This window comes from Magnetococcales bacterium (assembly GCA_015231925.1).
In the GTDB taxonomy this organism is placed as follows: Bacteria; Pseudomonadota; Magnetococcia; order Magnetococcales; family JADGAQ01; genus JADGAQ01.
The window spans coordinates 1-55,100 of the sequence record JADGAQ010000006.1; the positions used below are offsets into that span (position 1 = coordinate 1).

Below are 55,100 nucleotides of genomic sequence, written 5' to 3' on the forward strand. Positions count from 1 at the left end.
ATTATCCCCCCCGACGGGTCCAGGGCAGCGCCCTGGGACTCTTCCTTTCGCCGTTTTGACGGGGTGGTTCCCTGGCGCAGTCGCTTGGGCAATCGCTTGACGCGATGGATCATGGGGCGGTTCGGGGGGTTGACGTTGGGGGATACGCAGACGGGTTTGCGGGGCATACCGATGGCGTGGATTCCCTGGATGGTGGGGTTGTCGGGGGAGCGTTACGAGTTTGAATTGCAGATGTTGCTGGCGTGTCGGCAACGGGGGTTGGTGATCCGGGAGGTTGGGATTGCCACGATTTACCATCCGGTGAATGCGGTTTCGCGTTTTCGTCCCTTGCGGGATTCGGCACGTATTTATCGGATTCTGCTGAAGCACCTGCTGTTTACTGTTTTGCCTTTAAAGTGAGGGAATTGCAAAACGCCCGCTGCCAGTCGGGAATATATTTTAAATTTTTTGACTTTTAATATTTTATCTTTTAAGTATCAAAAAAAGGAAATGTTCTATCCTTTGACGTTGATTTTATCTTTTCAATTAAGATAATCGGTCAGAGCGAGCGGAACGAATGGTCAATGAAAAAGTCAACGGACAGAACACGTTCTTTTTTTACTTTTTTAAAAGATTGTAACTATTCAGCCCCCTGACCAGCGCAGCGTGACCGAATCAAAAGAGAAAGGAAAAGTCCCAGGGGTGCCCCCTGGACCCCATGGGGTTGGAGGTCAACGGCGAAAGGAAGAGTCCCAGGGCGCTGCCCTGGACCCGTCGGGGGGGATAATCCCCCCCGAACCCCCGTATACCTGAATAGATACAAAAGCAAAAGGGGGGGTAATCCCCCCCTGAATCCCCGATCAGAAGGTGGTGGTCAGCCCGATATTGAAGGACCGCCCCTGTCCGGGAAGAGCCCAAACCGGAACGGTGGTGTTGTTGAGGGCCTTCCAATCCCCGTAATCCACCCCACCCAGAGGGTCGGCGTAGTACTTGTCCAACAGATTGGTGATGCCGAGATCCAGCCTCCAGCCGTTATCCCATTTGTAGGAGCTGCGCAGATCCACCAATGCGTAAGCGGGGGTGGTCGGCTCCTGGCGCAGGGCATCGACATTGGACTTTTTGTCCACCAGTTGCACGGCCATGGCGTTATCCCAGGCGTTGAGCCGCTGTTCCAGGGTGACGGTGCCGTTGAGAGGCATCATGTGATAGAGATTGTCTCCGCTATCCAGCGTTTTGCCACGCACCCAGCCCACAACCCCCTTGATCTGCCCCTCGCCGAAACGATCATTGCTCCACAGATGGGTATGGCCGCTCAGGTCGAAACCATACATCTCGGCATCGTGGTTGGCGAACATCAACTGCACCGAATTGACGGGAGTGCGGGCGGAGGTGTTGGGGCCCCGGTCCACATTGATGTAGTCGTGGACGTAGGTGTAATAGGGGGTGATTTCAACCCCCCAGCTCTTTTTGGCACCCTCCTGCCAACGGGCGGTGGCGCTGAGGGTATGAGCCACTTCCGGTTCGAGATCGGGATTGCCCACATAGCCGTTGACATCCCCCAGCCAGTTGACCATGTTGCTGGCCATGGTGCCCGCCGACCAGGCGTAGCGTTCGTAAAGATTGGGAGAACGGGTCTTGCGGGCGTAGCCGCCTTCATAGGTGGCGTTGGGGCTGGGCTCATAACGCACGGTGGCGGTGAGGTCGACATTGGTGTCGGTGCGACTGCGGTCCCGGGCATTGAAGGCGTCGGCATCGGTGGCGTAACGCACCGCCGCCGTGTTCAGCCGGGAGTAGCCCTGAACCGGATCGGTATCCATGCGCACCCTATCCCCGCGAAGGCCCAGAAGGGTGGTCCATTCCGGCTGCCATTGGGCCTGCCATTCGCCGAACAGACCGAAACGGTCCCGCTGCCCGTTGTTGATGTTCCAGAAGGTATCCGGACTCATGCCCCCGTTGGGAGTGGCCGAAATGGGAGGCCACCAGTCGTCCAGGGTGAAGCGGTGGAAATCGTGACCCACCTTGAGGGCATGGTTCGCGGAAAGCTGGATTTCACCTTTCACATCGTATCCCAGATCGACCCCGTGGGTCTTCATCGGCATATTGCCGCTTTTTTCGGAAGAGATGAAATTCATCTCATGGCGGGTGTCCTGCCAGTAGATTTTGCTATCGAGTTCACCCCAGCCGAAGGAGCCTTTGTAACCGGTATTGAGGAAGAGGCCCTGATTTTCGGTCATGTCCATGCGCTGATTGGGGAACCCCTGATAGGGGATGAACTGCATGCCGATTTTGACCGTGGCCTCCTGCTTGTCCCCCCGGCCTGCCAGGGTGATGCTGTGGTTCTGGGTTTCATAAAGGGAGGCCCGGACACGGTCTCCGTGGCCGTCCGTGTAATCCTGGGCGTGATCGGCGGCGCCGCTGTAGGCAAAGCTTGTGTTCCGCCCGGCCAGGGTGGTGTCGAAGGAGCCGCCCAGGCTGTTGTTGTTGCTGCGGTAGTGGGTGGCGATGCGGCCACTGGCCCGGCTCTCCGAGCCGGCGGGGGCGAAAACCGGGGCCGGAGAGGTGATGGCGATGGCCCCGCCGATGTTGTCCCCGCCGGCACTGACCGGGGCGATGCCCGCCATGACGTTGATGCCTCCCACTTGCGCCGGATCGACGTAGGAGAGGGGGGGATTCATGTGATTGGCGCAGGCGGAGGTGATGGGCATGCCGTCGAGGGTGACGGCAAGGCGGTCATCCCCGAGACCGTGGATGATCGGCAGGCTGGAAACCCCGCCTCCCGTGGCCAGATTGACTCCGGGATGCGTTTTGAGCAGTTGCGCGGTGTCGTTGGTTTCGGTGCGTTTGGCCACGAGGGGTTCTTCCTCGCGGACAGCGGATTCACGCGGGGCGGAGACGGTGACTTCCGGCAGACGGGTGGTTCCCGCCTCTCCGGCGTCCGCCGGACCGGCAGGGAATACCGTTCCGGCCTGCAGGGGCAGGAGGAGAAGACCCAGGAGGCGGTGAGGTTTGAATCCGGACATAGGGCACCTTATGCGGGTTGAGGGGGAGGATGCCGATCCACGCGGGATTGCGGGATGGACTGGATGGGCTGTCATCGCAAACGAGGGGCCATATACAACTAATTAAATAAAACAGGTAGATGTATTATCAATTCACCACAAACAATTGGTAGTATTGTGTCATTTGACCTGTTTGTTGTGGCATATGACACATTGTGGGGGAGGAGAGGAAAACCGAGAGGTCGGAGAGGTGAAGTCGAGGGATTCCACCCGGCATGCATCAAAAGGCTTGCCGAGCAAAGGGGAACCCGCTACCGTCTCCCGCCAGGAGCCTTGGTTTGCCGATTCGAGTCGTCACCCTTTTGTCCCGGAGGATTGATTGCTGCCATGCCCAGCATTCGCATCAGCGAGATGGTGCCGTTTTCGCCGCAGCAGATGTTCGATCTGGTGGTTGATGTGGAGCGATACCCGGAATTCCTGGTCTGGTGTTCCAAGGGACGCAAGACCGAGGTTGAAACGAGCCAGTTCGTGGCGGAGATGTCGGTAAACTTCAAAGGGGTGCGGGAGAAGTTTCGTACCCTGGACCGCCTGATTCCGGGGGAGAAGGTGACGATTACCCTGGTTTCGGGACCGTTCGAGCATCTGGAGAGCGCCTGGCATTTCACCGCCAAGCCCAATGGCACCCAGATCGACTTTTACATCGACTTCAAATTTCGCAGTCGCCTGATGGAGATGACGCTGGGGCCGTTTTTCAACCAGGCGGCCAAGCAGATGGTGTCGGCTTTTCGCACCAGGGCCATGGCGCTGTACGGTTGAATTTGGAATCAGGGAGGCGTTTGGGAGGAGAGGATGCCGAGAAGAGAAGCCAGTGAAACCGTGCCGTTCACCCCGGAACAGATGTATGATCTGGTGGTCGACATGGCGAGTTACTCCCAGTTTTTGCCCTGGTGCGTCAAGGCGCGCAAGTTTGACGAGACACCGCAGCAGTTCATCGCGGAGATGACCATCGCTTTCAAGGGGCTGCGGGAGACCTTTCAAACGGTGGATACGGTGATTCCGGGTCGGGAGGTGACCATCCGGCTGAAATCGGGGCCGTTTCGCGCTCTGGAGAGCCAATGGCGCTTCACGCCGCTGGATGAAGGCACGCGCATCGATTTTTACATCGACTTTCAGTTTCGCAACCCCATTCTGGAAATGACCCTCGGGCCTGTATTCTCGGCGGCTTCCAAGCAGATGGTGGAGGCCTTTCGGCAAAGGGCGCACGCCCTTTACAACCGGTCGTAAGGGATCGGTTCACCCCTGGAGAAGAGGATTATCCTGATGGAATTCAATGTGCGCCGACTCCTTCTGGGGTTGACGGTAACGGCGGGGATCGTGGCGGGCCCTTCGGCCTGGGCGGCGGAAACGGCGGTCAAGGTGGGTTCCTGGTCCCTGACGGTGGAGAGTCTGGACAAGGAGCTTGTCGGGAAATATTACGATCTGGATCGCAAGCGTTACATGTTGCGCATGCGTCTGCTGCAGCAGAAGCTGGCCGATCACCTGCTGGACCTGGAAGCCAAGGCCAAAGGGATGACATCGGATCAGTTCCTGAAAAGCGAGATGGAGAAACGCATCCGCAAGATCACCGATGAAGAGGTGGAAACCTTCCTGAAGGCCAATCGCGGAGAGGCGCCTCCTTCCGGCGATCCGGCCCAGGAGAAGAGCTACGTGCGTCAGCAAATGGAGGAGGAGGCTCAGGACGAGGCCTTCACCCAGTTCATGGGTGAGTTGGTCAAGAAGCACAAGGTGGAAGTGTTGTTGCAGGCTCCGACGCCACCCCGGGTGGCGGTGAACGGTCCCATGGAGCCTTCCCGTGGCAACGTCAAGGCCCCGGTGACCATCGTGGAGTTTTCCGATTTCCAGTGTCCCTACTGCAAGAAGGGGCAACAACTGTTGCAGGATCTGGCCAAGAAGTATTCGCCCGATCAGGTGCGGGTGGTGTTCCGCCACTATCCGGTGCCTGGGCACGACCAGGCCGCAGAGGCGGCAGAGGCCTCCATGTGCGCCCACGAACAGGGTCGCTTCTGGGAGTATCACGATGCCTTGTTCGCGCAGCAGGAGGCTTTGGGCGCCAAGCTCTACGGGGAGATCGCCGGCAAGCTCAAGCTGGATGCGGACAAGTTCAACGCCTGCATGGCCGGCAACAAACAGGTGCCGCGGATTTCCGGGGATTTTGAGGAGGGCAGCCGCCTGGGCGTGACGGGAACCCCGACCTTTTTCATCAATGGTCTCATGGTGATGGGAGCCAAGCCGTTGGCGGAGTTTCAGGCACTGATCGACCAGGAGTTGAAAAAGTAGTTCAGACCGATAAACCGGGTTCCGGGGTGGATATCCCTCCCGGAACCCCTTTACCTGAACAGGCGGGAACTTTCCGATTCTTTCTGAGCGCCGGCCCTGTATGTGGCGCTCTTCCGCCTGACCGGCTCACGGCATCACCGAATTGTCTGTCGGGGAGAGGCCGGGGTAGTCCAACTGACGCAAGGCTTCATAGAGGACGATGGCCACGCTGTTGGCCAGGTTGAGGCTGCGGGCCCGCGGGGTCATGGGAATGCGCACCACCCGGGGGAGGAGTTGGGTCAGGAGTTCTTCCGGCAAGCCCCGGCTTTCGGCGCCGAAAAGCAGGCGGTCTCCCGCCGCGAACCGACATGCCGAGGGGGGCAGGGCGCCACGGGTGGAGAGGGCATAGGTGTTTTCGGGAAAGGGATTTCCCTGGAGGTAGTGATCCCAGTCCCGATAGCGGCGCACCTCGCTCCAGTCCCGGTAGTCCATTCCGGCTCGTTTCACCCCGGCGTGGTCCAGTCTAAAGCCCAGCGGCCCCACCAGATGCAGCACCGAAGCGGTGGCGGCGCACAGTCGTTGAATGTTTCCGGTATTGGCGGGTATTTCCGGGGCGAGGAGAATCACATGCATTCCGGTTCCCGAAGGGGCTTCCAGGCTGATCAAGGCAAGATCTCCATATGTGCATTCAGCATTTTTTCTGATCCGGATCAATGTACATCCAAAAAAGAGGCTTTAACATCCTCCTGATGCAATTGTAGGTTGACGAGGCCATCACACTCTGGAATATTTGCCGACGCACATTTCCGGTTTTTCCGTTTCCGTCACTCAGAAGGTTGCCACCATTTCCTTACTCCCGGGGAGGTCGAAAGAGCTCATGGTCATCGAGCAGGAAGAGAACCGTCGCGATTTCCTTATTCTGGCCACCGGTGCCGTTGGTGCTGCTGGCGTGGTCGGGGCGGCCTGGCCTTTCATCCGCTCCTGGAGCCCTTCCGCCGACGTTTTGGCCCAGGCCACGACCGAAGTCAATCTGGGATCCATCGAGAAAGGCCAGATGATCACCGTGCCCTGGCAAGGCAAACCCGTCTTCATTCTGCACCGCACCGAGGCTCAGATTGCCGCCGCCCGCAAGGATGACAGCGACACCTCCATGCGGCAACCCGAAAAGGACGACGAGCGCGCCAAGAATCCGGAGTGGCTGGTGGTTCTGGCCATCTGCACCCATCTGGGCTGTGTGCCCCAACCGATCGGTACCGGCGATTTCGGTGGATTCCTGTGCCCTTGCCACGGTTCCCACTACGATACCTCGGGTCGCATTCGCAAAGGACCGGCGCCGAGCAATCTGCCGGTACCCCATCACGAATTCAAGGACGCCAAGACCCTTGTCATCGGCAAAAAGATGGCCTAATCGAGATTCTCGTCACGCCTAGGAGGTCATACGTGTTCAAAGGTATTATGGAGTGGGTGGACGCACGTCTCCCCGTAACCGAACTCATCAAAAGCCAGGCTACGGAATATCCGACTCCGAAGAACCTCAACTATTGGTGGAACTTCGGATCGTTGGCTCTCTTCGTTCTGGTCATCCAGTTGGCCACCGGTATTTTTCTGGCCATGCACTACAAGCCGGACGCCGCCCTGGCTTTCGACTCCGTGGAACACATCATGCGGGATGTCAACTGGGGTTGGCTCCTGCGCTACATGCACGCCAACGGCGCCACCTTCTTCTTCATCGCCGTTTACATCCACATTCTCCGGGGGTTGTACTACGGCTCCTATCGGGCTCCCCGGGAGATTCTCTGGTGGTTCGGCGTGATCATCTTCTTCCTGCTCATGGGCACGGCGTTCATGGGTTATGTGCTGCCCTGGGGTCAGATGTCCTACTGGGGAGCTGCGGTGATCACCAATCTGGTCAGCGCCGTTCCGGTGATCGGCGAGGATCTGGTCATCTGGGTCTGGGGCGGGTTCTCCGTGGGTGATCCCACCCTGAACCGCTTCTTCTCCCTGCATTTCCTGCTGCCCTTCGTCATCTTCGGCCTGGTTTTCGTTCACCTCTGGGCCCTGCATGCCGTTCATTCCAACAATCCCGACGGTATCGATCTGGAGCACAAGGACACCATCCCCTTCCATCCCTATTTCACCATCAAGGATCTCTACGGGGTGGGCGTCTTCCTGATCTTCTTCTGCGCCTTCGTCTTCTACTTCCCGAATGCGTTTCTGGAGCCGGACAACTACATCATGGCCAATCCGATGCAGACCCCGGCTCACATCGTTCCGGAATGGTATTTCCTGCCCTTCTACGCCATTCTGCGTTCCATCGACTTTCTGGGTTCCTACAGCAAGCTGGTTGGTGTCCTGGCCATGGTGGCGGCCATTGCCATTCTCTTCGTGCTGCCTTTCCTGGATCGTTCCCCGGTGCGTTCGTTCCGTTACCGGCCCATCAGCAAGCGGATTTTCTGGATCTTTGTCGTGGACTCCATCGTCCTGGGTTGGGTGGGGTACAATCCGGCGGATGCCACGGTCCTCGGTGGCATGCCCATCGTCTATGTGGGGCGTTTTGCCACGGCGGTCTACTTCTCCTACTTCTTCCTGATCTGGTTTATTACCGCCTTCGACATCGAGAAACCACTCACCCCACCCAAGTGTCTGTAGGAGGAGGCGAAAACCATGGGCTTCATGAAGACTGTAAAAACCGCGGCCCTGCTTTTGGCCCTGTTGCCCCAGGTCGGGACCGCTTCTTCCGGTGGTGCTGTCTTGCCCAACGAAAATTGGGGTTTTCAGGGTATCTTTGGCAAGTTCGACCAAGGGGCGCTCAAGCGTGGCGCCCAGGTGGTGGTTCAGGTCTGCCTGGGTTGTCACGGGGTCAAGTACATCAAGTTCGACCAGTTGCGCAAGATTGGCCTCAACGAGAACGAGGTCATTCAGCTGGCGGAATTCGTGGGCAAGTCCAAGAACGATTCCATGAAATCCAGCATGGATCCGGAGAGTGCCAAGGAGTCGTTTGGCGTGGTGCCCCCGGATCTTTCGCTGATCACCAAGGCGCGCAAGGGGTATGAAAACTACACCTTCGGCCTCCTGACCGGCTATGTCACCGAGCAGGAGAAGGCGCTGGTGGACAAGGCGCTGGCGGACAATAATCTCTCGGACACGGAGATCAAGGAGCTGGCGGCCACCTTGCAGTTGGATGCCTCCCATCCCGACAAGATGCGGGAGGTGTTGACGCGCATTCAGAACGGGGACAATTTCAACAAGTACTTCCCCGGCCATTTCTTCGCCATGCCCATGCCGTTGGCCAGTGGGGCGGTGGAGTATGTGGACGGTACGGAAAATTCTCAGAAGCAGTTGGCGCGTGATGCGGTGACTTTCCTGGCCTGGGCGGCGGAGCCGACCATGGAGGAGCGCAAGTCGGCAGGCATTAACGTGATGCTGTATCTGGTGGTTTTCACGGCCATGTTGTATGCGGTGAAGCGGCGCGTTTGGGCCAAAGTGCATCACTGAGTGGTAAAGGGGGCGCGGTTGAAATACCGCGCCCCCTTTTTTTGCCTTTTAATATGTATCCTTTAAGTATCAAAAAAAGAAAATGTTCTATCCTTTGACTTTTCTCAAAATCTTTTCAAGATATTATTGAATAGACAATAACAATAAAGTCAAAGGATAGAACATTTTCTTTTTTTGATACTTAAAAGAAAAAATATTAAAAGTCCAAAAACTTCTGCTCCATCCGGGGGGAATCCCCCCCGGAACCCTGTGCTTCCCCTATTTTTTCAGCACCATCTCGCCCCCAAGCCGCTGGCATTGTTCCTTGGCGAAATGGAGAAACTCCTCCACGGCTTTGGTGCGGAACTTCTGCTTTTGGTAGACGAAATTGATGCGCCGTTTCATGGCGACACCCTTGACCCGCTTTACCACCAGACTGGTCAGGGCGAGTTCTTTCTGCAAAGAGGCCATGGAGACGATGCTGATACCCACACCACCTTCCACCGCCCCCTTGATGGACTCGGTCGAGCCGAGTTCCAGCACCACGTTGAGCTGTTCATAAGGCAAGCCGGCCTTACCCAGAAATTCGGTGATAACAGCCCGGGTTCCGGAGCCTTCTTCACGGGAGACAAAGGGATACTCCCGCATATGGGCGATGGTGAGTTCTTCATACTCGGCAAGAGGATGGTTGCGCGGCATAATGACCACCAGTTCGTCTTCGGTGCAGGGCGAGATGGTGACGTTCTTGTTGCGCACCGGCCCTTCCACCAGACCCACGTCGATGGTGGCGTCTTCGAGCTTGCGAATGACAAGGCGGGTGTTGTGGATGGTCAGCCGAATCTGCACGCTGGGAAATTGAGAATGGTAAATTGATAAAATCTTCGGCATCAAATATTCGCCGATCGTCGTCGAAGCCCCCAGTTTGACCACGCCTTTCGTGACCCCGGTCATCTCATTGATGGCTTTTTCCGTTTCGCGGTAAAGCTCCAGAATGCGTTCGGCATAGGTGAAAACCACCTGTCCCGCATCCGTCAGGGAGATTCGGTTGTGGTGGCGGTCAAACAACCGGGTGTTGAAATGTTCCTCCAACTGTCGGATCTGAAACGTTACGGCGGGCTGGGTCAAATAGAGTTCTTCAGCGGCCCGGGTAAAAGAAAGATGTTTGGCCACGGCATAAAAAACCCGTAACCTGGTGTCCGAAAAGCTCATTGCATCACCCCCTTGACATCACGTGCTTAAGATTTGCCAATCATCGGCTGGCGCAGTAGACTGCCCGATTATTGGGCAGTTGTTTTCCGGTTGCCGCAGTGCCATCCTGCGGGCTCTCCCTTTCCATCTTAAGAATTTTTATGCCCATACATGGATTTTTACAATATGTTTTCGTGATAGACAAGAGATTCCTTATTCAGAGATATAAAAAAGTCGAAGAGGTGAAAGTCGATGTCCGCCAAGCCGCCCCTCACGGATCTGTCTCTGCTGGAGTTGATGTATGACAGCTATCGCCCGGAACTGGTGGAGGCGGGGAGAAGTGATCGCCTGACCAGGGGGGGGATGCAGCACCGGGAGGATTTTATCCGCCTGGCGGAAGGCTATGATCTGGTATTGCTGGATGCCTACGGGGTATTGAATCGCGGCAGTGAGGCCATTCCGGGGGTGGGGGCCACGTTGCGGGCTTTGCGAACGGCGGGCTGCCCGTTTCGTGTGGTATCCAACAATGCCTCCCAGTCACCGGAAAAGCTGTTGGCCAAAATGCGGCGCCTGGGTTTGGAGGTCGAGGCCGAGGAGCTGGTGACCTCCGGCATGGTTGTAGCGCAATGGTGGCCCACATCGTGGTTGTATGGGCGGCCTTATTATCTGGTGGGTACCGAGGAGAGTCGGGAGGCCTATGGGCCCGAGGCGCAACGGTTGCAGGTCAACCATCCGACCTCGGGGCGCTGGTCGCTGATGGATGCGGAATGGATCTTGTGTTGCAGCAACCGGGACTATTACGGCGGGCCGCAGCAGCGGGAGGTGGAGGTATTGCTGCAGAGCAAAGGGGAGGATTTTCCGGTGGTGCTGGCCAATCCCGACATGGTGGCTCCTTTGGCCGACGGGGGGCTGGATCCGGTGGCGGGGTATACGGCGGCTGAGTGGGCGCGATGGCATAAAGTGGAGCGTATCGGTTTGGGCAAACCCTTTCCGGCGATCTTCGAACTGGCGTTGCGGAAGTTTCCGGGTGTGGAGCCTTCGCGTTGTCTGATGGTGGGGGATACGCTGGAAACAGATATTCTGGGTGGCCTTGTAGCGGGCATGGCAACCTGTCTGGTGCTTTCCGGCTCCTTGGCGGGGTGTTCCGAACCGATTGAAGCGCGCTGCCGGAGACGGGGCATCCATCCAGACTATATTATGAACTCTATCGCTTGCGAATGATCTGTTTCGCAATATGGGGGATCATCCCTGCGGAACCCCTGCTTGCTGAACTATTGCCGAATCGTAACTATTCAGATAAACGGGGGTTCGGGGGGGGGATTATCCACCCCGACGGGTCCAGGGCAGCGCCCTGGGACTCTTCTTTTTGTTGTTGACGTTCAATCCCATGGGGTCCAGGGGGCACCCCTGGGACTTTTCCTTTCGCCGTTGACTTCGTCATATCGCGCTGCGCGGGATCCTGAATAGTTACAGAAAAACTACGCATTCCAAAGTAGACGCGGTATATCTTTTAAGTATCAAAAAAAGAAAACGTTCTATCATTTGGCTTTAAATTCTTTCTATACGTAAATGGCCCGCTCCTATTTCCTTACCGTTTTACAACTGCTTACTTTACTGTTTGTGTGTCGCTGGTCCCTCCGAAGTTCCATGGTATTTTGGCATCTCAGTTTGTCCTCTACCCGTTTCAGGATTGTGAAGACGGCGGGTATGCTCGTTGTTCAGTCGGTTGATTTAACGGTAACGGGATCCGCTGTTCCTGGTTTGGCTGAGGTGGTAAACCGGGCAACAGTATATAAAAAGCTATAAACAACTCTCGGAAAACAATACATCGCTTTTAACCGTATCGATTCGCTGCATAAAATATAAAAAGGACTTTCATAAGATGCCCATAATAAATTGTTTAAAGTCAAACTCTCCGATTTCGGCGAACTTATCAGAAAAAAATTAAGAGCGGTTGTCAGATGATAGTCACCGGTATAAATTAGGATCCAAGACCGTAACCGTCATCAAATGAACCATATAGGGGGAATGATCATGAGTGTAACCGATACGTTGAATTCCTTGCTGCAAAAATTGTTGCCCGCTATCAACCTGGCGCTGCCAACGATCATCAAAACGGAAGGGCTCGACCCCCTGGCAACCGTGGTATCCGGTTCGGACACCCTGGGAAAGATAAACCTGGGCATATGCAAAGCCTCCGCGAAGGCCTCCTACTCGATCACCAACATGACCGGGCTTTCGGGCATGGTTGTCAACAGCCTGACGTTGTTGACCGTGGCTTCGAGCGATAACCTGTCCAACGTGACCGGGACATTGTCGTATGCCGTGTCCGATGGCACCACGTTGTCGGCGAAGGTTTCGGGCAAGATCAAGGCGGGGTGCGGGGGGATTTCAGACAGTGAGAGCATTTCCGGTACGGTAAGCGCGAAAGGGGTGACCGGTACCGGCACCGCCACCTTCGCTGCGGATTTGACCGGCACCGGTTGTCTGACCAAGGTGGTTCTCGACGACCTGAGTTTGAACTACAGCGACGTGGATGTTCACATCGACGGTCTCGGGGTCTTCAATGAGTTCCTGGCTCCGTTGGTCGACGCAATCGACGATCTTTTCGGCAAGTACATCAAGAACTCTCTTTCCGGTGTGGTGGAAAAGGCTCTGGATGATCTGCTGGATGACGAGATGCCATTCTGCCTGAGCTGATTTGGCAAGAGAGATCCCGAGGGGGGAAACCCCTCGGGCATTTTTCGTTATGGCGATTGCAGGAGGGTTTTGGCTTTCTGCAAGAATTCCACGCACTCCTCGTGGAGATCGTTATTCTCCTCACATTGGGGCATGGCGGTTTCAAGGACGTTGACGGCTTTTTCGAGGCTTGCTTTGTCGTGGTTGAGTTTACCGAGTTCCAGCAGCGCCCTTCCCAGCTTGTGTTGAATTTTAACCTGAGTGATACCGCCACGTATTGTTTGCGGTATTTCCAGAAGAGTTTGATAAGTGGTTACGGCTTCCAGCAAGGGTTCGGCTTCCTCGGCATCCTGGCCGAGTTTGATCAAGTCGAGGCCCAGATTGTAGTGGGCCCTTGCCCAATTTTCCGGTAGGCGTTTCAGGGTCCACTCCTTGAGGGCTTCCCGGCCGGTTGCGATGGCTTTCCGCAGGGTGCTGAGGCTGTGTTTCCGCCTGGCCAGCGTGGCCTGGGTTTGGCTGAATTCGTTTTGTATTTCGGCCCAAAGGAACGGGGCTCTTTCCTGGTTGTATTCGCCGAGGAGCTGCTGGTAGATCTGGGTGCCCAGGTCAAAGAAATAGGTTCCGGAGTCTCGGTTTCCGAGGTAGTAATAGAGATCTGCCAACTGGAGTTGTGTCCGGGCCCAGGAGTAGGGATATCTTTCTTTGGTATAGATCTTCAGGGCCTCCTTGTAGGCCAGAGCGGCGCGTTGCAGGGTTTCGAAGCCCTGGTCGTTTTCCAGGATGCCGAAGTGTTTCAGAAGTTCGCCGAGTTGGACTTGATGGGCGGCCCAATCGGTGGATGTGCGGTTTTTGCTTCGTATCGGCAGGGCCTCTTTGTGGGTGGTGAGGGCCAGTCGCAGTGTTTCGGCATCTTTTATGAGCAGACCCAGTGTTTCGAGGGTATCTCCCAGCTCTTCCTGGTTTTCGGCCCACTCTTCCTCGTTTTTCTCACGGGGGTTGAGGGTGAGCCATTCGCGATGCAGGGTGACGGCTTGTTCCAGGGCGTTTCGATCGTTGTGTCGCAGGCCTTGATTGTTCCAGGCCGATTGTTCCCGATTCAGCCAGAGGGTGTAGTGTTTATGCTCCTTGTCGGGCAGGAGTTGTCTGGCTTGTTGGAAGAGGGAGGCGGCATGGGTGTATTGGAAGCGGGTATTGGCGAGATCGGCCTGGAAGGCCAGGATCGGGGCCAGGTTGGCGGGGTCGTCTTTCAGGGTGATTGCGGCGTTGGCCAGCAGGGAATCGGCTTCCGGGAAGTTGAGGGTGGTGAGGGCGTTTTTGACCGATTCGCGCAGGGTGGGAATTTCCGGGAGGTTTTGGATGCGTTCCAGGTGCATGGGGTAGCGTTGGGCGAAATCGAGGGTCAGGACGAACCAGTGTTTCGTGGCGATTTGGCTATCGCGCAGCAGGGTTCGGAGGGTGGGCAGGGTATTATGGGGCAGGCCCAGGTGGGTTTCTTCCTGGTGGAAGGTGGTTTGTTGTTCGGGGGTGAGTTGTTCCCAGGGGATATCCCGGGAATCGAGGAGGAGGCGGCTTCCGGCGGGGGTCAGCAGGTCCGGGACGGGAGTAGCCGCAGCCTGGCAGATGCCGAGGGTGAAGAGGCTGAAGAGGATGGTGAGGAGCTGACGGTAGATCATGTTTATTTTGCCTTTCAATATGTATCCTTTAACTATCAAAAAAAGAAAATGTTCTAATCCTTTGACGTGCTTTTTCTGCCCTTATAAAACGTATCATAAAGTCCCGTATCATGGGCTGACTTTACATTGCGCAAGAAGCGCCTCGGCTCCTTGCAGATTTTTTCCTGTTCTCTGAATAAAAAACTCCGCCTTGGAGGCCTCGAAGACTCCGAGCGCATTTCGGTAATGGGTGATGGCCTGGCGTAAGGTGTCGGGGGCTTTATCCTTTTTGAACCGGGCCAACAATGCGTTTCCGAGATTGTTTTGCGTCTTGGCCCAGTCGAAGGGAACGCGCTCAAGGCGGTATTCTTTGAGTGCCTCATGGAAGACACTGATGGCCCTATTCAGGGATTCGGCTCCGCTTTCGAGCTTGCCGAGGTGGGTAAGAGCGTTTCCCAGATTATATTGCGTCATGGCCCACTTGAGGGGGATCCGCTGTTGGGTGAACTCTTTAAGCGCATCGTTGAAGGTCCTGACAGCCAGCTCCAGGGACTTGGTACTGCTTTCCTGTTCGCCGAGTTCCTGTAAAGTGAGTCCCAGATTGTTCAGCGTTGTGGCCCATTGGAAGGGGGTGTCTGTTTGGGTGTACACTTTAAGGGCTTCGTTGAAGGCGTTGATGGCCATCTTGAGAAACGTGATGCTGTTTTCGCGTTCGCCGAGAGCCGCAAGCGCGTTTCCCAGGCTGTTCTGCGTTTCGGCCCAATCGAGAGGGGTGGATTCTTGACTTCTCTCTTTTAGCGCTTCGTTGAAAGCGTCCACGGCCAATTTGAGGGATTGAGTACCGCTTTCCAGTCCGCCCATATTTTGCCAAACCATTCCCAACTGGTTTTGCGTTTGAGCCCAATCGAGTGGTGTGTCCTGTCGGGTGAACCCTTTGAGCGCCTCTTTGAAAGCTGAAACGGCCTGTTTAAGGAAATGGGCGTCACGTTCCCGTTCCCCGAGAGTTGCCAGGACACCACCCAGATTGCCTTGCACAACCGCCCAATCGAGGGGCTCCTTTTCGGGGGAGATGTGGCTCAGCAACTCCTGTCGTATCTGAATGGAACGGTGTAGGGCCTCGGTTTCGCCGTATTCATGCCCTTGGCGAAACCAGGCATCGGCGGACTGTTCCAGATAGGCGATATTCTTTTTGGCCGACCCGGCTGGAAGTTGCTTGGCTGCTTGCGCGAAGTGTTCTGCAGCCTTTTTATAGTTCAGGCGCACCAGCGCTGTTTCGCCCCGGCTGGCCCAGGTGGCGGCGAAGCTCCGGGCGATTTTCCGCAGATTCTCCTGCTGGAGATTCAGAGACCGCACCACAACAGACTCGGCCCTGTAGTAGTCGAAGGCGGCAATGGCGGCCTCGGCCTCCCGCTTCAAGGCATCCAATTCGGCGTTTTCCCCTGCTGGAATCGTCTCGATTTGCGCCAATAAATCCTGGTGACGTTCGGCAATCTCGGCCAGTTTTTTTGGCCATATTTCATCGGGGATGTCGTTCTCGATCAGAATAGCCAGGAAGCTTCGCATGGCTTCATCCGGCAAACCCAGATGGTTCAGTTGTTCCCGGATGGTCTTCTGCTGCTCCGGAGTCAATTTCTCCCAGTAGGCTGCTTGGGCCTTTAAAAGCAGGTTGAAGTCTTCCGTCGTTGGGCCACTGGGAGTGGCGGTGCCGGTTCCGGAAACAATGTCGCTGTCCGGGGAGGCGGTTATCGAATGATTCTCAAGGGTTGAATCATTTTGACTCCCGGAAAGGCAAGGGATTGGAAAGATTATTATTCCTACAAAGATCTCCGCGACAAGCACATTGGCGCGCATCCAACCGACTATACGATGATACCACGCCATGGCGAAGCCTTCCTCCCGGATGCCATTCTCAATGTTGCCACGCTCTACCCCTCAAACCTGAATTCAGAGTTTCCCGGATTGCTCGAAAAATGTCAAACAGGTGTTTATACCGGGCTCACATCACGAAACAGGGATATTCCTGGCGGGTTTGGCATATGGAAAGGATTTGAAAAACAAGACAACGTCCAAGGGGGGCAGCGGAGCTCCCCCCTTGACCCCCCAACCCCTTTTAATAGTTAAAGGACAAATTCTACTTCATATAATCTTTTTTCACAGCTATTAAAAGCCTGGTAACGTCTTCAAGATCGTTATATACCTGCCCAGAAATCCGCACGCATTTCACCCCGTCCAGCTCCACCACGGGAACCTCCACCCGGTACTCTTCCAGCAACCGGTCGTGAATCGCCGCCAAAGAGTTCTCCTGCGCCCCGGCAGGCAACGCAACCGTGGCCATGGAACGCCAGCGTCCCTCATCCGCCAGCGGTTCCACCCCCCACGCCTCCTGCAACATCCCGGCCCCCCGACGCACCAACTCCCGCTGCCAGCTCCACACCTCCTGCCACCCCAGATGACCCAGAAAATCCAAAGCCGCCCCAATCGCCAGCCACGCCGAAGGATCCCGTGTTCCCATCCAGCCGAATTCGGCGTGATATCCCTGTCCCTCATGCACCGAAACCACCAGCGGCTTGGGAACAAACGGCGCCTGCCCGTTCATCCACAAAAAGGCGCTGCCCTTCGGCGCACACAGCCACTTGTGGGCGTTGCCCGTATACCAGTCCACCCCCAGCTCTTCCAGATCGATGGCCACACTGCCCGGCGCATGGGCCCCATCCACCAATACCGCTATCCCGCGAGACCGACACAGCGCAGCAATCTCCCGCACCGGGGTGACCACCGGCAACGGCGAACCCACATGATCCAGAATCACCAGCCGGGTGCGACCCGTGATGGCGGCGGCAAAGGCCTCGACCGTGGCGGACGCCTCCCCGACCGGAAGAGGATCCCTGGCCTCGACCAATAGCGCCCCATTGGCCTGACAGACGACCCGAGCCGCATTTTTTACCATGGGGTAGGCAAACCGGGACAAAAGGATCTCCTCCCCCGCCCGCAAAGGCATCTGCCGCAAAACGGCGTTCACCCCGCTGGTGGCGTTGTCCACCAGCACAATGCGCTCCCCCGTGGTGCCCAGAAACCGGCCCAGCCGGTCCGCCACCTCCCGCAAGGCTCCGGGAAGTTCCCTGGTGAGAAAATGCACCGGCTGCCGCTCCATGGTCTCCCGAATCGCCTGCTGCCGCGCCAGCACCCAGCGGGGACAGGCCCCGAAAGAGCCGTGATTCAGAAAGGTGATCGCCTCATCCAACAGCCACCAGGGGCGCAAAGCCCGACCGAAGGTGGCGGGACGAGGGGGCAGGGCATCGGTGTCGATCATGGTCGTTCCTCAACAGGGCCATTGCACTTGAAAATTACGGGGCTCCGGGGGGGATTATCCCCCCCCGGCGGGGTTCGGGGCAGCGCCCCGAGGTGTTGACGTGGCGGGTCGAAGCCAACAGGAGATTTGCCCAACCCCGCATCACCTCCAAACCCTATCCTATCTTCGACCCGCCCGGAGGGGGCAAGGGGAGGGCCTCATCCTCCCCATCCTTACCCCCCGGATCAACGATTCAAATACCATTGCCCTGTCAACAGGGGCTTGTGATTTGGCCTCATGTCGGGTCATAGTGCGGTAACGGGTTTCTTCAAAGCTCCATTGGCAACTGGCCGTCCGGCTTTCCCATGATCATAGCGTCATCCTGCCCCCTTTGCGCCAGTCGAAACCGGCTTACGCCGCTGCGCGAAAACCGTTTCGCCCCCCCCTTCGAGGTCGTGGAGTGCGCCGACTGCCACACCCTGTTCCGTCCGGGCGGGGAGGAGTCCCCACCCCACCACCTCTGCGATGGCCGACCCCTCCTGCAAAAATTGCGTTGCTGGAAAACCCCCTGGCGGCGATTCGTCAATAGCTGCCGCATGCGCCAATCCCTGGGGCGGGACCATCTGTTGGGACGCCTGATGCTGCACATGTTCGGGCCCCATCCCCTGGCGGGCTGGTTCCGACCGGGTCGCGTCGGGCAGGGCGCACGCATTCTGCAGGTGGGTTGCGGCGCGGGGGAACTGCTGGTGGAATTGCACCTCGGCGGTTTTACCGAACTGACGGGGGTGGAGTCGCGATTGCAGGCCGATTGCCGCCTGGACGAGGGACTCTCCCTGGTCAAGGGGGAGGTGACGGAGCTGGCCGGTCCCTTCGACCTCATCGTGTTGCATCATCATCTGGAATACCATGTCGACCCGGCGGCCCTGCTGGCTCGGCTGCCGCCGCGTCTGGCGACGGAAGGCACGGTTCTGCTGCGCATGGCCCTGGCCGGAGCGGAAGCGTGGCGCGACCTTGGCGGGGCGGGGCAGCCCCCCCGGTTTCTGCCGACGGTGAGAGGGTTGCGCCAACTGGCGGAACGAACCGGTTTCGCTTTGACCCACGCGGACGAGGAAGAGGGCTGTTTTGTCTTGAGCAAGGCCGAAGGACGATGAACGTGATCAGGATGTGGGCGATAATGGGGTTTCTGGCGGGATTGGCCGGGTTTTGCCCGGCGGAGGCGGCCCAAGGCAAGGGCACGCCCCTGCCGCCGCCTGCCGTGAAGGTGGCCACGGCGCAACGCCGCGCCGTGCCGGTGGAGGTCCGCACCATCGGCCATGTGAAAGCCCCGGCGACCGTGGCCATCCGACCCCGGCTGGATGCGGAAATCGTGGGGGTCTTCGTGGCCGACGGCGCCATGGTGAAGGAGGGGGATCGCCTCTTTGCCCTGGATGCGCGGGAGGTGGAAAACCGCCTCAAGCTGGCGCAGGCCAATCTGGCGCGGGATCGCGCCGCTCTGGTCAACGCCCGGCGTCTGCTGGAGCGGCAAACCCGCCTGGCGAGCAGCGAGGTCTCCTCACCGCAGAATCTCGACAAAGCCAAAGCCGATCTGGAGATGCTGGAAGCCTCCATCGTCGCCGACGAGGCCCAGCTCGATTCGGCCCGGTTGCAACGCTCCTACACCGAGTTGCGCTCCCCCCTGGCCGGACGGGTGGGGGCGGTCTCCCTGCAAAAGGGCAACATCGCCCGGACCGGCGAGGCCACGCCGTTGCTGGTCATTCACCAGATGCAGCCCATTCACGTCTCCTTCGCCCTGCCCCAGTTGCACCTGCCCGCCTTGAGAAGCGCCACGGAGGCCCTGCCGGTTGCGGTGACCATTCCCGGGGACGGACGGCCCGCCGTTCTGGGCAAGCTGGCCTTCATCAACCACGAAGTGAGCCGGGAGACGGGAACCGTCACTCTGGAAGGGGTCTTCGCCAACGGTGACGAACGTCTCTGGCCCGGACAACTGGTGGATGTGACCCTGGTGTTGCGCACCGATCCCCAGGCCCTGGTGGTGCCGACGGAAGCCGTCTCCAGCGGCCAGAACGGACCTTACGTCTTCGTGGTGGAGTCGGAAGTGGCCACACCCCGCCCGGTGCGGCTCGATCGGGTCCATGACGGTTTGGCGGTGATCGGCGACGGCCTGCGGGAGGGGGAGACGGTGGTCATCGACGGCCAGTTCCGCCTCACCGGCGGCATGAAGGTGACCCTCGAAGCCCCCGTCGAAAAGAAGCCGGTTGCGCCATGAACCTCTCGGAAGTCTGCATTCGCCGCCCGGTGATGACCACTCTGCTGACGGCGGCCACGGTCCTCTTCGGGCTTTTCGCCTACCGCCTGCTGCCGGTGGCGGCCCTGCCCAAGATCGAATATCCCACCCTGGTGGTCTCCGCCAGCCTCTCCGGGGCCAGTCCGGAAACCATGGCCTCCGCCGTGGCCACGCCCCTGGAGAAGCAGTTCTCCACCATTGCCGGCATCGAATCGATCAACTCCAACAATACCCTGGGTTCCACCCAGATCACCCTGCAATTCGAGCTGGACCGCTCTCTGGACGCGGCGGCCATGGACGTGCAGGCCGCCATCGGGGTGGCGCAGCGCTGGCTGCCGGAAGAGATGTCCACCCCTCCCTACTATCGCAAGGTCAACCCGGCGGATGTCCCGGTGCTGCTGCTCTCCCTGCGCTCCGACACCCTGCCGCTACCCACGGTGAACGAAGCCGCCGAAACCCTGGTGGCGCGACGCCTCTCCACCCTCACCGGAGTGGCCCAGGTGCTGGTTTACGGCCAGAAGCGCCATGCGGTGCGGGTGCGGGTGGATCCCGCCGCCCTCTATCAGCGGGGTCTGGCCCTGGAAGACGTGCAACGCACCCTGAGCAGCGCCACCGACAACTCCCCCACCGGAACCCTGAGCAACGCCACCCGCCAGGTGACCATCCAGTCCACGGGACAACCCCTGCATGCCGAGGGCTACCGACCCCTGATCGTGGCCTGGCGCCAGGGGGCGCCGGTACGTCTCGAAGAGGTGGCCACGGTGGAGGACGGGGTGGAAAACGAGCGGCTGGCCACCTGGTTCAACGGCACCCGGGCCATCGTGCTGGCGGTGCAACGCCAGCCCGACGCCAATACCGTGGCCCTGGTGGATGCGATTCTGGAGCTGTTGCCCCAGTTTCGCGCCCAATTGCCCCCCGCCGTTCAGTTGGAGGTTCTCATCGACCGCTCCCAATCGGTGCGCGACTCCCTGCGGGACATCCAGTTCACCATGGCCCTGACCATTGCGCTGGTGCTGCTGGTCATCTTTCTGTTTCTCAAGAGTCTATCCGCCACCATCATTCCTGCGGTGGTGCTGCCGGTCTCCCTGATCGGGGCCTGCGCGATCATGTACCAGTTCCATTTCACCATCGACAACATGTCCCTCATGGCCCTGACCCTGGCGGTGGGTTTCGTGGTCGACGACGCCATCGTGGTGCTGGAAAACAGCGTGCGCCATCTGGAGCGGGGCGAAAAAGTTCTGGAGGCCGCCATCCTCGGCGCACGGGAGATCAGCTTCACCATCCTCTCCATCACCCTCTCCCTGATCGCGGCCTTCATCCCCATTCTGTTCATGGGCGGCGTGGTGGGGCGCATGTTCAACGAATTCGCCATCACCATCAGCATCGCCATCCTCATTTCGGGAGTGGCGGCGCTGACTGTCACCCCTCTGCTGTGCAGCCGGCTGCTGCGCCTGCCGAAAAGGGGCCATTCGGAGGGCAAGCCCCACTTCTTCACCCACCTGCTGGCCGGCTATCGGGTCACGCTGGATGCGGTGTTGCGCCATCCCCTGCTGACCCTGCTGGTCACCCTGGCCACGGTTTTTCTCACCGTCTGGATGTTCCGGGAGGTACCGAAGGGCTTCTTCCCCGTGGAGGATACCGGCCTGATCATGGGCACCAGCGAGGCCGCCGAGGAGATCTCCTTTCCGGCCATGGTGGAACGGCAGCAGCAACTGGTCGCCATCGTCCGGGCCGACCCGGACGTGCTGGCGGTCAACTCCACCGTGGGGGCCGGTGGCCCCAACTCCGCCATGAACAACGGTCGGGTCTTCATCATTCTCAAACCGGCTCGGGAGCGCACCGGCTCCACCTTCGACGTGATCCAGCGCCTGCGCAAGGCCACCGCCGTGCTTCCCGGCATCGCCCTGTTCATGCGACCCCTGCCCAATATCAACCTCTCCACCCGCTCCTCCAAGAGCGAGTATCAGTTCACCCTGCAAACCAGCGAACTGAATGAGCTGTTCGGCTGGGCGCAACGTTTCGAAACCCGCCTGCGCGCCTTGCCCCAGCTTCAGGATGTCACCTCCGATCTGCAGATCAGGAACCCCATCGCCAGTGTGGTCATCGACCGGGAGAAGGCCTCCTCCCTGGGCATCACCACCGAGGCGCTGCGCGCCACCCTGTTCGACGCTTTCGGCTCCCGGCAGGTGGCTACCATCTACACCCCGAGCAACACCTATCCCGTGATCATGGATTTGTTGCCCGGTTTTCAGGAAGACACCGCCGATTTGGCCCGATTGTATGTCCGTTCCAAAGAGGGCCACCTGGTTCCCCTGGAGGCCTTCGCCCGCATCGAACGCCAGGCCGGCCCCTCCCGCATCGGCCATCAGGATCAACTGCCCGCCGCCACCCTCTCCTTCAATCTGGCCCCCAAAGTGGCCCTGGGACAAGCCGTGGAGGCCATCGATCAGGTGCGCCGCGAACTCGATGCCCCGCCAAGCCTGCTCACGGGATTCCAGGGAACGGCCCAGTTGTTCCAGAAATCCTTTCAGAATCAGTTGATCCTGATCGCTTCGGCCATTCTCGTTGTCTACATTGTTTTGGGTGTGCTTTACGAGAGCTTTCTCCACCCGTTGACCATCCTGTCCGGCTTGCCCGCAGCGGCGGTGGGGGCTTTGTTGACCTTGATGATTTTCGGCAAGGATCTGGATGTCATGGCCATCATCGGTCTGGTGATGCTTATCGGCATCGTGAAGAAGAACGCCATCATGATGATCGACTTCGCCATTCAGGCCCAGCGTCGGGGTCAGGAGGCGCTGCCCGCCATCCGGGAGGCCTGCCTGCTGCGATTTCGACCCATCATGATGACCACCATGGCGGCGTTGATGGGCGCACTGCCCATTGCCTTCGGCTGGGGCGCCGGAGGCGAGCTGCGGCAGCCGCTGGGCATGGTGGTGGTGGGCGGGTTGCTGCTCTCCCAGATGTTGACGCTCTACATCACCCCGGTGATCTTCCTCTATCTGGAGCGGGCCAGGGCGCGGGTCATGGGGCCCCGGCAGGCCGGGGTTCTCTGACCATGCGTTTGTGGACCCTGCATCCGCGTCTGCTCGACGCAACGGGACTGGTGGCCTTGTGGCGCGAAGGGCTGCTGGGGCGCAAGGTTTTGTCGGGCGGCACCACGGGCTATCGACACCATCCGCAACTGCGTCGTTTCCGCGACGATCCGGATCCGGTCAACCGGTTGGGCTGTTACCTGCTGGAGGTCTGGGAGGAGTCGCGTCGCCGGGGGTATCGCTTCGATCGGGAGCGCCTGGGCGAGGTGCGGACGGAGAGTCGCCTTCTGGAGGAGACGCGGGGTCAACTGCTCTGGGAATGGAGCCATCTGCGGGCCAAGCTGACCCTTCGCTCCCCCCGCTGGCTGGAGGATTTGCCCGAGACGCCCGAAGCCCATCCCCTGTTCCGCCTGATCGAGGGGGAGGTGCGTTCCTGGGAAAAGGGTTTCAAGGACGCAGGGCGTATTTCTTCATGCGATAAAGCAGCGTGTCGCGACTGACATCCAGCAGCCGGGCGGCGTGGGTGCGATTGCCCCCGGTGGCGGCCAGGGCCTTGCAGATCATCTCCTTTTCCAGGGAGTTGAGGCTGATGCCGCCGCTGGGCAGGGAGGGGGCGGGGAGGGGGGGCTGCTCGGCATGCATCTCCCGGGGCAGATGCCCGACTTCCACCACGCCGCCGCTCTGGAGGATCACCAGGCGTTCGCAGAGGTTGCGCAGCTCCCGGATGTTGCCGGGCCAGGCGTAGCGTTGCAGATGCTGCCAGGCTTCGCGGGAAAAGCGCGGTTGGGCTTTGCCGTGACGCCGCGCCCCTTCGCCGAGGAAGGCTTCGACCAGACATTCCAGATCGCCGCCGCGTTCCCGCAAGGGGGGCAGTTGCAGGGGCACCACCTGCAGGCGGTGGAAGAGATCGAGACGAAAGCCGCCTTCACGGGCCATGCGACCCAGATCCCGGTTGGTGGCGGCGATGACGCGCACGTCCACCTGACGGGTTTTGTTCTCGCCCAGGGCCTGACACTCGCCGAAATCCAGAAAACGCAGCAGTTTGGCCTGAATGGTCAGGGGCAGCTCGCCGATTTCATCGAGGAAGAGGGTTCCGGAATCGGCGGAGGCGATGCGTCCCAAACGGGTTTGGGACGCGCCGGTGAAAGCGCCCTTGGCATGGCCGAAGAGTTCGCTTTCCGCCAGGGTTTCCGGCAAAGCGGCGCAGTTGATGGTGACGAAGGGAGCCTGGGCGCGGCGACTGGCCTGGTGCATGGCTCGGGCCAGCAGCTCTTTTCCGGTGCCCGATTCGCCCAGCAGCAGCACCGTGGCTTCGGTGGCGGCCACCATCATGGCGGCGCGCTGCAACGCGGCGAAGACCGGAGAGCGTCCCAAAAGCAGGGGTGCGGCAGTCGAGTTCATTTCCATGGCATCAACCATCGATCAAATTGAAACGCACCGGGACTTCCACCACGGCCCGAACCACTTCCCCGCCACGTCGGGCGGGGTCGAAACGCCAGCGCTGCACGGCGGCTTGCGCCGATTGATCCAGAATCTGGTGGCCGGAGGAGCGTTTGACGGTCACCGCTACCGGAGCGCCGTCCCGTTCCACCACCGCTTCCACCACCACCACTCCCTGCCACCCTCGGGAGCGGGCCATGGCCGGATAGATCGGTCGTGGTTCTTCGCGCGGCACGGCGGGTTGCCAGGGCTCCGCCCGGCCTTCGGGGGGAGCGGAAACGTCCCCCTCGGCAGAAGGCGGGTTGCCCACCCCCGGTGCCGGAGCGGTCTCTTCGAAGACTGCCGCCGCAAGGCTTTCGGGCGGTTTGACCCGAACCGCTGCGGTGGGGGCTTTCACCATCGCTTTGCGGGGCGCGGCTTTCCTGACCGGCGGCGGGGGGGGAGGTTCCGCGACCTTTTCCACCACCGGGGCGGCAGCGACCGGCTCGGCAACCGCTGCAGGGGGCGCGGTGTCGGGAACCGCCTCGGGTGGCGCGGGAGCCGGCGTTTTCATCGATACCAGTTGCACGATCAACGGGCGCGGTTCTTCCACCGGGGCAGGGAGGCGTCCCCAGCCGGAGAGGATCACCCCTGCCGCGAACACCAGGTGCAACACCACCGAGAAGCCCACGGGTCGACCACTCAGGCCGAACGGTGTTCTCCGCCGGATGGGACCGCTCTCCCGGACCTCCTCCACAATCCCTTCCGAGGCAAAAACCCCGTCCATGCCGCTCCTCAGGCCGGAAGCGCCTTGCAGGCGGCGATGCAGCGCTTGCAGGAATCCGCGCAAGCCTTGCAGGAGGCGTGTTTGTCTTCGTGTTTGCGGCACTCCTTCTCACAGGCTTCGCAAGCGTCAATGCACACCGCCGCCAGCTTTTGCAGTCGTGGGGAGTTCAGGGAGGCGGCGGTGGCCAGGGCGGTACACAGAGCGACGGTTTCGGAAACCGAGATGGCGCAGGCGGCCAGGGAGGTGTCTCCCGCCGCGAAAAGTCCCAGACAATGGGCCAGGCAGGCCTCTCCCTCACCACGGCAGTCGAGGGCGGCGGCGATGACCTTTTGCAGGGGGTTTCCGGCTTGCGGCGTGTCGTGCTGATGGGGCTTCTCTTCCGCCAGCGCCTGGCCGGTCAATGTCAGGGCGGCCAGGGTGCCGATTCCGGTGAACAAGACATCCCGCCGATCAATGATGACCCGATCCTCATGATCCATAACTGATACTCCTTACTGTTCATCCAAAAAATTGCAGTATACCACGTCATGTTAGCCGTTTCTCGCCAAATCGGCAATTTGCCTTTTTGTAAGGGCTGGTCCGCGGTAATTGTAGCACCTCAAGGTTCCGGTTGATCCCCATCCCCGCCCGTGGCACTATAGCCTCCCCATGGAAGGATGGAATGGGAAGCATATTGGGATACGCCATGCCTGCCATACCGCAACGAACCCGGCCCTTCACCCTCGTGTGGCTACTGGTCGCGGGGCTGTTTCTGACCGCCTGCAGCGAGTCCGCCTCCCCCGTGGTCCGCAGTCACGACGCCTACATCTGGCAGCGTCAGTGGACCCCTGCTCTCAAAAGCGCCATGATGGAGTCGGCCTCCCGCATCCGGGCCTGGCATGTGCTGGCTGCCGAAACCGATGCCGTCGGCCGTCTGAGCGTCTTTGCGCCGGGCAAGGAGATGTTGCACAACGGCAAGCCGGTGGTGCTGGTGGTGCGCTTCAACCACGCCCTTTCGGCAACGGAGTGGGATCCCCTGATTGTCGGCATCGCCGATTTGCTCGGCAAATGGCGTCGGGCCGATCCTCCCGTCATCGGTCTGGAGATCGACTACGACGCACCCACCGCCCAACTGCGGGAATACGCCCATTTCCTGGCCGAGTTGCGGCCCGTTCTGGACAAGAACGTCAGGATCACTCTGACCGCACTGCCGGCCTGGCTGCGCAGTCCCATCCTGCTTGAAGTGCTGCAACAGGCCGATGAGGCCGTTTTGCAGGTGCATGCCGTGGCCAATCCGCGTCTGGGATTGTTCAACCGGCAGCAGGCGTTGCGCTGGATCGAGGAGTTCGCCGCCGAGACGCCGGTTCCCTTCCGGGTGGCGTTGCCGACCTACGGATCCCGGGTCGGATGGGACGAGACGGGCAAGGTGGTGGTGGTGGAGAGCGAAACCGCTCTTCCCGGTCGGGGTGTGGTGGAGCGGGAACTTTCCGCCGATCCGCGAGAGGTGCGAGGCCTGCTCGATGATCTGGCCCGCAAGACCATTCCGCTGCTGCTGGGGCCGATCTGGTTTCGTCTGCCCACCGACGACGACCGCCGCGCCTGGAGCCTGGCCACCTGGCACGGCGTCATCGACGGCGCGCCCCTGGAACCCCGGCTCGGGGTCAGGGCGGTGATGGACGAGGCCTCGGGAGCCAGCGACATCCGCATCGCCAACGACGGCAATCTGGACGCCGCCTTGCCCAACGAGGTCTTCGTGCAGTGCGGCAGTTGCCAGGAGGCCGACGCCCTGGAAGGCTACCTTCTGCAACGGGTCGAAAAGGGTTTCTATCTGCGTTTGAGCCAGCCGCAACCGTTGAAAGCCAAACAACAGCGCACCATCGCCTGGGTGCGTTGCGCCGTCGAGAAGGTGGGATTCCATGCTCCCTAGGCTGTGGCTGGCCGCACTGGTGCTCCTTTTGCCGGTGCCGGGTTGGTCTTGCGGACCCGAATTCGGCATCAGCTTGCTGTACGATCGGGAAGGGTCTCTGCTTTCGGGTCCACGCTCCTGGTTTTTCCGCGAACTGCCCCGCCTGTTACCCAAATCCGCCGAATCCTGGCGGCCCGATCAGCATGATTCGATCGACGGGACGGATCCGGACAATTATCAGCTGCCCGAGTGGAGGGAAGCCCGGCGGGAGAGCTTTGAAGAGCAAGGCCTTTCGATAAGCCAGGTCCACTCGCTTTACGAAGCGCGTTCCCGTGAGTCGGCGTGCGAAGCCTATGCTGCCGGCCATGGCCTGCCGGAGGCGGTCCGCCACTACGCTGCGGGAGCAGTGGCTTTCCGACGGGGTGCCTGGGAGGCAGCGCGAAACCATTTCGAGGCGGTACTCTCCCGTCCCGAGGAAGAACGGGGTTTCCGGGAGGTGTGGGCGCTTTACATGCTGGGTCGGTTGGAGGCGAAACAGGACCATCGGGAGGCGGCGGCTCGCCACTTCGAGCAGGTTCGACAGCGGGTCTCCGAAGGTCTCGCCGATCCTTTGGGGCTGGCGGTGGCCAGTCTGGGGGAGGAAGCCAGGCTCCATCTGATTCCGGGAAGTTTGGCCAAAGCCCTGGCCCTTTATGCCAAACAGGCCTCTTTCGGTTCCCGTAGCGCCTATCTCTCCCTGTTGGCGGTGGCGCAAAGCATGCTTTCCAACCAGAATTTGCTGGATGAAGCTGTTTTGGATCCGTTGTCCCGGTCGATAATCGTTTTATTGGCCCATTCCGGAAATATTAATAATTATCCAACCGATTTGGACAAGCTGCCTGCCGCCCGCACATCGGGATTGTCCCGCTCGACGGTGGAACGACTGGTGGGGGCACTGGAGGGGCAGGGTGTTCCCGAGGTGACCGGCGCTTCCTGGCTGGCCGCCGAGGCTTATCGCAAGGGGTGGTTCGATCTGGCGGGGAAGCTTCTTCCGTTGGAGAGGAACTATCTTGCTTTCTGGATAGAAGGCAAACTGGCCTTGAGGAAGGGCGAGCGGGACGTGGCGCTGGCAAGCTACCAACGGGCGATCAAGGCCTTTCCCCGAGAGGAGGGCGTCCTCTCCAGGCACGGCGAGTTGATCACCGGAGACGAGGACCGCTCGACTCAGTGTATCATCCAGGCCGAAGAGGGCGTTTTACGTTTGGATCGTGGTGAGTATGTCGAGGCTTTTCGCCTGTTTTATTTTGCGGCGTTGGATCGATGGCAATGGAAGTTTGTAACACCGTATTGGTCGGATGTGGTTTATCTGGCGGAACGCATTTTGACTGTAGATGAATTGAAGAATTTCGTAGCGGGAAATATTCCGGCGCCTTCCAAAGAAATCCTCGATGAAGTTGAACAATATGAGTATACAAATGCTGACGTTCCCCCTGGTGTGGAAATTCGCCTGATTCTGGCGCGGAGGTTGATGCGGGCGGGGCATTTTGCCGAGGCCTTGACCTACTTCGATGGGGAAAGGCTTCGAGACCAGGCCCGGCGTTACGGACAAGCCATGGACAGGGCGCGGAGTCCCTGGGGAGGAACCATATCCCAAGCAGAAGCCTGGTATGAAGCCGCCATGCTGCTGTGGGAATCGGGTATGGATCTTTTGGGTTTTGAGATGCGACCCGATTTCAAGATCTATGATGGATCATATTTTGGAAACAATCCGGATACGGATCAATCCTATACCACTTCCGAAGAAAAATCTCGGGTGAAGGAATCCGGTCCAGCCGATGAGATGCCCCGGTTTCATTACCGTCTGCTGACAGCCGAACATTTGTCCATGGCGGCGGACCATGTACCGAAAACCTCACAGGCCTTTGCCGCCTTGCTGTGCAAGGCCACGGGGCGGATGCTGGCGCGGGAGCCCGATCGGGCGGCGGTCTACTACCGGCGCTATCTGAAAGAGGGGCCTTATGTCCCTTGGGCGGCCCATTTCGGCAGGGGGTGTCCCGAGCCCGATTTCGAGCGGGCCCGGCAACGCCTGTGGCAGCAACGCCTCGACACCCTGCGGCGTTTTTCCGCTTACGACACCTGGTGGGCCGCCGGTCTGCTGCTGGTGGTGGTGACCTTGGGTGGGTGGTGGACCCGACGCCATTTCCGGAAAATTGAAATTTCATGACTTTAATGAAGTTTTAAGTATCAATACGTAGATATATTAAAAATCATTTTACTTTCAATATTTTATCTTTTAAATATCAAAAAAAGAAAATGTTCTATTCTTTTGACTTTTCTGTTATTCTTTTAGAATGTTCTGAATATATACTTCAGAGCCAATGGCAAGACCCTTCCGGAAGGGTCATGAGAAATTTAGATAAATGATAATGAAAAAGTCAGAGGATAGAACATTTTCTTTTTTATATTTAAAAGATAGCATATTGGAAGAGCAAAAAATTTTAAAGAATACTATTGTCTGATTTTGAGTGTTTTGCAACTCCCTCTTCAGTTACAAAGAAAAAAATCTGAAAAAGCTTCAAAAAAAGAGTAGGATCAATTCCCTCGGCTCCTGCCGATTGCGCAAGCGGCAGGAGTCGCTCCTCCGAACGGATTGATCAGGAAAGGATTGTCTCATGGCCCATATCGTGGTGGTGGGGTGCGGCATCGGGGGTATGCCTGCGGCTTACGAACTCCGGAGCCTGCTGGGCAGGGAACACGCCATCACGGTGGTGCATCCTTCGGACTACTTCTCCTTCGTGCCGTCCAATCCTTGGGTTGCCGTGGGCTGGCGCAGCCGCAAAGATGTGATCCTGCCCATCAAACCGCTTCTGGAACGACAGGGTATTCGTTTCATTCCCCTGGGGCTCTCCGCCCTCCATCCCGACGAAAACCGTCTGGAACTGACCGACGGCCAGGTTCTCGGCTACGACTATCTGGTGCTGGCCACCGGCCCCAAACTGGCCTTCGACGAAGTGGAAGGGTTGGGTCCTTCGGGTTTCAGCCAGTCCGTCTGCACGGTTCCCCACGCGGAAGCCGCCTGGGACGCCTGGCAGCATTTCGTCATCGAACCCGGTCCGGTGGTGGTCGGAGCGGTGCAGGGTGCCTCCTGTTTCGGTCCGGCCTACGAGTTCGCCTTCATCATGGATGCGGAGTTGCGCAAGCGCCGCCTGAGAGATCGGGTGCCCATGACTTTCGTGACCTCCGAACCCTATATCGGGCATCTGGGTCTGGGGGGAGTCGGCGATTCCCGGGGACTCATGGAGGCGGAGTTGCGACAGAAGCATATCCGCTGGATTTGCAACGCCAGGGTGTCGCGGGTCGAGGCGAACAGAATGTTCGTCGCGGAACACAACGAACGGGGCGAAGTGATCCGGGAACACGATCTGCCGTTCCACTACGCCATGATGCTGCCCGCCTTCAAGGGCATCGATCCGCTGGTGGCGGTGGGGCCGGATCTGGTCAATCCCCGCGGTTTCGTCAAGGTCGATGCCTACCAACGCAATCCGCGCTGGCACAATATCTATGCTGTCGGCGTCTGCATCGCCATTCCTCCGGTTGAAACGACTCCGGTGCCGACCGGCGCTCCCAAGACCGGGTACATGATCGAATCCATGGTGACGGCGGCGGTACACAACATTCAGCACGACCTGCGTGGTGAAGCACCCGAACGTCAGGGCACCTGGCATGCCATTTGTCTGGCCGATATGGGTGACACCGGAGTGGCCTTCGTGGCCATGCCGCAAATTCCGCCGCGCAACCTCTCCTGGATGAAAAAAGGCAAATGGGTTCATTTGGCAAAACTGGCTTTTGAAAAATACTTCTTGCGAAAAATGAAGAAAGGTGTGTCAGAGCCATTTATCGAAAAGTTTATTTTAAAAGCTGTCGGAATTGCAAAATTAAAAGAATAGAAAAATCGCTCGCTTCATGTCATGAGTGTCGGGGGTCGATCGCCACCTGAAATTAATATAGGTTTTCGAGCCCCGGCTTCCTGAATGAAAGCCGCCGGAAGAAATCCCACCCCACGGGCGATGGGTTTGATAAGGTTATTTCAATTGGCAAGCTGTTTATGATGGGTGATAATGGGCACTGGATCGAGCGTCCCAACCTGTCGGAAATCCCGGTTGCCGCCATGAAAAAGCTTTTACTACTTGTCTGTTTGTTCTGGACGCTCCTGATTGTGGCTTCTCTCCACTGGAACCTCCACAAGGAGCGGCAGGAGAGCCTCAATATGGCGATGAACAGCGCTCGGGCCCATTTCAACAAGGATCTGGCCCTGCGCCATTGGGCCACTTCCCACGGAGGGGTTTATGTTCCGATAGACTCCAACACCCCTCCCAGTCCCTATTTGAGCCATATCCCCGAACGGGATCTGACCACCCCCTCGGGCAGACGGCTGACCCTGATGAATCCCGCCTACATGCTGCGTCAGATCATGGAACAATACAGCGATCTGTACGGAGTTCGGGGCCGCATCACCAGCCTCAAACCGCTCAATCCCGCCAATGCGCCCGATGTCTGGGAAGCGAAGGCGCTGCACGCCTTCGAAAGGGGGGAGACGGAAGTCCAGGAATTCACCAGCATCGGGGATGAACCCTTCCTTCGTCTCATGCGCCCCATGATGGCCACGGTGGGGTGCCTCAAATGTCATGCCCACCAGGGCTACAAGGTGGGGGATGTGCGGGGTGGCATCGGGGTGTCGGTGCCCATGCAGCCCTTTCTGGAACAGGAAAACATTGGAACCATCCTGACGACACATGGGGTGTTCTGGTTTTTGGGCATGTTGGGCATGGGTTGGGGTTACTCCCGGTGGTATGCCCAGGAGAGCCGGCGTCGGGCCATCGCCGAGGAGTTGCGTCTTTCCGAAAAGCGTTTCCGCGCCCTCTTCGAAAAGAGCCCCATGCCCATGCAGATTTGTGGTCGGGACGGCCGCACCATTCAGGTCAACCAGGCCTGGGAGAAGATGTGGGGGGTCGATCTGGCCTGGCTGCAGGAACGCCGCTACAGCATTCTGGATGATCGGGAGGTGGCCAGACACGGTCTGGATACGGAGATACGGCGTGCCTTCGCCGGCGAATCGCGGGATCTGGGACCCATTCCCTACGATCGTTCCACGGAAGGCGGACCGGATCATGCCGGTATCATCTGGGTCAGGACCTGCATCTATCCCATGGGTACCGGGTCGACGGAGGGGATTTCCGAGGTGATCCTGATCCACGAAGATGTCTCCCAGCACTATCGGGACCGTATGGCCCTGCAGGCCAGCGAGGAGCGATTCCGTTCGCTGTTTCAGTCTTCCCCGGATGCCATCTTCCTGGCCGATCCGGAAAACGGCCTGCTTTTGGATGCCAATGTGGCGGCGGCGCATTTGATGGGGCGGGAAGTGAGCGAAATCCGTGGCTGGCATCAAAGCCGGCTGCATCCCCCCCGTGAAGAGGAGAAGGTGCGGGCGCTTTTCCGACAATGCGTGGAGCAGGATCCCGATGTCGTCGGCAAGCCGACCGAGATGAACATCCTGCGTTCCGACGGCCAGGAGGTGCCGGTGGAGGTGGTGGGTACGGTCCATCTCATTGGCGGGCGACCCATGCTGCAGGGCATCTTCCGGGATATCACCGAACGCCAGCGGGCGGCGCGGGAGTTGCGGCGCTATCATGAGGAGCTGGTCCATTCCAAGGAGCAGGCGGAGGCGGCCAACCGGGCCAAAAGCGAGTTTCTCGCCGCCATGAGCCACGAAATTCGCACCCCCATGAATGTGGTGATCGGTATGGGGGATATTCTGCTGGATTCGGGCCTGGAGGAGGAGCAGCTTGGCTATGTGCGCAAGTTGCAGCAGGCGGGCAACAACCTGCTGGAACTGATCAATCAGATTCTCGACTTTGCCAAGATCGAGGCGGGCAAATTGAAGTTGATGGAAGAGACCATCGATTTGCCGGGGTTGCTTGAGGAAGTGGTGGCGTTGATGCAGGTGCTGGCCCGCAACAAGGGGCTGGCGCTGAACCTGCAGCTGGACCCGAACATGCCCCGATGGGTGCGCAGCGATGCCATGCGTCTGCGTCAGGTATTGTTCAATCTGGTGGGCAACGCCGTGAAATTCACCGACCAGGGATCGGTACACCTGGTCACCCGGCGGGATGGCGGGGTCTGGCATCTGGTGGTGGAAGATACGGGCGTAGGGATCTCCGAGGCGGATTTGCAGCGGATATTCACCCCCTTCACCCAGGTGGACGGGGGACTGACCCGACGCCACGGCGGCACGGGTCTCGGCCTGGCTTTGTCCCGGGCACTGATCTCTCTGATGGGCGGCAGCCTGCGGGTGGAGAGCCGGGAGGGGCACGGCAGCCACTTCGAAATCACTTTGCCCTTGTATCTGCCCACCACTCCGGAGGTTGCGACGGAAGGCGAAGTGGCCACGGCCATGCCCGGCAGGGCCAAACGGGTTCTTCTGGTGGAAGATTCGATCGACAATCAGGAGCTGATCCGGGCTTTTCTCAAGGGAACGCCCCATCATCTGGAGGTGGTCAACAACGGGTTGGAAGCCTTGGACAAGGTGGGTCGGGAGCGCTTCGATCTGGTGTTGATGGATGTTCAGATGCCGGTGATGGACGGTTACAGTGCGACGCGCGAGATCCGGCGGCGGGAGGGGCGGAGCGGAGAGAAACCACTGTTTATCGCCACGCTGACGGCCCATGCCCTGGAAGGTGAAGAACAACGCAGCCGGGAGGCGGGGTGCGACCTCTTTCTGACCAAGCCGATCAAAAAGAAGCACTTGTTGGAGGTGATTTCCGAGGTGGAGGGAGGGGAGTGACGATGGTCTTTCCCCTGTCGCACTGGGATATGCTTAAAATCTTTTGACTTTCAGTATGTTATCTTTTAAGTATCAAAAAAGGAAATGTTCTATCCTTTTGACTTTTTTAGTCATTAAAGGAATAGTCCCAGGGCGCTGCCCTGGACCCGTCGGGGGGGATAATCCCCCCCCGAGTCCCCGTATATGTTATCGTTTGACATCCTGCCGTTGGGTTCGGACCCGGATTCGGGCCGGCGGTGCGGTTTGAACTTCGGTTTTGCGCCGTGGGGCGGAAATCGTGTTACCGGCGTAGTTGGCCCGCGGGCTGTCGCTGCCGGCGCTACGGGGTTTGCCCTGACCGGGGCGACCGGGCGCCGCCGCCGTTTCCCGACGTCGGGAGGACTGGGCCTGGGGAGTTCCCTGGCGTCCGCCATTACCGCCGCCGTTGCCGCCGCCGTTGCCGCGTCCCATCACCGGCGGAGCGGTTTCGGGAGCGTTGGAGTGGTAGGCATGGGCCGTATCCAAAGGCACCGTGGCGCGAATGGTGCGCTCGATGGCCCGCATGTAACCCCGTTCGCTGCTGTCGCAGAAGGAGATGGCCTGTCCTTCCCGTCCGGCGCGAGCCGTGCGTCCGATGCGATGCACGTAGCTTTCCGGCTCGTTGGGCAGGTCGTAGTTGATGACGTGGCTGACTCCGGGAACATCGATGCCCCGGGCGGCGATATCCGTGGCCACCAGAACCTGGGCCGTACCCTGGCGGAAATCCTTCAGGGCCGATTCGCGGGCGCTTTGGGACTTGTTGCCGTGGATGACGGCGGCGGTGACGCCATGTTTTTCCAGATCTTCCGCCAGACGGTTGGCCCCGTGTTTGGTGCGGGTGAAGACCAATACCTTCTGCACCGCGTCCTGCTGCAGGATTTCGCGCAGCAAGGCCACCTTGTGCCCTTTTTCCACCCGATAGACCTTTTGCTCCACCCGTTCCACGGTGGTGGCGGGGGGCGCGACTTCGACCCGTACCGGATCGGTGAGGATGTTGCCGGCAAAGGTGGCGATCTCATCGGGCATGGTGGCCGAAAAGAGCAGGGTCTGCCGTTTGGCGGGCAGGGCGGCGACCACCTTCTGGATATCCTGAATGAACCCCATGTCCAGCATGCGATCCGCTTCGTCGAGGACGAAGACTTCGATGCGGCTCAAGGAGAGGCAGCCCTGACCCATCAGGTCGAGCAGACGGCCCGGCGTGGCGACCAGAACTTCCACGCCGCGTTCCAGGGCGCGCACCTGGGGGCGTTGGTTGACGCCGCCGAAGACCACCGCCCGGGAGATTCCCAGGTTGCGACCGTAGGTGGCGAAGCTGGCGTCGATCTGGGAAGCCAGTTCCCGGGTCGGGGCCAAGACCAGAACCCGGACATGTTTGGGTTGCGGGGGCAATCGCTTGCGTCCCAGCCGGTCCAGGATCGGCAGGGCAAAAGCCGCCGTCTTGCCGGTACCCGTCTGGGCGATGCCCAGAAGATCCCGTCCGGTTTTGAGGTGAGGGATGGTCTCCGCTTGAATGGGTGTCGGTTGGTGATAACCGGCTTGTTGGAGGGCGGAGAGTATGGGAGAAAGCAGGTGCAACGAGGAGAAATCGCCAGAAGACAACAGAGAACCTTTCATGCAAAGGCGGATACCGGCTTGACTGATCCGGACGATGACGCCTTATCCGCTGAATTGGGATCCGCCCGGCAGAACAGAATGGTCTGGAATGGGGAGATTGTCAATCAATAAACCATTGGAGCCGATTGTAACATGGTGAAGCAATTGTTCAGGGGGGATCTGAAACGAATGAGGGAGTTGTAATACTTCCGAGACCAGGCAGGGGTTTATTAAAAATCTTTTGACTTTAAATATTTAATCTTTATAAGTATCAAAAAAAGAAAATGTTCTATCCTTTGACTTTTCCGTTATTTCATTCATCAATATTCATAACTCAGTTTTGTAATTTACTCGAATGACAAATAAAAAGTCAAAACATTTTCTTTTTTTTGATACCTAAAAGATTAAATATTGAAAAACAAATAAATATAAAAATATTGATTTTCTCTTAAATTTTCACGGCGCCATAAGTGGCCTGCCACCACTCGTCGCGATCCAGGTGGGCGGGACGCACCCCGGAGTAGCCCATGCGGCCCAGAACGGCTTCAACGGATTCGGCAGGTTGCCAGTCGAGCATCTCGAAGGTGTCGGGGCCGGTGACCTCCAACGTGGCGCGAGCCGGTTCCCCGAAAAGATTGTGCAGGCTGCCCAGAGTCTCCTGATAGGCCCCGGTGAGAAAAATCCCCAGGGGCAGCGACTCGCCCGGTCCGGTGGCGGGCAGGGGCAGAGCGGTCCCCCGTCGACCACGCACCGCGTAATGGGTCAGGCGTCCGTCCGAGTCGCAGGTGGGGTCGGCCAGCACCACCCGCTGGGCGGGAGGTTGGTCCAGTTTGACCAGGGGCATCACGGGAAAAGGCTGATGGATGGCCCAGGCATCGGGCAGGCTGCGAAAAACCGACAGATTGATGAAACGCATGGGGACCGGCATGGCTTTGCCAGGCGATTTCCCCCGGTTTTTCCCGGGCGACTCGCCCCTTGAAACCCCGGCCTCCGGATTGTCGCCCGGCAGAGTATGGGTGAGCAGAAAGGCGTGATGCGCGGTCAGAGCGCGGCCCGATTCGATCCACAATTCGACGGGCTCTCCGGGGATGTTCGCCACGATGCCCATCAGCGCGTCGGCATAGGCTTCCAGCGTATAATGGATATCGAAGGCGGTGGAGTGACGGGCGAGACCGTAGTCGATACCCAATCCGCCGCCGGCGTCCACAATGGCGATGGGAGCGCCCAGACGGCGCAGTTCGTCCACCCGTCGAGCCGCCGTTCTGGCGGCGGTACGGAAATCGGAGAGGTGCGCCACCTGGGAACCGATGTGGAAATGAAGCATCCGCAGTCGCTGCAACAGTCCCGCCGTCTTCAGTTGGGCTACCGTCTCCGGCAGATCGGAAGCGGAGAGGCCGAATTTGGCCTGTTCACCCCCGCTGTGGCGCCAATGGCCGGAATCGGCCTCCTGCAGCCGCAGTCGCAATCCCAGAATCAGGGAGGGCGGGGGAGAGGGGCAGGCGGCGAGAAAACGCCGGCATTCGGAAACGTGTTCCAGCACCAGCACCAGGGGTTGTCCCTCCTGAGCGGCCCGGCAGGCCAGAGCCATCATGGCTTCGTCTTTGTAGCCGTGGCAAACCAGCCAGTTGCGTCGGGTTTGGGGCAGACTCAGGGCGGCCAGCCACTCGCTGCGGGTGCCTACTTCCACCCCCAGTTCCCCGTTGCCGTGATCCAGCAGGGTGGTGACCACCTCGCGGCGGGGATTGGCCTTGAGGGGATAGATGACACGCCAGGAGGGAGGGGTGGACTGGCGACGCGCCGCCTGTTCCAGGGTGGTGGAGAGCCGGTCCAGACGATGGCGCAGAATGGCGGGAACATGCACGGCGACGGGCCATCGCCCCTGACCGGGCAAGTCGCGCAACAGACGTGACACGTCCACACGCAGGTCCGGACGATCCGGTTGGGGCAACAGACACAGATGGCCTTCCGGCGTGATGCGCAGATACTCCCCTCCCCAGCGGGAGAGACGATAGAGCCGGGCGGTACGGTCGATGGACCAGGAACTCATGAAACATCCCTGCGGCAAAAGGTGTCGGAAGCCAACTACACATGATACTCTGTGATGCTTCCGTTGCCCATACCCGAACCACTGAGCGGTCATGAATTTTCTGCACCTTCCCAACGCTCCCCTTGAGCAGGCCCGTGTGGTTATCCTGCCGGTACCCTACGAAGGCACCGTTTCCTGGGGGCATGGGGCGTCACGGGGGCCTGCCGCTCTGCTTCAGGCTTCCGGCAGCCTGGAATATTACGACGAGGAGTTGCGTCGGGAACCGTATCGGGACGGCTACCATACCCTGCCACCGGTGGGGGTCGAGCTGGCCTCTCCGGAGGCGATGGGGGAGGCCATCCGGCAGGCGGCCCTGCCCCATGTGGTGGCGGGACGAGTGTTGGCGGCTGTCGGCGGGGAGCATGGCATCACCCCCTGGTTGGTAGACGCGGTGCGTCAGGCTCGGGGAGACGATTTCGGCATTCTGCAACTGGATGCTCATGCCGATATGCGGCACAGCTACCAGGGCACAATCTGGTCCCATGGCTGCGTCATGCGGCGTCTGGTGGAGAAGGGGCTGCCCGTGACCCAGGTGGGTATCCGCTCCCTGAGTCAGGAGGAGGCTCTTTTCCTGGCGGAGACGGGTGGGGAAAATCGTCTCTTTTGGGCCAGGGAGATCTGGGAGGAGACCCGCCGGGGTGAGGATCGGTGGATCGCGCGGGTGATCGACCAGTTACCGCTGAAGGTCTATGTAACATTGGACCTGGATGGACTCGATCCTTCGGTGTTGCCGGCAACGGGCACACCGGTGGCGGGGGGGTTGGGTTTTTACGAGGTGTTGCGCCTGTTGCGGCGGGTTGGAGCGGAGCGGGAGGTTGTGGGGCTGGACCTCGTCGAACTGGCTCCGCTGCCGGGCAACGAAGTCAGTGAACAGGTGGCTTCCCACCTGCTCTACAAGATGTTGGCCTATTTCGTTCGAGGGGGTTGTGAAATGCTCCCCACCAAGTCGGGATGCATATAAAATCCGTTGGTTTTCAATATGTTATCTTTTAACTATCAAAAAAAAGAAAATGTTCTGTCCTTTGACTTTTTCCTTTCTTATAGATTTTATAGGGAGACCTCGAACGGGATTTGCAAGGTGATCGTTCGATAACAAACGGCACTCCATCGAGACCGCAAAGAAGGACTTGATCCGGCCCCGATCGGAGAAAGGCCCACTTCCGGCGGGTTGGTCGAAAAAAACGACAGTCCGCCCTACACCTTCTTTGACTTGGACCTTCTTTTAGGGCAACCTAAGGAGCCGTTTTACCAACTATACCAGGATGAACCCGTTTCTCACAAGCGTTCGATAGTTTCAATACGAAAGATCGTGTTGGGGATCTTTTTAGGTTATCTCTGCTTTCCTCACTACTTCAGGAGACGTTTCAATGAAAGTAAAAGCTTTTCTTGTTGCCATGGTGTTGGCGCTGTCCATCATGGTCGGTGGAACCTATTCCCAGGATGCCTTTGCCGCTTCCGGAATGCCCTCCTATGATGCGCAGGGCCAATCCCAGGTGCAAAAGGCCAAGAGCAAGAAGCATGTTGCCAAGAAGAACGCCAAGAAGTCCCATGCCAAAAAGGCCAAGAAGTCCGGCGCTGCCAAGAAGGCCCATGCCAAGAAGAAGGCCAAGAAGAAGAGCCGCATGCCCGCCTGAATTCCGCTCCCGGAATCTCTTTCCGGACCATCGCCGCACGGCGATTGGACTCTCCTGGTCGGACTGGAGGCTGATCCAGTCCGACCAGAGGGTCGGATTGACCTCTTTGCAGCCCCGCTCTCTCTCCTGAGCCAAAACGGCGAAGCAATCATTCAAGAAAGATCTGAATGATAAATGGAAAGTCAAAGGATAGAACATTCTCTTTTTTGATAATTAAAAGATAATATATTGAAAATCAAAAGTAACTATTCAGACCCATGAACGGTGCCGCATGATCGTGTCAACGGCGAAAGGAAAAGTCCCGGGGGCGCCCCCTGGACCCCATGGGGTCGGAAGTCAACAGCAAAAGGAAGAGTCCCAGGGCGCTGCCCTGGACCCGTCGGGGGGGATAATCCCCCCCCCGAACCCCCGTATATCTGAATAGTTACAGTCAAAAAATATAAAAATATGTTCCCGCTTGCGGCGGGAACTTTGTAGCGCCCTCTGCTATGCGAAAAAACCTTTCAGAAGTTTCTGTAGATGCAGAACATCCCGTTTGCCCGCCGTCTCCCGAATCGAGTGCATCGCCCAGGTGGGCACGCCCAGATCGACGCCGGGTATGCCCAATGAAGCGGAAAGCACCGGTCCCACCGTCGTGCCGCAGGACATGTCGGCGCGCACGGTGAACTCCTGCAGGGGCAGACCCTCCGTGTAGGCCAGATCCTTGATGCGGGCGGCGGAAAGGGCGTTGGTGGCGTAGCGCAGGCCGGGATGGCGCTTCAGCACCACGCCGGCGTCGAGCCGTGGGCAGTGTTGTTCGTCTTGCAACGACGGGTAGTTGGGGTGGCAGGCGTGGGCGTTGTCCAAAGAGAGCAGCCAGGAGCGGGCCATGGCGCGACTTCGCGAGGATTCCTGGGGAAAGAGTCTGGACACGATGCTTTCGGCAAAGTTGCCGTTGGCCCCATAGGCCGATTGACTGCCGACCTCCTCATGATCGAAGCATCCTCCCATGGCGATGGCTTCTGCGGAGCGGGGATCGTGTTCCTGCAACGCCTTCACGATGGTCCAAACCGACAACAGATTATCGAGACGGGAGCCGACCAGCCATTGCCCGTCGGAACCGGCTTGGGTGGCGGGGTTGACATCGTAAAGGTTCAAATCCCAATCCAGCAGGTCCGCCTCTTCCAGACCGGGATGGGCAGGGGCCAGGATGTGGAACAGCAGGTGGCGCAGGGGAGCGTTGCTTGCGTTCTCCTCGGAAGGATCTCCAGGGAGAAACGGGGCGGAAAGCTCTTCGTGGGGGTTGATCTTGTAGGCGTCGTTCAGGGAACGATTCAGGTGAATGGCCAGATTGGGAATGCGGGTAAGGGGTTGGCGACAGTCCACCAGGGCGTGGCGAAGGCCCCCTTCCGGGTGTCGCAGGTAGACGATACCGGCCAGGGAGAGGTCACGATCGAACCAGGAGGAGAGGATGACGCCACCATAGACCTGCAGGTCGAAGACCAGCCAGCCGCGTTTTATTTTCAGGGCATTGGCTTTGGGTTTGAGGCACGGGCTGTCGGTGTGGGCCACCGCCAGGTGGATCGGGCAGGGTGCGGGGGATTGGCGCGGCATGATCCAGGCCATGAAGGAGCTGTGGCCGCGTACCACGACATAACGGCCTTCGGGGCGCAGGGACCAGTCGTCTTCTTCCCGCAGGCGGACGAAGCCGGAGCGGGTCAGCAGATCAAGGCTGGTCTCGACGGCGTGGTAGGGGGTGAGGGAGCGGTTGAGGAAATTCAGAAGTTCCTGGAGCATGGAATGGCCCGGGAAAATAAGAGTTAAGAAAGTGTGATAGATGAGTTTTTAAGGCATGCGGGGGTCCGGGGGGGCTAGCCCCCCCGGCGGGGTTCGGGGCAGCGCCCCGAGGTGTTGACGTTGCCGTAGCGGGTCGAAGCCAAAAGGAGAAATGCCCAACGTCGCATTGTCTCCAAACCCTGTCCTCACTTCGACCCGCCGGAGGGGGCCAGGGGAGGGTCTCATCCTCCCCATCCGTAAAACGTGCCCATTCCGCCATCGTTCGGGTTTTTCAAGAACAAGGGGTGCTCCGAACAACCCCGGCGATGTCCGGGTGGTGACTTCGAGGATGGGGAGGATAAGGCCCTCCCCTGGCCCCCTCCGGCGGGTCGAAGTGGTTACGAAGATCGTGTAGGGAACCCGATTGGTGCGCTTTCCTTTTGGCTTCAACCCACCAAAGGCCAAGTCAACACCTCGGGGCGCTGCCCCGAACCCCGCCGGGGGGATTATCCCCCCCCCGGACCCCCGTATTTCCTGGCTGTTCACTTCACTCAGTGGCGCTCGGTGTGGAAGAACTCCACCTGTTGGCGCAACATGTCCGCCTGCCCGGACAGCTCTTCCGCCGTGGCGGCCAACTCTTCCGCCGTTCCGGCGTTGCTCTGAATGGCCTGATCGAGCTGCTGGATGGCGGCGTTGATCTGGGCGATGCCCTGACTCTGCTCGTTGCTGGAGGCCGAAATCTCCTGCACCAGTTCAGCGGTGCGCTGAATGTCGGGCACCAGTTGGCCGATGATCTCACCCGCCTGTTCCGCAATGGCCACGCTGGAAGCGGAAATCTGCCCGATCTGTCCCGCAGCGGCCTGACTGCGCTCCGCCAGCTTGCGCACTTCCGCCGCCACCACCGCGAAGCCTTTGCCGTGTTCACCGGCCCGTGCCGCCTCGATGGCGGCATTGAGGGCCAACAGATTGGTCTGCCGCGAGATCTCCTCGATGACCGAGATCTTGTCGGCAATCTCCTTCATGGCCGTCACCGCCTGGGAGACGGCGTTGCCGCCCTCCACCGCGCTTTGCGCCGCTTTGGCCGAGATGCCCGCCGTCTCCTGGGCATGGTCGGAGTTCAGCTGAATGCGACTGGTCAGCTCCTCCACCGACGCGGAGGTCTCCTCAATGGAAGCAGCCTGACTGGAAGCGGCGTCCGAGAGCCCGTTGACGTTGGCCGTCAGCTCGTTGCTGCCGTCGGCCACGGCATCGGCGGCGTTGCGCACCTCGCTGACCACCTTGTTGAGCCGCATGGTCATGCTGTTGAGGGTGCTGACCAGTTGCCCCGCCTCATCCTGACGATTGCCCACGCTGATGGTGCAGCAGAGATCCCCCTGCTCGACCTTTTTGGCGTAATCGACGCATTTCAGGATCGGCGCGATGATGGAGCGGGCCAGCAGCGGCGCCAGAACCAGTCCGACCACGATGGCCACCAGGGTCATGCCGATCACCCCGGAATGGGTGGAGGCGGCCCTTTTCAACATGACCTCTTCCGACATCATGTTGTCGTTGGTCAGCTTGACCAGCTCGCGCAGGTTTTTCTGCACTTCGGAGAGGTTGGCCTGGGTCTGTTCGGCGAAGATCTTTTTGGCTTCGGACTTGCCTTTGAGGTTTTCCTGGGCCCGGGCCTGCATCTTGGAGAGGATCTCCCGGGTTTCGGCCAGGGCCTTCTGGATATTGGCCATGAAGAGTTCCCGCGCCTGATCGACGTTGCCGGCGGCCAGAGCGGCTTTCACCTCTCCGCCGGCGGCATGCAGCCGGGCATGGGGCGCCTTGATCTCTTCCAGCATGCGGGCCAGCTCCGGATCGGCCTTGGACATCTTCTCCCCCTCCGGACCGAAGAGGAACTTGCCCAAGCCGCACTGAGTGGGATCCAGCATCACCGTCAACTCCTTCTGACGGTTCAACACGGCGGTTTCCACCTTTTCCGACCAGACCAGATGGTCCACTTCCCGTTTGGTCAGGAAGGGGGGCAACTGTTCGTCGGCGGGCTTGAACTTCTCCTTGATGGTCCGTGCCGAGGCGTGCAGCGCCTTGTGGGGATTTTCCAGATTGTCCAGCACCGGTTTCAGCAGGGGCAGGCGCTCTTCCGCCTGTTTGCGTCCCTCGCCGTAATACCATTTGCCGAAACCGCACTGGGTGTGATCCATCTGCACGGTCAGATCGGCCGTGGGCGAGTCGCTGTTGATGAAGGCGGCGACCTGGTTGGCCCAGTTGAGATGGTCCACCTCGCGTTGCAGGATCTCGCCCTTGAGACGATTGCCACCCACCACCTGCAGCCCGTCGGACACCATCATGGAGATGCCCTGAACGGCCCAATACCCCACGGCCCCGAGCAGAATCAGGACCACGCCGAACCCAAAGAGAACCTTCTTCCCAAGGCCAAGCGAATTCCAACCCATGGGTCTCTCCTCATGTTGCAACAAATTGTAAACAAAGTGTGACAATTGCACATCATCCCATGGTTGGGACGATTTTACCAGCGTTCCCGCTGCAAGAGAGATTCAAACTGTTCGGCAGGGACCGGGGGGCTGATGAAATAACCTTGAATTTCATCACAATTTTGCGAGGCGAGCATCTCCATCTGTTCGGCGTTTTCCACCCCTTCGGCGGTGACTTTCAATTTGAGGGTGTGGGCCATGGCGATGATGGCGGAGGTGATGGCGGCGTCGTCCTGCTTGGTGGTGATGTCGCGCACGAAGGAGCGGTCGATCTTGAGGGTATGGATGGGCAGCCGCTTCAGATGACCGAAAGAGGAGTAGCCGGTGCCGAAATCGTCGATGGCCAGACGGATCCAGCGGGTGCGGAAGTGTTCCAGCGCCTCGATGGTGTGGTTGACGTTGCGCATGACGATCTCTTCCGTCAATTCCAGCTCCAGGCAATCGGAGGGCAGACCGGTTTCCAGCAGGATGTTGTTGACCTGGGGAATCAGATCCTCCCGGTTGAAGAGCTGGTGGGAGAGGTTGACGGAGATGCGGATGGCGCAGAGCCCCTGATCCCGCCAGGAGCGGGTTTGACGACAGGCCTCCCGCAGCACCCAGAGGTCGAGGTCGGCCATGATGCCGATCTCCTGGGCGGTGGGCAGGAAGGCCATGGGTGGCATCATGCGGCCATCCTGGAACCAGCGCACCAGGGCCTCCGCGCCCACGATGCGTCGGGACTCCAGATTGACCCGGGGTTGATAGAAGACGCGGAATTCCTGACGGGCCAGGGCGTGGCGCAGGGCGTTTTCCACGGCCATGCGTTCGTCGGCGCGGGCGTTGAGTTCCGGGTTGTAGAAAAAGATCTGGTTCTTGCCCCGCACCTTGGCGTGCTGCATGGCGATGTCGGCGTGTTTGAAAAGGACATCGGGTTCCAGTCCGCTTTCGGGGAAGAGACTGATGCCGACGCTGCCGGTCAGATAGATCTCCTGTCCCTTGTCCAACGGAATGGGTGCGGCGACGGCATCCATGGCCTTGCGGGAGAAGCGTTGCAGGTCTTCGGGTCGGGCCACGTCCACCAGCAGGACCACGAACTCGTCACCACCGATGCGGGCCACGGTATCACCCTGTCGGATGCAGCACTTCAGGCGGTTGGCCACCTCCTGGAGGATGAAGTCGCCGCTCTGATGTCCCAGAGTGTCGTTGATCACCTTGAAGCGATCCAGCCCCAGATAGCAGATGCCCACCAGACGTTTGGTCCACGGGGCACGGGACAGGGCCTGGGTGAGGCGTTCCAGAAACAGGGTGCGATTGGGCAGTTTGGTCAGAACATCGAAATTGGCCAGGAAGTGCAGTCTCTCCTCGTCGCGTTTGCGTTCGGAAATATCCTGAACCAGGAAAACGGCGCCCAGGGCTTCGCCCTTGCTGTCGGTGAGGATGTTGCAGGAGAGGGAAACCGGAATCTCCTCCCCCTTGTTGGTGCGGAAGTTGGTCTCCAGATTGGAAACGGCCCCCCGGGCGTAGACATCCCGGAAAACCGAAGCCAGCAGCGCCCGGTCGGGAATGAGAAAATCCATGTTCTGCCCGAGCAGTTCGTTTTCTCCGTAACCCAGAATCCGGGTTGCCGCCTGATTGACCTGCTGGATGCGCGCCTGGCGGTTGAGGACGAAGAGAGCGTCGGCGATGGATTGCAGGATGTTGTGTACCAGCTCTTTCTGGATGGTGGAGCTGTCGAGGGCCACGACCATCTGGTTGAAGGTGCGGGCCAGTTGTCCGAGTTCGTCGGTGCCGGGATTGGCAATCTGCACGTCCCGCTGTCCGGAAGCCAGGGCCAGGGCCGCATTGGAAAGCTGACTGACCGGCTTGAGCAGCCTGCGGCTGGTGACATAACCCGCAAGAAGGATGAGAGCCCCGCCACCCAGCCACAGCAGACGCCAAACCTCGTTCCCCTGTTCCATGGTGAACCCGGTCAGGAAGATCGGCAGGGCGGCTGCTGCGAATATGAGGTGCAAGCGGGTCGATATGTTCAAGGATCGCACCTGGCCAGGAAATGACACCAAAGCCCCATTATCCACGAGTCGGGGAAACGAACGCAACGGGCTCTTCTCATGAATCGCCCGTCGGTCGGGCAAAAAGTGTTTCGAAACCCGATCGGAGATGCAAATCCTGTTGAGGGAAGGGAATTTCGATGCCCTCTTCCCGGAAGCGGCGGTTGATGGCGGTATTGAGCCGGTCGGTCATGACCCAGCGCAGGGAGGGGTTGCCCAGAAAGACGCGGAGTTCGAAATCGAGAGAGCTGGCGGCATGGCGCAGGAAATAGGCTTCCGGCGGAGGCTCCTTGAGAACGTCGGTCTGTTCGCGGGCGATGGTCAGCAGCAGGGTGCGCACCAAAACGGGATCGGAGCCGTAGGCCACCCCGATGGGAATCACCACCCGCAGGGTGGTGTTGGCCAGGGTCCAGTTGGTGACCTCCCGGGTGATCAGGTCGCGATTGGGCACCAGCAGCTCCTGATTGTCGGAATTGAGCACGGTGGTGGCGCGGATCTTGATCCGGGTGACCCGGCCGTAGGTGGCGCCGACGGTGATGGTGTCTCCCACCCGGATGGGACGTTCCACCAGGAGGATGATGCCGGAGACGAAGTTGGCCACGATCTCCTGCAGGCCGAAGCCGATGCCGACGGAGATGGCGGCCACCAGCCAGCCGAACTGGGCCAGATCGAGATGGAGAAAGGTGAGGGCGAAGAGGATGCCGGCCAGAAAGACCAGGTAGCGGCTCATGGTGACCACGGCGTAGCGCACGCCGGCGTCCACGGACATGCGGGAGAAGAAGATCAGTTCGAAGAGGCGGGGCAGATGTTTCAACAGCCAGAACATGGTCATCAGCACCAGCACGAAGCCCAGCAGATCGGCCAGAGTGACCAGCATGACCCGGCCATCGGGGGTGGAGGTGCGATAGAGGGTCTGATCCCGAAGGATTTCCAGGGCGCGCTGACCGAGGCCCCAACTGATGGCCAGGATGTAGAAGCCGGCCAGATTGATGAGGAATTGCAGGGAGTGGCTGATCTGCCGGGCCACCTGAGGACGGCTTTCGGAGGGGCGGACCCCGGGGGGGGTCAGCTCCGGGGAGCGTCGCAGGTTGGTCACCACCCGGGAGATCATGGCCTCCACCAGATGGGAGAAGCCGATCATCAGGAAGAGGACCAGGAGGGTGACGAGGCCGTTCTGAGCCAGGTAGATGGCGCCGAAGCGGAATCCGCTGGTCTCCAGGAGCAGAATGGCCACCATGTAGATCAGGGAGAGGGGGTGAATCATGACCCAGTGACGTCCCAAAAACCCCCGTGTTTTGCTTTGAGGTGTGTCGGCCGGGCCGAAGGCGTGCCGGATCAGGGGGGAGCGGGGGCGGATGAGCAGGTGGACGGCAAACATCACGCCGATTTCGAAACAGATGAAACCCAGCCGGGGCAGGGCCTCGAACTGGAAGGGATCGACCCGGAAGATCATCCAGGGCAGCAGACAGACCAGGTAGGCCATCAGCACCACCCGGATGGTGCGGTGCAGCATCAGCGCCAGGGGCGCGGGCAGATCGAACCAGAGGCGGGCCAGTCCGTCGCTGCCCAGAAGAACCCGGTTGGCGGCCCAGAGCAGCCAGAAGAGGGCCAGGTGAATCAACACCTGCTGAATGACGGTGCCGATGGCGGCGGGCAGATCGAGTTCCCGTACCAGGAAGGCGGCGGCCAGCAGATAGAGCGGCGCCAGGCTGACCCAGAGCAGGGAGGAGAGGATGGTGAGCAGACTCTCTTCCTGCGGGGAGTAGCGGAGGGATTCCGCAGGTCGGCGGGCCCTGGGCAGATGCATCTCCAGATGTTTGCGCAGATAGCGCCAGAAGAGGGGCATCACCACGACCAGCAGCACCATGAAGGCGATGAACCGGGCCTCCCGCAGGGTGGAGAGCAGGCGCAGCACGGTTTCGCCCGACAGCACCTGCCGCCACCAGTTGAGGATGGAGTAGGGTTTGGTGGTGGAGAAGATCTCCTGAAAGAGGGTATTGACCGTGGCCAGACCAAGGGGGGGCACATCCTGGATCCAGAAAACCTGGGCCAGCACCAGGGCTTCCAGGTCGTTGAGTACGCCGGCCCGTTGCGCGGGGAAAAGTTCCAGACGACGCATCTGGGAGGTGATCTCCAGCAGAAGCTGCTTCTCCTCTCCCAGCCCCCGGCGGTAGGCATCCGCCAATTGGTCGGCACGGGTGCGGAAGGCGTTCTTGCGTTCTCCGCTCAACACCGACTCGATGAGCGGAATGGAGCGTTGCCATTCGTCCCGCCAGTTGACCAGCAGGGTGTTGATCTCCTGGCTGCGGGTTTGAAAGGCCGGCTGCCGTTCGGCCAGGGTGGGCGGCAGCACATGATCCAGCCCTTTGCGCTGATGGCCCAGATCCCGGAAAGTCTCCTTGAGGCTCTCGGCGGTGGTTTCGCTGCGAATGCCGCCCTGTTTGACCAGGGCATCCAGGGTACGGAGCTGCTCCTGTTCCGCCTCCAGCTGCTTCTCCTGTTCGGAGGTGATGGAGAGGAGGTTGGTGCGTACCGTGTTGAGGTCGGCGATGTGGTGGCGAAGACGGGCCACTTCCGCATCCCAATGGGCCAGAAACTTCTGGTCGGGCTCGGTGGCTTCCTGTTCCAGTCGCTCCTTGCGGGCCAGTTCCGCCAGGGTGTTCTGCAACACGTTTTCCTGGATGCGGTTGAGGGCATCCTGGTAGAGGGCGAAGGCCTTTTCCCGCCACTTCTGCCGCAGACGCGCCGCTTCCAGATTCTGATCCCGCGCCCCCACACTCTCTTTTTCGTACTCCTGTTCCGCTTCCAGCCACTTGACGCGCAGCACCGAGACCTTGGCTTTCAGGGAGGCGTTGCCCGCCTGCAGCGACATCAGATCCCGCATGGCCCCCTGTTCCTTGAGGGCCTGGTTCTGGAAGCGTTCGGCCTCTTTTTCGGCGGTTTTGCGGGTTCCCAGAGCCTCCAGCAGACGTTGCGGCAGACCCTGCAGGAACTGTTGCCTGGCCTCGGCACGGGCGGTCAGCTCGGCGACCTCCCGCACGGCGGCGTCCAACTCATCGTTGAGTTTGCGAAATCCTTCGGGGGTGGGATTCTCCGGCGCCACGGGCGGAGCCCACTCCTCCTGCCGGGCCGTGGCCTGACGGGAGGCGCGGTTGTCGGTGACGACCTCTTTGCGGCTCTTTTCCAGTTCCGCCAGATGCCCGACCACTTCAAGGAGAGAGGTGGTCCATTCCAGGCGTTCCTTCAATACCGCCCGACGCTGCCCGTCGGGGGTGTTGGCGCCGCTCTTGGCGATGGTCTCGATCTCTTTTTCCAAAAGGGCCTTGGCTTCGGCCACCTTTTCGGTGGTCAGCGGATCCTGATTCCAGAAGAGGGCGCCCTGGGGGGAGGTGGGCAGGGTGGGCGAGGCGACAGCCGTGGTTTTTTTGGTTTCTTTGGCTGCGGACTGAACCGGGCTGGCCGGAGTCAGCAGCCACAAAGGCATCCATAACAGCAAAAGCGGCGCGATCTTCTTCAAGGGTGGCTCTCAAACCAGGGGATATCGGCGTTGGGACCGTTTTCGGCCCGAGGCCCCACCGATCCATGGGGGGATTTATAACCCAATTTCCCCGGCAAGTGAATGATTCCCCACGGGGGTTGGAAAACGCAGACGAACCAGCAGTCCCGGTCCGGGGGAAGGCTCCTCGAAGCTGATGCTGCCGCCGCAGCCGGTCATGATGCTCTGGCAGATGGTCAACCCCAACCCGAAGTGGCCTTCGTCACCTTTGGTGGTGAAAAAGGGTTCCAGAACCTGATAGCGCAACTCCGGCGGGATGCCCGGCCCGTGATCCCTCACCTCCACCACCACCCAATCGCCTTCCCGATGGCCGGCAATGGCCAGTTCGCTTCCCGGTGGCGAGGCGTCGGCGGCGTTTTGCAGCAGATTGACGAACAACTGTTCCAGTTTGGCGAAGATGCCGTGAAGAAGGAGATTTTCCTCAATCAGCGCCTTGTGCACCACAAACGGGGACAGTTTGAATTCCAGAAGTGTCAACGCCCCTTCCAGAACCTCATCCAGGCTGACCGGTCCGCCATCTTCCGTTTCCGCCCGGGAGAAACTCAGCAGCTCCCGGGAGAGGGCGATGGCCTTGTTGATGTTGCGTTCCACGACCTCCAGGCGGCTGTGCAGTTCCGGACCGGCTTCGGCAGGGAGCTGGGATCGCATCAGTTGCAGGTTCATGGCGGCATTGGCCAGGGGATTATTGATCTCGTGAGCCAGGCCGCAGGCCAGTCGTCCCGAAGAGGAGAGCCGCTCCTTGCGCAAAGCCAGTTGTTCCACGTCGCGACGCTCCCGTAGCGAGCGGATCAGAATCTGCAGACTGGTCAGCATCTGGCCGACTTCGAGAGCGGCATGGTTTGGCAGACTTTCCAGGTGCGCTTCTCCCGTCGCTAGGCGACGGCAAGCCGCACTCATCTGCCGCAAGGGGAGTTGTACGGAACGATGCAGGTAGAGGAAAAGGGCGATGCCACTGGCCAGACAGAGGAGCCATACGGCGGCGACGGCGAAGGTGAAACGGGTTTGAACCTCCTTTTGTGCGGCGGACCAGTGCGCCACCTGCCGTTCCCCTTCGTCCACCGCGTCCAGCACGGCTTTGGTCAGGGTGTGGAGGCCGTTGCGAATCGCCTGTTCCTGCTCCCTGGGAAAGCAGGTTTCCTTGTCGGTAGGCCCCCGGATCAGATGTTTTTCCAAATGGGTGGCCCAGGCTTCTTCCGTGGTTCGGATCCAGGCCACGGCCTGTTTCAGTTTGTCGAATTCGGCAAGGTTTCCGATTTCGTAGACGTGGTGGGTTACCAGGGCCATGGCTTCACGAGTATCCAGATGCAGGTGTTTGATCTCTTCACGGAAGAGATCCTCGTCGTGAAACATCAGGAAGCCTTCCGTGGAGGCGGGTCGGGGGGAGGCGAAGTCGTGACTGAGTTCGAAAAGAGTGCTTTCCAGGCGGGAGAGGGTTTGCAGCAGTGGCATATGGAAGGAGGTCAGGCGCCGGATCTGCTCCTGCCGGGTGGCGAACTGTTCGAAGGAGAACCAGGCCAGCAGAGCCAGCAGAACGAGATTGGCGCCGAAGGTGAAATAGAGTTTGAAGGAGAGGGTGTTCATGAGTCGCCTCAGTACCCGCCAGGAGGGTGGGTCATGTAAAATTGCGTTAACAAAACAGGCTCGAATTATAAGTATTATTTACCTTAATTTCATGAAACTTTCCTCTATCATCAATGAGAATGCAGGAGATCCTATCACACGCTTGCCAGAAACCAGAGGGGAGTAGACATGGAACTCGCCAAACGGCGTTTTGTGGCTAAGAAACAGGGTATTCACTGGCAAATCATCCCTTCCGGCGAGGCGATCTCTCCACAGTCTCCCTCGGAAAAATCCTCTCTTTTCCCGTCGGTTTCGTCGTTGCCCCTGATGCGGGAGGATACTCCTTTTGCCATCGTGGGGGCCACGGGTGGTTTCAGCAGGCGCACCCTGCGCCTTTACCACCTCCGTCCGGCAAGTCAGAAATCAGGATAACGTTCTGGGGAAACAGATCATTTTTCATCGCAACCCCCGCCGATGTCAATCTTCCCGGGGAGGCTATTCCCCGGGACAGGGGTATTTTTTCGAAAAATGTTAATTCAAATTTCGGTATATGCATATTAACGAAACAATAATTTACATTCACAATAAAAGCATCCAGAGGCTATGTTTGCCCAGGGAGGATCGAGAGAAGAGGCATCGTGCATGGGATTCGAGGCCATTCTCTCACTGGGAAAAACAGCTGCCGGGCAGGGTGCCACCCCTGGAAAATGGGAATAAAACACCCCATTTGCCCGGTAAACCGGGAGACAACATACTCTATGGATATATCATCGCTGTCGGCGGAATGGGCTGGGCTGCTTGCTTCGGAGCATTTTGGGGAAACGGTCGTTCGATTCCTTGCGCAGGTGATCTTTCTGTCCATGTCGGCCTTTTTTTCCGGGTCGGAGGTGGCCCTCTTTTCTCTGAGCCGTCTGGATCTCAGCAAACTGCGCTCCTCCCGAGATCCGGCGGCGGAGCCGATTCATCGCATGTTGAAGGAACCCCGCAGTTTGATCATCTCCATCCTCTGCGGCAACGAGTCGGTCAACATCGCCTCCTCGGCCAACATGGCGGCCTTCCTGCTGCTCTTCTTCTCCGAGGAGCAGACCCGATGGATCAATCTGGTGATCATGGTTCCGGTGTTGCTGCTGGTGGGTGAGGTGACCCCCAAAACCGTGGCCATCACCATGCCGGTGCTTTTCGCCAGCCGGGTTACCGCTTGGATCATGCCCACCTGGATTCTGATCGTCACCCCGGTGCGCAAAGTGGTGCGCGTGGTGGCCGACAGCGTGACCACCTTCATCGTCGGCAAGCCGGTGGCCCAGGAGAACATCCTGCACACCGACGAATTCCGCACCCTGGTGGAAGAGGGTGAAGCCGCCGGGGCCATCGATCCCCGGGAGGGCATCCTCATCGGCAACATGCTGGAGGCCTCCGAGACCGAGGTCATCCAGATCATGACCCCCTGCACCCGCATGAACTATCTCGACGCGGACAAACCCCTGGTACAGATCCTGGAGGATTTCCGCCGCTTCAAGCATCCCCACATGCCGGTAATCCGCAAGCATCGCAACAATATCCTGGGCTTTCTGGAAACCGAGGATATCCGCAAACTGCTTGCCCTCAAGCCCGATTTTTCCAGACTGCGCATCGATGACCTGTTGCGTCCCGCCCATTTCGTGCCACCGAACAAGAAGGTGGACGAGATGTTCGACTACTTCCGCCACCACGATACCTGGGCCGCCATCGTATTGGGCGAGTATGGCGATGTTTTCGGCATCGTCACCATCGCCGACGTGCTTGGTTTCGTGTTCAGCGGCATATCCCAGAAGATCGATGCCCTGGGGCAGCACGTCAAAAAGGATGAACAGGATCTCCACCGGGTGCGGGGGGACATGAGCATCATCCTGTTCAACGATATGACCCGGATCGAGGTCGATGTTCCCGAGGATACCATGATCACCACGGTGGGTGGTTATGTGTTCCATCTGTTGGGTCGCCTGCCCCAGGTGGGGGATGAGGTGGAAGAGGACGGGGTTCGTTTCGTGGTGACGGAGATGGATAACCTGATGATCAAATCCGTGGAGGTGTGCCGGGTCAAGCCTCGGAATACCGCTGCGGGCACGCCTTCCGGGGAGCTTCCCGACGCAACGCCGAACCCGACCGAGACGGTTTCCGACGCCGGAAACGAAACGGTTGCGGCTTCGTCCGATCACTGACCCTGCAAAGGCGAAACGACAATGGAAACTTATATCGAAATTCTGGTGATCGTGGTCTTGATGGCGCTCAAGGGCTTTTTTTCCGGTTCGGAAATCGCCATCGTCAACTCCGACAAGATCAAGATGCGCCATCGGGCCAAAATGGGCCACAAGGGCGCCACCCTGTTGCTGAAACGTTTCCAGAATCCCGACATCATTCTGGGTACCACCCTGATTGGCACCAACGTGGCCACGGTGGGTGTCTCCACCCTGGGCACCCTGCTCTTCATCGATCTCTTCGGGCAGGGCGGCGATATGCTGGCGGTACTCTTCTTCACCCCCTTCATGCTCATCTTCGGCGAAATCGTGCCCAAGAGCATCTACCAGCAGAAGGCCAACACCATCGCCTCCATCATCATCTTTCCCTTGACCTTCATGACTTATGTACTTTATCCGTTCATCTTCGTCTTTAGCCGTTTTGCGCGTTTCTTCACCAAGATGGTATCCGGCAAAAGCACCACCCGTTCTCCCTACATCACCCGAGAAGAGATTCGCAGTCTGCTGGACATGCCAGAATCCAGCAGTGCCACCGAAGATGAAGACCGCCGCTTCGACAAGGAGCGGGTGCGCAGCATCATTCGTTACGCCGAAACCAATGTCGGTTCCGCCATGATTCCCCTGTCCGATATCCACGGCATCGCGGTGGATGCGAGCATGGAGGAGGCCATGGCCCTTTCGGCGGCCAACAATATCAGCCGGGTTCCCGTCTACAGCGGAAATCTGACCAACATTGTGGGCATTCTCACCCTCAAGACGTGGGATCTCATGGACGAAACCCTACCGCAACAGAAAATTGCCGATCGTCTGCAGCCGGCCATCTTCATTCCGCCCCGGCAGACCATTCATGAGATTCTGCCCACCCTGCTGGTGCGCAACGACCGCATGGCGGTGGTGGTGGACGAGTTCGGATCCGCCATGGGCATGTTGTTCCTGGAGGATCTCTTCATGGAGGTCATCGGGGACATGCCGGAAGGGGATAAACGCAGTGGCGGTCCGGGTGCGAGCGGGCAGAAGAACAGCCAGATCAAAACGGTGGGCGAAGATGTCTACGAAGTCTCCGGACGTATGCCCATCACCGAACTCAACGAGGAGCTCAATACTCAACTGCCGGTGGAGGAGGCCTATACCGTGGCGGGCCTGCTGGTCAACCGCATGCGCACGATTCCCAAACAGGGCTCTTCCCTGGTGATACAGGGGCTTTTGTTCGAGGTCATGGAGACTGACGGTCGAGCCGTGACCAAAGTCTCTCTGCAACGGGTTTGATTCGGAAGGGTGTTCCGGTAGAATTGCGCCGCAGCATTTCCTTCGCGTGAAGTGAGTACGGCCATGGCGGCAATTCTGGTTGTGGATGACGATGTGGATTTCCGCCATACTTTGGTGGAGCTGCTGCGCAATGCTTCCCACGAGGTTTGGGAAGCGACCTCGGGGCGGCAAGCCCTGGAGTTGGTCTCCCGGAATGCTTTCCACCTGATTCTTCTCGACCTGGTGATGCCGGGCATGGATGGGTTGGAGACGTTGCGGGAACTGCGGCAGCGGGACCACCAGGCCAAGGTTATCCTGCTCACCGCTTTTTCCACGGTGGAAACAGCGGTGAGCTGCATCAAACTGGGGGCTTCCGACTATCTGTCGAAACCTTTCGCCATCTCCGAGTTTCTGACGCTGGTGGGCCGCACTCTGGAGGAGCGCCGTTTCGAGGAGATGATCGGCGCCATGGACATGGGAGGGGTGTTGGCTTGCCTGGCCCATCCCCTGCGCCGCGCCATTCTGGAGCGGCTGACCCGCAACGACAATCTGCGCCTGTCCGTTCTCATGCGTGAACTGGCCATCAATGATCACGCCAAGCTCACCTTTCACCTGAAACACCTGCTGGAACATGAAGTGATCCTCAAGACCCCGGAGCGTACCTACCGCCTGACGCCCCAGGGCAGAGAGCTTCTGGGGGGCATGCGTCAACTGCTTTTTCGCATGGGCCACTCTCCCAAGAGTTGATCTTGTCAGGCAAATTACTGGATCATCCGCATTCTGTTGACCGGTTCATGGCACTGCCCTGGGGCTTTGCCCTCTATTACCATTCCTTTCTTCTCTCAGGCTTGCCCAGCTCACGGGCGGGATCTTTTCCCGAGGGGTTCGGGAACGAGCCCCTGGCGCCGTAATTCCATTTCTGTTTCATTCGTTCATTAATACGGGGGTCCGGGGGCGATTATCGCCCCCGGCGGAGGTTGGACTCGGGCCATCCATGGCCCTCGCCCTTCGGGCGCCGCTTTGCGGCGTCCAATTCGGCTTTCCTGCCGAATTGTGGAGGCGGAGCCTCCAAGGTTCTGTTTTTGGTTTTCTCTTGTTCTTTTATTCCC

The 55,100-nt window shown here is 59.4% G+C and carries 39 protein-coding genes; 23 read left to right on the forward strand and 16 right to left on the reverse strand.

The genetic code is table 11. The features are described 5' to 3' along the window. Positions 1-171 precede the first annotated feature (171 nt). On the forward strand, positions 172-399 hold the full coding sequence (locus tag HQL56_01495) for a hypothetical protein (GenBank protein ID MBF0308186.1): 228 nt from the start codon (positions 172-174) through the stop codon (positions 397-399). Positions 400-839: 440 nt separating this feature from the next. Here the strand turns inward: HQL56_01495 and HQL56_01500 are convergent, their stop codons facing one another. Next, positions 840-2,999, reverse strand: a complete 2,160-nt coding sequence (locus HQL56_01500; protein MBF0308187.1) for a TonB-dependent receptor — start codon at positions 2,997-2,999, stop codon at positions 840-842. 366 nt (positions 3,000-3,365) lie between these two features. Here HQL56_01500 and HQL56_01505 point away from each other — a divergent pair, with 366 nt between their 5' ends. From HQL56_01505 to HQL56_01515, 3 genes are read left to right on the forward strand one after another with little or no spacing between them, the layout of a single operon-like run. Then, positions 3,366-3,794 carry a type II toxin-antitoxin system RatA family toxin gene (locus HQL56_01505; GenBank protein ID MBF0308188.1) on the forward strand — a complete coding sequence of 143 codons (429 nt, stop codon included), beginning with the start codon at positions 3,366-3,368 and terminating at the stop codon, positions 3,792-3,794. 33 nt (positions 3,795-3,827) lie between these two features. Beyond that, a complete protein-coding gene (locus HQL56_01510) occupies positions 3,828-4,262 on the forward strand; it encodes a type II toxin-antitoxin system RatA family toxin (protein ID MBF0308189.1) in 435 nt (144 codons plus the stop codon). Positions 4,263-4,298: 36 nt separating this feature from the next. Beyond that, the gene (locus HQL56_01515; protein ID MBF0308190.1) at positions 4,299-5,315 is read left to right on the forward strand and encodes a DsbA family protein; all 1,017 of its coding nucleotides are present in this window, start codon (positions 4,299-4,301) and stop codon (positions 5,313-5,315) included. A 126-nt stretch (positions 5,316-5,441) separates the two neighbouring features. Here HQL56_01515 and HQL56_01520 read toward each other — a convergent pair whose 3' ends face one another. Beyond that, the gene (locus HQL56_01520) at positions 5,442-5,927 is read right to left on the reverse strand and encodes a tRNA (cytidine(34)-2'-O)-methyltransferase (GenBank protein MBF0308191.1); all 486 of its coding nucleotides are present in this window, start codon (positions 5,925-5,927) and stop codon (positions 5,442-5,444) included. A gap of 244 nt (positions 5,928-6,171) precedes the next feature. On the opposite strand from HQL56_01520, the gene petA reads away from it, so the two are divergent. Genes petA through HQL56_01535 form a run of 3 tightly spaced genes read left to right on the forward strand, consistent with a single transcriptional unit; the run spans position 6,172 to position 8,789 of the window. Next, entirely contained in the window at positions 6,172-6,702 is a 531-nt protein-coding gene (gene petA / locus HQL56_01525; protein ID MBF0308192.1) for a ubiquinol-cytochrome c reductase iron-sulfur subunit, read from the forward strand. A gap of 47 nt (positions 6,703-6,749) precedes the next feature. Next, positions 6,750-7,943, forward strand: a complete 1,194-nt coding sequence (locus tag HQL56_01530) for a cytochrome b/b6 (protein MBF0308193.1) — start codon at positions 6,750-6,752, stop codon at positions 7,941-7,943. Positions 7,944-7,958: 15 nt separating this feature from the next. Continuing rightward, the gene (locus tag HQL56_01535) at positions 7,959-8,789 is read left to right on the forward strand and encodes a hypothetical protein (protein ID MBF0308194.1); all 831 of its coding nucleotides are present in this window, start codon (positions 7,959-7,961) and stop codon (positions 8,787-8,789) included. Positions 8,790-9,047: 258 nt separating this feature from the next. Here the strand turns inward: HQL56_01535 and HQL56_01540 are convergent, their stop codons facing one another. Then, positions 9,048-9,977 (reverse strand): LysR family transcriptional regulator, encoded by a 930-nt coding sequence (locus HQL56_01540; GenBank protein MBF0308195.1) that lies wholly within the window; start codon positions 9,975-9,977, stop codon positions 9,048-9,050. A 231-nt stretch (positions 9,978-10,208) separates the two neighbouring features. Between HQL56_01540 and HQL56_01545 the strand changes: the two genes are divergently transcribed. Beyond that, a complete protein-coding gene (locus HQL56_01545) occupies positions 10,209-11,177 on the forward strand; it encodes an HAD-IIA family hydrolase (protein ID MBF0308196.1) in 969 nt (322 codons plus the stop codon). Between the two features lie 813 nt (positions 11,178-11,990). Continuing rightward, positions 11,991-12,656, forward strand: coding sequence for a hypothetical protein (locus tag HQL56_01550; protein ID MBF0308197.1), 666 nt, complete (start codon positions 11,991-11,993; stop codon positions 12,654-12,656). A 47-nt stretch (positions 12,657-12,703) separates the two neighbouring features. On the opposite strand, the gene HQL56_01555 is transcribed toward HQL56_01550, so the two are convergent. The 3 genes from HQL56_01555 to HQL56_01565 form a co-directional block, all read right to left on the reverse strand. Further along, on the reverse strand, positions 12,704-14,308 hold the full coding sequence (locus HQL56_01555; GenBank protein ID MBF0308198.1) for a hypothetical protein: 1,605 nt from the start codon (positions 14,306-14,308) through the stop codon (positions 12,704-12,706). Between the two features lie 108 nt (positions 14,309-14,416). After that, complete coding sequence (locus HQL56_01560; GenBank protein ID MBF0308199.1) at positions 14,417-16,168, reverse strand: tetratricopeptide repeat protein; 1,752 nt, start codon at positions 16,166-16,168, stop codon at positions 14,417-14,419. 250 nt (positions 16,169-16,418) lie between these two features. After that, on the reverse strand, positions 16,419-17,597 hold the full coding sequence (locus tag HQL56_01565) for an aminotransferase class V-fold PLP-dependent enzyme (protein ID MBF0308200.1): 1,179 nt from the start codon (positions 17,595-17,597) through the stop codon (positions 16,419-16,421). A 344-nt stretch (positions 17,598-17,941) separates the two neighbouring features. On the opposite strand from HQL56_01565, the gene HQL56_01570 reads away from it, so the two are divergent. From HQL56_01570 to HQL56_01585, 4 genes are read left to right on the forward strand one after another with little or no spacing between them, the layout of a single operon-like run. Then, positions 17,942-18,727: a methyltransferase domain-containing protein gene (locus HQL56_01570; GenBank protein MBF0308201.1), complete on the forward strand. Its 786-nt coding sequence runs from the start codon at positions 17,942-17,944 to the stop codon at positions 18,725-18,727. A gap of 2 nt (positions 18,728-18,729) precedes the next feature. Then, complete coding sequence (locus tag HQL56_01575) at positions 18,730-19,842, forward strand: efflux RND transporter periplasmic adaptor subunit (GenBank protein ID MBF0308202.1); 1,113 nt, start codon at positions 18,730-18,732, stop codon at positions 19,840-19,842. Continuing rightward, the gene (locus tag HQL56_01580; protein ID MBF0308203.1) at positions 19,839-22,913 is read left to right on the forward strand and encodes an efflux RND transporter permease subunit; all 3,075 of its coding nucleotides are present in this window, start codon (positions 19,839-19,841) and stop codon (positions 22,911-22,913) included. Before HQL56_01575 ends, HQL56_01580 begins: the two co-directional genes overlap by 4 nt. A gap of 2 nt (positions 22,914-22,915) precedes the next feature. Continuing rightward, positions 22,916-23,392, forward strand: coding sequence for a hypothetical protein (locus tag HQL56_01585; GenBank protein MBF0308204.1), 477 nt, complete (start codon positions 22,916-22,918; stop codon positions 23,390-23,392). Here the strand turns inward: HQL56_01585 and HQL56_01590 are convergent. The 3 genes from HQL56_01590 to HQL56_01600 are packed head-to-tail and all read right to left on the reverse strand — an operon-like array spanning position 23,340 to position 25,553. Continuing rightward, positions 23,340-24,293 (reverse strand): sigma 54-interacting transcriptional regulator, encoded by a 954-nt coding sequence (locus tag HQL56_01590; protein ID MBF0308205.1) that lies wholly within the window; start codon positions 24,291-24,293, stop codon positions 23,340-23,342. The genes HQL56_01585 and HQL56_01590 overlap by 53 nt on opposite strands. Before the next feature lie 10 nt (positions 24,294-24,303). Further along, the gene (locus HQL56_01595; GenBank protein ID MBF0308206.1) at positions 24,304-25,098 is read right to left on the reverse strand and encodes an energy transducer TonB; all 795 of its coding nucleotides are present in this window, start codon (positions 25,096-25,098) and stop codon (positions 24,304-24,306) included. A gap of 8 nt (positions 25,099-25,106) precedes the next feature. Then, positions 25,107-25,553: a four-helix bundle copper-binding protein gene (locus tag HQL56_01600; GenBank protein ID MBF0308207.1), complete on the reverse strand. Its 447-nt coding sequence runs from the start codon at positions 25,551-25,553 to the stop codon at positions 25,107-25,109. A gap of 206 nt (positions 25,554-25,759) precedes the next feature. On the opposite strand from HQL56_01600, the gene HQL56_01605 reads away from it, so the two are divergent. From HQL56_01605 to HQL56_01620, 4 genes are all read left to right on the forward strand, one after another. Continuing rightward, positions 25,760-27,004 (forward strand): DUF3142 domain-containing protein, encoded by a 1,245-nt coding sequence (locus HQL56_01605; protein ID MBF0308208.1) that lies wholly within the window; start codon positions 25,760-25,762, stop codon positions 27,002-27,004. Further along, positions 26,994-29,186 (forward strand): hypothetical protein, encoded by a 2,193-nt coding sequence (locus HQL56_01610; GenBank protein MBF0308209.1) that lies wholly within the window; start codon positions 26,994-26,996, stop codon positions 29,184-29,186. Before HQL56_01605 ends, HQL56_01610 begins: the two co-directional genes overlap by 11 nt. Positions 29,187-29,634: 448 nt before the next feature. After that, entirely contained in the window at positions 29,635-30,909 is a 1,275-nt protein-coding gene (locus HQL56_01615; protein ID MBF0308210.1) for an NAD(P)/FAD-dependent oxidoreductase, read from the forward strand. Positions 30,910-31,070: 161 nt separating this feature from the next. After that, entirely contained in the window at positions 31,071-33,803 is a 2,733-nt protein-coding gene (locus HQL56_01620) for a PAS domain S-box protein (GenBank protein MBF0308211.1), read from the forward strand. Between the two features lie 186 nt (positions 33,804-33,989). Here the strand turns inward: HQL56_01620 and HQL56_01625 are convergent, their stop codons facing one another. Both HQL56_01625 and HQL56_01630 read right to left on the reverse strand, forming a co-directional pair. Then, complete coding sequence (locus HQL56_01625; protein ID MBF0308212.1) at positions 33,990-35,435, reverse strand: DEAD/DEAH box helicase; 1,446 nt, start codon at positions 35,433-35,435, stop codon at positions 33,990-33,992. A gap of 427 nt (positions 35,436-35,862) precedes the next feature. Then, the gene (locus tag HQL56_01630; GenBank protein ID MBF0308213.1) at positions 35,863-37,461 is read right to left on the reverse strand and encodes a hypothetical protein; all 1,599 of its coding nucleotides are present in this window, start codon (positions 37,459-37,461) and stop codon (positions 35,863-35,865) included. A 91-nt stretch (positions 37,462-37,552) separates the two neighbouring features. Here HQL56_01630 and speB point away from each other — a divergent pair, with 91 nt between their 5' ends. Together speB and HQL56_01640 are read left to right on the forward strand one after the other, a co-directional pair. Then, a complete protein-coding gene (gene speB, locus HQL56_01635; protein MBF0308214.1) occupies positions 37,553-38,461 on the forward strand; it encodes an agmatinase in 909 nt (302 codons plus the stop codon). A 406-nt stretch (positions 38,462-38,867) separates the two neighbouring features. Next, positions 38,868-39,134, forward strand: coding sequence for a hypothetical protein (locus tag HQL56_01640; protein ID MBF0308215.1), 267 nt, complete (start codon positions 38,868-38,870; stop codon positions 39,132-39,134). 486 nt (positions 39,135-39,620) lie between these two features. On the opposite strand, the gene HQL56_01645 is transcribed toward HQL56_01640, so the two are convergent. From HQL56_01645 to HQL56_01665, 5 genes are all read right to left on the reverse strand, one after another. Further along, on the reverse strand, positions 39,621-40,910 hold the full coding sequence (locus HQL56_01645) for a M18 family aminopeptidase (protein ID MBF0308216.1): 1,290 nt from the start codon (positions 40,908-40,910) through the stop codon (positions 39,621-39,623). Positions 40,911-41,440: 530 nt separating this feature from the next. Further along, complete coding sequence (locus tag HQL56_01650; GenBank protein MBF0308217.1) at positions 41,441-43,330, reverse strand: CZB domain-containing protein; 1,890 nt, start codon at positions 43,328-43,330, stop codon at positions 41,441-41,443. A gap of 74 nt (positions 43,331-43,404) precedes the next feature. Then, positions 43,405-45,378: an EAL domain-containing protein gene (locus HQL56_01655; protein ID MBF0308218.1), complete on the reverse strand. Its 1,974-nt coding sequence runs from the start codon at positions 45,376-45,378 to the stop codon at positions 43,405-43,407. A 76-nt stretch (positions 45,379-45,454) separates the two neighbouring features. Then, positions 45,455-48,913 carry a mechanosensitive ion channel gene (locus HQL56_01660; GenBank protein ID MBF0308219.1) on the reverse strand — a complete coding sequence of 1,153 codons (3,459 nt, stop codon included), beginning with the start codon at positions 48,911-48,913 and terminating at the stop codon, positions 45,455-45,457. A gap of 75 nt (positions 48,914-48,988) precedes the next feature. Next, positions 48,989-50,533, reverse strand: a complete 1,545-nt coding sequence (locus HQL56_01665; GenBank protein ID MBF0308220.1) for a hypothetical protein — start codon at positions 50,531-50,533, stop codon at positions 48,989-48,991. Positions 50,534-50,701: 168 nt separating this feature from the next. Between HQL56_01665 and HQL56_01670 the strand changes: the two genes are divergently transcribed. The 4 genes from HQL56_01670 (at position 50,702) to HQL56_01685 (ending at position 54,738) form a co-directional block, all read left to right on the forward strand. After that, positions 50,702-50,944, forward strand: coding sequence for a hypothetical protein (locus HQL56_01670; protein MBF0308221.1), 243 nt, complete (start codon positions 50,702-50,704; stop codon positions 50,942-50,944). A 428-nt stretch (positions 50,945-51,372) separates the two neighbouring features. Beyond that, positions 51,373-52,710 (forward strand): HlyC/CorC family transporter, encoded by a 1,338-nt coding sequence (locus HQL56_01675; protein ID MBF0308222.1) that lies wholly within the window; start codon positions 51,373-51,375, stop codon positions 52,708-52,710. 21 nt (positions 52,711-52,731) lie between these two features. Next, a complete protein-coding gene (locus HQL56_01680) occupies positions 52,732-54,012 on the forward strand; it encodes an HlyC/CorC family transporter (GenBank protein MBF0308223.1) in 1,281 nt (426 codons plus the stop codon). Positions 54,013-54,075: 63 nt separating this feature from the next. Further along, the gene (locus HQL56_01685; GenBank protein MBF0308224.1) at positions 54,076-54,738 is read left to right on the forward strand and encodes a response regulator; all 663 of its coding nucleotides are present in this window, start codon (positions 54,076-54,078) and stop codon (positions 54,736-54,738) included. The last annotated feature ends 362 nt before the right edge of the window (positions 54,739-55,100 follow it).

Excerpts from the sequence above, each read along its gene's own strand:
- HQL56_01530 (MBF0308193.1), top strand. The coding sequence starts at position 6,750 with ATGGAGTGGGTGGACGCACGTCTCCCCGTAACCGAACTCATCAAAAGC.
- HQL56_01615 (MBF0308210.1), top strand. The coding sequence starts at position 29,635 with ATGGCCCATATCGTGGTGGTGGGGTGCGGCATCGGGGGTATGCCTGCG.
- HQL56_01665 (MBF0308220.1), bottom strand. The coding sequence starts at position 50,533 with ATGAACACCCTCTCCTTCAAACTCTATTTCACCTTCGGCGCCAATCTC.
- HQL56_01605 (MBF0308208.1), top strand. The coding sequence starts at position 25,760 with ATGGGAAGCATATTGGGATACGCCATGCCTGCCATACCGCAACGAACC.
- HQL56_01495 (MBF0308186.1), top strand. The coding sequence starts at position 172 with ATGGCGTGGATTCCCTGGATGGTGGGGTTGTCGGGGGAGCGTTACGAG.
- HQL56_01515 (MBF0308190.1), top strand. The coding sequence starts at position 4,299 with ATGGAATTCAATGTGCGCCGACTCCTTCTGGGGTTGACGGTAACGGCG.
- HQL56_01675 (MBF0308222.1), top strand. The coding sequence starts at position 51,373 with ATGTCGGCCTTTTTTTCCGGGTCGGAGGTGGCCCTCTTTTCTCTGAGC.
- HQL56_01570 (MBF0308201.1), top strand. The coding sequence starts at position 17,942 with ATGATCATAGCGTCATCCTGCCCCCTTTGCGCCAGTCGAAACCGGCTT.
- HQL56_01610 (MBF0308209.1), top strand. The coding sequence starts at position 26,994 with ATGCTCCCTAGGCTGTGGCTGGCCGCACTGGTGCTCCTTTTGCCGGTG.
- HQL56_01520 (MBF0308191.1), bottom strand. The coding sequence starts at position 5,927 with ATGCATGTGATTCTCCTCGCCCCGGAAATACCCGCCAATACCGGAAAC.
- petA (MBF0308192.1), top strand. The coding sequence starts at position 6,172 with ATGGTCATCGAGCAGGAAGAGAACCGTCGCGATTTCCTTATTCTGGCC.
- HQL56_01645 (MBF0308216.1), bottom strand. The coding sequence starts at position 40,910 with ATGCTCCAGGAACTTCTGAATTTCCTCAACCGCTCCCTCACCCCCTAC.
- HQL56_01640 (MBF0308215.1), top strand. The coding sequence starts at position 38,868 with ATGAAAGTAAAAGCTTTTCTTGTTGCCATGGTGTTGGCGCTGTCCATC.
- HQL56_01535 (MBF0308194.1), top strand. The coding sequence starts at position 7,959 with ATGGGCTTCATGAAGACTGTAAAAACCGCGGCCCTGCTTTTGGCCCTG.
- HQL56_01545 (MBF0308196.1), top strand. The coding sequence starts at position 10,209 with ATGTCCGCCAAGCCGCCCCTCACGGATCTGTCTCTGCTGGAGTTGATG.
- HQL56_01580 (MBF0308203.1), top strand. The coding sequence starts at position 19,839 with ATGAACCTCTCGGAAGTCTGCATTCGCCGCCCGGTGATGACCACTCTG.
- HQL56_01670 (MBF0308221.1), top strand. The coding sequence starts at position 50,702 with ATGGAACTCGCCAAACGGCGTTTTGTGGCTAAGAAACAGGGTATTCAC.
- HQL56_01550 (MBF0308197.1), top strand. The coding sequence starts at position 11,991 with ATGAGTGTAACCGATACGTTGAATTCCTTGCTGCAAAAATTGTTGCCC.
- HQL56_01510 (MBF0308189.1), top strand. The coding sequence starts at position 3,828 with ATGCCGAGAAGAGAAGCCAGTGAAACCGTGCCGTTCACCCCGGAACAG.
- speB (MBF0308214.1), top strand. The coding sequence starts at position 37,553 with ATGAATTTTCTGCACCTTCCCAACGCTCCCCTTGAGCAGGCCCGTGTG.
- HQL56_01565 (MBF0308200.1), bottom strand. The coding sequence starts at position 17,597 with ATGATCGACACCGATGCCCTGCCCCCTCGTCCCGCCACCTTCGGTCGG.
- HQL56_01595 (MBF0308206.1), bottom strand. The coding sequence starts at position 25,098 with ATGGACGGGGTTTTTGCCTCGGAAGGGATTGTGGAGGAGGTCCGGGAG.
- HQL56_01625 (MBF0308212.1), bottom strand. The coding sequence starts at position 35,435 with ATGAAAGGTTCTCTGTTGTCTTCTGGCGATTTCTCCTCGTTGCACCTG.
- HQL56_01680 (MBF0308223.1), top strand. The coding sequence starts at position 52,732 with ATGGAAACTTATATCGAAATTCTGGTGATCGTGGTCTTGATGGCGCTC.
- HQL56_01540 (MBF0308195.1), bottom strand. The coding sequence starts at position 9,977 with ATGAGCTTTTCGGACACCAGGTTACGGGTTTTTTATGCCGTGGCCAAA.
- HQL56_01560 (MBF0308199.1), bottom strand. The coding sequence starts at position 16,168 with ATGGCGTGGTATCATCGTATAGTCGGTTGGATGCGCGCCAATGTGCTT.
- HQL56_01630 (MBF0308213.1), bottom strand. The coding sequence starts at position 37,461 with ATGAGTTCCTGGTCCATCGACCGTACCGCCCGGCTCTATCGTCTCTCC.
- HQL56_01555 (MBF0308198.1), bottom strand. The coding sequence starts at position 14,308 with ATGATCTACCGTCAGCTCCTCACCATCCTCTTCAGCCTCTTCACCCTC.
- HQL56_01505 (MBF0308188.1), top strand. The coding sequence starts at position 3,366 with ATGCCCAGCATTCGCATCAGCGAGATGGTGCCGTTTTCGCCGCAGCAG.
- HQL56_01685 (MBF0308224.1), top strand. The coding sequence starts at position 54,076 with ATGGCGGCAATTCTGGTTGTGGATGACGATGTGGATTTCCGCCATACT.
- HQL56_01590 (MBF0308205.1), bottom strand. The coding sequence starts at position 24,293 with ATGAACTCGACTGCCGCACCCCTGCTTTTGGGACGCTCTCCGGTCTTC.
- HQL56_01500 (MBF0308187.1), bottom strand. The coding sequence starts at position 2,999 with ATGTCCGGATTCAAACCTCACCGCCTCCTGGGTCTTCTCCTCCTGCCC.
- HQL56_01650 (MBF0308217.1), bottom strand. The coding sequence starts at position 43,330 with ATGGGTTGGAATTCGCTTGGCCTTGGGAAGAAGGTTCTCTTTGGGTTC.
- HQL56_01585 (MBF0308204.1), top strand. The coding sequence starts at position 22,916 with ATGCGTTTGTGGACCCTGCATCCGCGTCTGCTCGACGCAACGGGACTG.
- HQL56_01620 (MBF0308211.1), top strand. The coding sequence starts at position 31,071 with ATGGGTGATAATGGGCACTGGATCGAGCGTCCCAACCTGTCGGAAATC.